The sequence below is a fragment of the Comamonas testosteroni TK102 genome (assembly GCF_000739375.1).
GTDB classification, from domain to species: domain Bacteria; phylum Pseudomonadota; class Gammaproteobacteria; order Burkholderiales; family Burkholderiaceae_C; genus Comamonas; species Comamonas brasiliensis.
In genome coordinates, this window is sequence record NZ_CP006704.1 from 4,505,827 (window position 1) to 4,561,231 (window position 55,405).

The 55,405-nt window shown below is 63.9% G+C and carries 55 protein-coding genes, 1 pseudogene and 1 riboswitch (1 of these 57 cut by a window edge); of the genes and pseudogenes, 30 read left to right on the plus strand and 26 right to left on the minus strand.

Going from position 1 to position 55,405, the window contains the following annotated elements; all coding sequences use genetic code 11:
* Nucleotides 1-261: 261 nt before the first annotated feature.
* Nucleotides 262-480: a hypothetical protein gene (locus O987_RS20335; RefSeq protein WP_003052696.1), complete on the minus strand. Its 219-nt coding sequence runs from the start codon at nt 478-480 to the stop codon at nt 262-264.
* A 199-nt stretch (nt 481-679) separates the two neighbouring features.
* Between O987_RS20335 and O987_RS20340 the strand changes: the two genes are divergently transcribed.
* Nucleotides 680-1,069, plus strand: coding sequence for a CidA/LrgA family protein (locus O987_RS20340; protein ID WP_003052693.1), 390 nt, complete (start codon nt 680-682; stop codon nt 1,067-1,069).
* Nucleotides 1,066-1,806 (plus strand): LrgB family protein, encoded by a 741-nt coding sequence (locus O987_RS20345; protein ID WP_043374405.1) that lies wholly within the window; start codon nt 1,066-1,068, stop codon nt 1,804-1,806. Before O987_RS20340 ends, O987_RS20345 begins: the two co-directional genes overlap by 4 nt.
* Nucleotides 1,807-1,855: 49 nt before the next feature.
* Here O987_RS20345 and O987_RS20350 read toward each other — a convergent pair whose 3' ends face one another.
* Entirely contained in the window at nt 1,856-2,698 is an 843-nt protein-coding gene (locus tag O987_RS20350; protein WP_419177861.1) for a DMT family transporter, read from the minus strand.
* 174 nt (nt 2,699-2,872) lie between these two features.
* Between O987_RS20350 and O987_RS20355 the strand changes: the two genes are divergently transcribed.
* Nucleotides 2,873-3,826, plus strand: coding sequence for a LysR family transcriptional regulator (locus O987_RS20355; protein WP_043374407.1), 954 nt, complete (start codon nt 2,873-2,875; stop codon nt 3,824-3,826).
* Between the two features lie 366 nt (nt 3,827-4,192).
* Here O987_RS20355 and tenA read toward each other — a convergent pair whose 3' ends face one another.
* Nucleotides 4,193-4,864 carry a thiaminase II gene (gene tenA, locus O987_RS20360; RefSeq protein WP_043374409.1) on the minus strand — a complete coding sequence of 224 codons (672 nt, stop codon included), beginning with the start codon at nt 4,862-4,864 and terminating at the stop codon, nt 4,193-4,195.
* 126 nt (nt 4,865-4,990) lie between these two features.
* Nucleotides 4,991-5,956 (minus strand): LysR family transcriptional regulator, encoded by a 966-nt coding sequence (locus tag O987_RS20365; RefSeq protein WP_043008342.1) that lies wholly within the window; start codon nt 5,954-5,956, stop codon nt 4,991-4,993.
* 197 nt (nt 5,957-6,153) lie between these two features.
* Between O987_RS20365 and O987_RS20370 the strand changes: the two genes are divergently transcribed.
* The 3 genes from O987_RS20370 to O987_RS20380 all read left to right on the plus strand — a co-directional run bounded on the left by O987_RS20370 (nt 6,154) and on the right by O987_RS20380 (nt 9,925).
* On the plus strand, nt 6,154-7,347 hold the full coding sequence (locus tag O987_RS20370; protein WP_043374414.1) for an acyl-CoA dehydrogenase: 1,194 nt from the start codon (nt 6,154-6,156) through the stop codon (nt 7,345-7,347).
* 273 nt (nt 7,348-7,620) lie between these two features.
* Nucleotides 7,621-8,883 carry a CaiB/BaiF CoA transferase family protein gene (locus tag O987_RS20375; RefSeq protein WP_043374416.1) on the plus strand — a complete coding sequence of 421 codons (1,263 nt, stop codon included), beginning with the start codon at nt 7,621-7,623 and terminating at the stop codon, nt 8,881-8,883.
* A gap of 73 nt (nt 8,884-8,956) precedes the next feature.
* A complete protein-coding gene (locus O987_RS20380) occupies nt 8,957-9,925 on the plus strand; it encodes a tripartite tricarboxylate transporter substrate binding protein BugE (RefSeq protein WP_003052667.1) in 969 nt (322 codons plus the stop codon).
* Nucleotides 9,926-10,047: 122 nt separating this feature from the next.
* On the opposite strand, the gene O987_RS20385 is transcribed toward O987_RS20380, so the two are convergent.
* From O987_RS20385 to O987_RS20400, 4 genes are all read right to left on the minus strand, one after another.
* Nucleotides 10,048-11,097 carry a porin gene (locus O987_RS20385; protein ID WP_003052664.1) on the minus strand — a complete coding sequence of 350 codons (1,050 nt, stop codon included), beginning with the start codon at nt 11,095-11,097 and terminating at the stop codon, nt 10,048-10,050.
* A 72-nt stretch (nt 11,098-11,169) separates the two neighbouring features.
* A complete protein-coding gene (locus O987_RS20390; protein WP_043374418.1) occupies nt 11,170-12,390 on the minus strand; it encodes a sugar transporter in 1,221 nt (406 codons plus the stop codon).
* Between the two features lie 77 nt (nt 12,391-12,467).
* Nucleotides 12,468-12,959, minus strand: coding sequence for a DUF2127 domain-containing protein (locus O987_RS20395; protein ID WP_043374421.1), 492 nt, complete (start codon nt 12,957-12,959; stop codon nt 12,468-12,470).
* A gap of 165 nt (nt 12,960-13,124) precedes the next feature.
* The gene (locus O987_RS20400) at nt 13,125-13,784 is read right to left on the minus strand and encodes an NAD(P)-dependent oxidoreductase (RefSeq protein ID WP_043374423.1); all 660 of its coding nucleotides are present in this window, start codon (nt 13,782-13,784) and stop codon (nt 13,125-13,127) included.
* Between the two features lie 108 nt (nt 13,785-13,892).
* On the opposite strand from O987_RS20400, the gene O987_RS20405 reads away from it, so the two are divergent.
* A complete protein-coding gene (locus O987_RS20405; protein WP_043374424.1) occupies nt 13,893-14,804 on the plus strand; it encodes a LysR family transcriptional regulator in 912 nt (303 codons plus the stop codon).
* A gap of 140 nt (nt 14,805-14,944) precedes the next feature.
* Here the strand turns inward: O987_RS20405 and O987_RS20410 are convergent, their stop codons facing one another.
* Nucleotides 14,945-16,081, minus strand: coding sequence for a branched-chain amino acid ABC transporter substrate-binding protein (locus tag O987_RS20410; RefSeq protein ID WP_003052646.1), 1,137 nt, complete (start codon nt 16,079-16,081; stop codon nt 14,945-14,947).
* A gap of 240 nt (nt 16,082-16,321) precedes the next feature.
* Entirely contained in the window at nt 16,322-16,864 is a 543-nt protein-coding gene (locus tag O987_RS20415; protein ID WP_043006880.1) for a 6,7-dimethyl-8-ribityllumazine synthase, read from the minus strand.
* A gap of 90 nt (nt 16,865-16,954) precedes the next feature.
* Nucleotides 16,955-17,123: riboswitch (FMN riboswitch) on the minus strand.
* Between the two features lie 247 nt (nt 17,124-17,370).
* On the opposite strand from O987_RS20415, the gene O987_RS20420 reads away from it, so the two are divergent.
* Together O987_RS20420 and O987_RS20425 are read left to right on the plus strand one after the other, a co-directional pair.
* Nucleotides 17,371-17,991, plus strand: coding sequence for a hypothetical protein (locus tag O987_RS20420; protein ID WP_232536045.1), 621 nt, complete (start codon nt 17,371-17,373; stop codon nt 17,989-17,991).
* A gap of 87 nt (nt 17,992-18,078) precedes the next feature.
* Nucleotides 18,079-18,762, plus strand: coding sequence for a DUF4124 domain-containing protein (locus O987_RS20425; protein ID WP_003052635.1), 684 nt, complete (start codon nt 18,079-18,081; stop codon nt 18,760-18,762).
* Between the two features lie 121 nt (nt 18,763-18,883).
* Here O987_RS20425 and O987_RS20430 read toward each other — a convergent pair whose 3' ends face one another.
* Nucleotides 18,884-19,831 carry an NAD-dependent epimerase/dehydratase family protein gene (locus tag O987_RS20430; RefSeq protein ID WP_043374428.1) on the minus strand — a complete coding sequence of 316 codons (948 nt, stop codon included), beginning with the start codon at nt 19,829-19,831 and terminating at the stop codon, nt 18,884-18,886.
* Nucleotides 19,832-19,941: 110 nt separating this feature from the next.
* Here O987_RS20430 and O987_RS20435 point away from each other — a divergent pair, with 110 nt between their 5' ends.
* Both O987_RS20435 and O987_RS20440 read left to right on the plus strand, forming a co-directional pair.
* Nucleotides 19,942-20,988, plus strand: a complete 1,047-nt coding sequence (locus O987_RS20435; RefSeq protein ID WP_043374430.1) for a CDP-6-deoxy-delta-3,4-glucoseen reductase — start codon at nt 19,942-19,944, stop codon at nt 20,986-20,988.
* Nucleotides 20,989-21,108: 120 nt separating this feature from the next.
* Nucleotides 21,109-22,077, plus strand: a complete 969-nt coding sequence (locus O987_RS20440; protein ID WP_003052626.1) for a Bug family tripartite tricarboxylate transporter substrate binding protein — start codon at nt 21,109-21,111, stop codon at nt 22,075-22,077.
* 114 nt (nt 22,078-22,191) lie between these two features.
* Here the strand turns inward: O987_RS20440 and folK are convergent, their stop codons facing one another.
* The 4 genes from folK to hda are packed head-to-tail and all read right to left on the minus strand — an operon-like array spanning nt 22,192 to nt 25,716.
* Entirely contained in the window at nt 22,192-22,704 is a 513-nt protein-coding gene (gene folK, locus O987_RS20445; RefSeq protein ID WP_043374433.1) for a 2-amino-4-hydroxy-6-hydroxymethyldihydropteridine diphosphokinase, read from the minus strand.
* Nucleotides 22,697-24,262, minus strand: coding sequence for a polynucleotide adenylyltransferase PcnB (gene pcnB / locus O987_RS20450; protein ID WP_043374436.1), 1,566 nt, complete (start codon nt 24,260-24,262; stop codon nt 22,697-22,699). The genes folK and pcnB overlap by 8 nt, the downstream gene beginning before the upstream one ends.
* On the minus strand, nt 24,259-24,960 hold the full coding sequence (locus O987_RS20455; RefSeq protein ID WP_003052618.1) for an HAD family hydrolase: 702 nt from the start codon (nt 24,958-24,960) through the stop codon (nt 24,259-24,261). The genes pcnB and O987_RS20455 overlap by 4 nt, the downstream gene beginning before the upstream one ends.
* 57 nt (nt 24,961-25,017) lie before the next feature.
* Nucleotides 25,018-25,716 (minus strand): DnaA regulatory inactivator Hda, encoded by a 699-nt coding sequence (gene hda, locus O987_RS20460; RefSeq protein WP_003070849.1) that lies wholly within the window; start codon nt 25,714-25,716, stop codon nt 25,018-25,020.
* Between the two features lie 356 nt (nt 25,717-26,072).
* Between hda and purM the strand changes: the two genes are divergently transcribed.
* A complete protein-coding gene (gene purM / locus O987_RS20465) occupies nt 26,073-27,125 on the plus strand; it encodes a phosphoribosylformylglycinamidine cyclo-ligase (RefSeq protein WP_003052609.1) in 1,053 nt (350 codons plus the stop codon).
* A gap of 36 nt (nt 27,126-27,161) precedes the next feature.
* Nucleotides 27,162-28,220 (plus strand): AI-2E family transporter, encoded by a 1,059-nt coding sequence (locus O987_RS20470; RefSeq protein ID WP_043374439.1) that lies wholly within the window; start codon nt 27,162-27,164, stop codon nt 28,218-28,220.
* Nucleotides 28,221-28,231: 11 nt separating this feature from the next.
* On the opposite strand, the gene O987_RS20475 is transcribed toward O987_RS20470, so the two are convergent.
* A complete protein-coding gene (locus tag O987_RS20475) occupies nt 28,232-29,080 on the minus strand; it encodes a SirB1 family protein (RefSeq protein WP_003052604.1) in 849 nt (282 codons plus the stop codon).
* 104 nt (nt 29,081-29,184) lie between these two features.
* Nucleotides 29,185-30,750 (minus strand): murein biosynthesis integral membrane protein MurJ, encoded by a 1,566-nt coding sequence (gene murJ, locus O987_RS20480; protein WP_003052601.1) that lies wholly within the window; start codon nt 30,748-30,750, stop codon nt 29,185-29,187.
* Between the two features lie 249 nt (nt 30,751-30,999).
* Between murJ and rpsT the strand changes: the two genes are divergently transcribed.
* The 3 genes from rpsT (at nt 31,000) to O987_RS20495 (ending at nt 34,800) form a co-directional block, all read left to right on the plus strand.
* A complete protein-coding gene (rpsT, locus tag O987_RS20485; protein ID WP_003052598.1) occupies nt 31,000-31,293 on the plus strand; it encodes a 30S ribosomal protein S20 in 294 nt (97 codons plus the stop codon).
* Nucleotides 31,294-31,618: 325 nt separating this feature from the next.
* Entirely contained in the window at nt 31,619-33,313 is a 1,695-nt protein-coding gene (mqo, locus tag O987_RS20490) for a malate dehydrogenase (quinone) (RefSeq protein WP_043374442.1), read from the plus strand.
* A 110-nt stretch (nt 33,314-33,423) separates the two neighbouring features.
* Nucleotides 33,424-34,800, plus strand: coding sequence for an MATE family efflux transporter (locus O987_RS20495; protein ID WP_051962220.1), 1,377 nt, complete (start codon nt 33,424-33,426; stop codon nt 34,798-34,800).
* Nucleotides 34,801-34,882: 82 nt separating this feature from the next.
* Here O987_RS20495 and O987_RS20500 read toward each other — a convergent pair whose 3' ends face one another.
* Nucleotides 34,883-35,209, minus strand: a complete 327-nt coding sequence (locus O987_RS20500) for a DUF3579 domain-containing protein (protein ID WP_003052588.1) — start codon at nt 35,207-35,209, stop codon at nt 34,883-34,885.
* 236 nt (nt 35,210-35,445) lie between these two features.
* Between O987_RS20500 and O987_RS20505 the strand changes: the two genes are divergently transcribed.
* The 4 genes from O987_RS20505 to O987_RS20520 all read left to right on the plus strand — a co-directional run bounded on the left by O987_RS20505 (nt 35,446) and on the right by O987_RS20520 (nt 38,372).
* On the plus strand, nt 35,446-36,642 hold the full coding sequence (locus tag O987_RS20505) for an aspartate aminotransferase family protein (protein ID WP_003052583.1): 1,197 nt from the start codon (nt 35,446-35,448) through the stop codon (nt 36,640-36,642).
* 17 nt (nt 36,643-36,659) lie between these two features.
* On the plus strand, nt 36,660-37,583 hold the full coding sequence (gene argF / locus O987_RS20510) for an ornithine carbamoyltransferase (RefSeq protein WP_043374444.1): 924 nt from the start codon (nt 36,660-36,662) through the stop codon (nt 37,581-37,583).
* A gap of 38 nt (nt 37,584-37,621) precedes the next feature.
* Nucleotides 37,622-37,885, plus strand: coding sequence for a hypothetical protein (locus tag O987_RS20515; protein ID WP_003052575.1), 264 nt, complete (start codon nt 37,622-37,624; stop codon nt 37,883-37,885).
* Nucleotides 37,886-38,006: 121 nt separating this feature from the next.
* On the plus strand, nt 38,007-38,372 hold the full coding sequence (locus O987_RS20520) for a YkgJ family cysteine cluster protein (protein ID WP_043374447.1): 366 nt from the start codon (nt 38,007-38,009) through the stop codon (nt 38,370-38,372).
* A 153-nt stretch (nt 38,373-38,525) separates the two neighbouring features.
* Here O987_RS20520 and O987_RS20525 read toward each other — a convergent pair whose 3' ends face one another.
* Genes O987_RS20525 through O987_RS20535 form a run of 3 tightly spaced genes read right to left on the minus strand, consistent with a single transcriptional unit; the run spans nt 38,526 to nt 40,997 of the window.
* The gene (locus tag O987_RS20525) at nt 38,526-38,720 is read right to left on the minus strand and encodes a hypothetical protein (protein ID WP_003052570.1); all 195 of its coding nucleotides are present in this window, start codon (nt 38,718-38,720) and stop codon (nt 38,526-38,528) included.
* A gap of 13 nt (nt 38,721-38,733) precedes the next feature.
* Nucleotides 38,734-40,668 (minus strand): ferrous iron transport protein B, encoded by a 1,935-nt coding sequence (feoB, locus tag O987_RS20530; RefSeq protein ID WP_043374449.1) that lies wholly within the window; start codon nt 40,666-40,668, stop codon nt 38,734-38,736.
* Nucleotides 40,665-40,997, minus strand: a complete 333-nt coding sequence (locus tag O987_RS20535; protein ID WP_019042650.1) for a FeoA family protein — start codon at nt 40,995-40,997, stop codon at nt 40,665-40,667. Before O987_RS20535 ends, feoB begins: the two co-directional genes overlap by 4 nt.
* A 258-nt stretch (nt 40,998-41,255) precedes the next feature.
* Between O987_RS20535 and O987_RS20540 the strand changes: the two genes are divergently transcribed.
* Nucleotides 41,256-41,576 (plus strand): YkgJ family cysteine cluster protein, encoded by a 321-nt coding sequence (locus O987_RS20540; RefSeq protein WP_003052565.1) that lies wholly within the window; start codon nt 41,256-41,258, stop codon nt 41,574-41,576.
* A 35-nt stretch (nt 41,577-41,611) separates the two neighbouring features.
* Here O987_RS20540 and O987_RS20545 read toward each other — a convergent pair whose 3' ends face one another.
* Nucleotides 41,612-42,343 (minus strand): Stp1/IreP family PP2C-type Ser/Thr phosphatase, encoded by a 732-nt coding sequence (locus tag O987_RS20545; RefSeq protein ID WP_019042649.1) that lies wholly within the window; start codon nt 42,341-42,343, stop codon nt 41,612-41,614.
* Nucleotides 42,344-42,527: 184 nt separating this feature from the next.
* Nucleotides 42,528-43,001 carry an Lrp/AsnC family transcriptional regulator gene (locus tag O987_RS20550; RefSeq protein ID WP_003052561.1) on the minus strand — a complete coding sequence of 158 codons (474 nt, stop codon included), beginning with the start codon at nt 42,999-43,001 and terminating at the stop codon, nt 42,528-42,530.
* Nucleotides 43,002-43,134: 133 nt separating this feature from the next.
* On the opposite strand from O987_RS20550, the gene O987_RS20555 reads away from it, so the two are divergent.
* From O987_RS20555 to kynU, 8 genes and pseudogenes are all read left to right on the plus strand, one after another.
* Nucleotides 43,135-44,532: an amino acid permease gene (locus O987_RS20555; protein WP_043374451.1), complete on the plus strand. Its 1,398-nt coding sequence runs from the start codon at nt 43,135-43,137 to the stop codon at nt 44,530-44,532.
* A 48-nt stretch (nt 44,533-44,580) separates the two neighbouring features.
* Nucleotides 44,581-45,799: pseudogene (locus O987_RS20560) on the plus strand (amino acid aminotransferase).
* Nucleotides 45,800-45,807: 8 nt separating this feature from the next.
* Nucleotides 45,808-46,185: a RidA family protein gene (locus O987_RS20565; protein WP_003052555.1), complete on the plus strand. Its 378-nt coding sequence runs from the start codon at nt 45,808-45,810 to the stop codon at nt 46,183-46,185.
* Nucleotides 46,186-46,291: 106 nt separating this feature from the next.
* On the plus strand, nt 46,292-46,906 hold the full coding sequence (locus O987_RS20570) for a LysE family translocator (protein ID WP_003052553.1): 615 nt from the start codon (nt 46,292-46,294) through the stop codon (nt 46,904-46,906).
* A gap of 27 nt (nt 46,907-46,933) precedes the next feature.
* Nucleotides 46,934-47,719 carry an AraC family transcriptional regulator gene (locus tag O987_RS20575; protein ID WP_019042648.1) on the plus strand — a complete coding sequence of 262 codons (786 nt, stop codon included), beginning with the start codon at nt 46,934-46,936 and terminating at the stop codon, nt 47,717-47,719.
* 100 nt (nt 47,720-47,819) lie between these two features.
* Entirely contained in the window at nt 47,820-49,199 is a 1,380-nt protein-coding gene (locus tag O987_RS20580) for an amino acid permease (RefSeq protein WP_003052550.1), read from the plus strand.
* Nucleotides 49,200-49,319: 120 nt separating this feature from the next.
* Nucleotides 49,320-49,952: an arylformamidase gene (gene kynB / locus O987_RS20585; protein WP_043374453.1), complete on the plus strand. Its 633-nt coding sequence runs from the start codon at nt 49,320-49,322 to the stop codon at nt 49,950-49,952.
* A 163-nt stretch (nt 49,953-50,115) separates the two neighbouring features.
* The gene (gene kynU, locus O987_RS20590) at nt 50,116-51,423 is read left to right on the plus strand and encodes a kynureninase (RefSeq protein ID WP_043374457.1); all 1,308 of its coding nucleotides are present in this window, start codon (nt 50,116-50,118) and stop codon (nt 51,421-51,423) included.
* A 36-nt stretch (nt 51,424-51,459) separates the two neighbouring features.
* Here kynU and O987_RS20595 read toward each other — a convergent pair whose 3' ends face one another.
* Nucleotides 51,460-52,869, minus strand: coding sequence for an SLC13 family permease (locus O987_RS20595; RefSeq protein WP_043374460.1), 1,410 nt, complete (start codon nt 52,867-52,869; stop codon nt 51,460-51,462).
* Between the two features lie 97 nt (nt 52,870-52,966).
* Here O987_RS20595 and O987_RS20600 point away from each other — a divergent pair, with 97 nt between their 5' ends.
* Nucleotides 52,967-53,542 (plus strand): helix-turn-helix domain-containing protein, encoded by a 576-nt coding sequence (locus O987_RS20600; protein WP_003052541.1) that lies wholly within the window; start codon nt 52,967-52,969, stop codon nt 53,540-53,542.
* Between the two features lie 21 nt (nt 53,543-53,563).
* Here the strand turns inward: O987_RS20600 and O987_RS20605 are convergent, their stop codons facing one another.
* On the minus strand, nt 53,564-54,553 hold the full coding sequence (locus O987_RS20605; RefSeq protein WP_043374462.1) for a DNA-3-methyladenine glycosylase family protein: 990 nt from the start codon (nt 54,551-54,553) through the stop codon (nt 53,564-53,566).
* Nucleotides 54,554-54,646: 93 nt separating this feature from the next.
* Nucleotides 54,647-55,405, minus strand: partial view of a methylated-DNA--[protein]-cysteine S-methyltransferase gene (locus O987_RS20610; protein WP_051962221.1) — the 3' portion only. Its footprint extends 120 nt past the window's final position; the window shows 759 of its 879 coding nt (coding positions 121-879); the start codon falls outside the window, past its right edge; its stop codon occupies nt 54,647-54,649.

The following is a 55,405-nucleotide window of genomic DNA, read 5'->3' on the forward strand; positions in this document are numbered from 1 at the left end:
CAAAGATCTGTTTTGAGCACCAGCAAAGCTGGACTGTCAACGAGACCTGTTGCTGTCAATCCTCGCAAGCCTGGCTTGATTCAGATCATAAAAAAATCGCTGTTCATGACAGCGATTTTTTCCACAGTTCATGTGGACAAGATTGTGGACATCCAGTGAAATCCTGGTGACAAAGGCTCACAAGCCCTTGTGCTTGCAGCCCGAAAGGTAGGTTGCCTTCAAATCAGGCAACTGCAACCTCGGGGTTAACCCTTGGGCTTTTCAGAGCTGGCGCCGGATCACCAAACGCCCCGACTCGGTGATATGCCAATGCTTCTCTGCATCCTGCTCCACCAGCCCCCGCTCCAGCAGGCGCCTGGAGAGATACTCCTTGGCCGCAGACCACAGGGAGACATCCTCGCCCAGCTCCAGCTTCTTGAGTGTTTCCAATTCATCGACCGTAGGTTCATACACAGGTGCGCGATAGACTGCGGTTTGCATGGTGACTTCTCCTAAGCTCGTGCGATGACTGGCCGCTTCGGTTCCGAAGTGCCTGAGATCCAAGATAAACCTGTCATCCGCGACACGCAATAGTTACCCGCCTGCTTTACCTTTATTCACCCAACCCATACCCCACCCTTACAGAGTTGGCAGCCTGACAACAGGCTGCCAACTCATTATTCAGGAGCTGACCACCTTTATGCTGTATGCGCTTGCCGTACTTTTCGCCTTTCAGCTACTGGGGGAGTTCCTGGCCCGCGTCACGGGCTTGCCTCTGCCGGGCGCGCTGATCGGTACCCTGCTTTTGCTGCTGGGCCTGCTGTTTTACAAACGCCTACCCAAGACACTGGAAGACACGGCTCAGGTGCTGTTACAGAACATGATGCTGCTTTTCATCCCCGTCATTGCGGGCGTGATGCTGGAATTCGACCATCTGCGCCGCGAATGGCTGCCGTTTGTGCTGGCCTGCATTGCCGGCGCTGCCATCACATTCACCGCGACCGCACTCACCTTCCGCTTCTGCCTGCAGCGCCAGCGCACTCGCAAGCCGGATGACGAGTCCGCCGCAGAGCAGGAGGCCAACGTATGAGCTCCTCACTGCTTGAGCGCCTGCACACCGCCTGGCTGAGCCTGGCCGAAGGCTCGCCCCTGCCCTGGCTGGTGCTGACCATGCTGGTCTATATGGCGGCCATGGCCATCTACCGAAAAAGCGGCAACCGCCCCCTGCTGATACCGGTGTTCACGGGCGTGGTCGTCATCGTCGCCATTCTGATGATCACGGGCACGCCTTATGCGACCTATCGCAGCGGCGTCTCCCTGCTGGGCCTGATGATAGGGCCGGCCACCGTGGCGCTGGCCATCCCGCTGTACGCCCAGCGCGAACGCATCAGCCAACTGTGGCTGCCCATCAGCGTGGCACTGCTGGTGGGCTGTCTGGTCGCGCTGCTTTCAGCCCTGGGTATTGCCTGGGCTTTCGGCGGCTCTCAAGCCACGCTGATCGCCGTGGCCCCCAAGTCGGCCACCATTCCCATCGCCCTGCCCATGGCCGAGCGTTTTGGCGGAACACCCTCGCTGGCCGCCGTGGCCGTGGCCATCACCGGCATCAGCGGCACCATGATGGCACCGCTGCTGTGCCGCGTCCTGCGTCTCAGGGACCCGGCGGTCCAGGGCTTTGCGATCGGGCTCACGGCCCATGCCATTGGCACGGCACGCGCCATTCAGCTCAATCCCACGGCCGGTGCGTTCTCCGCCCTGGCCATGGGGCTGAACGGCGTGGCCACGGCCGTGCTGATGCCACTGGTGCTGGCCATTACCCCCTGGATTTAAAAACAATAGCTACCAGCGCTTTATACATAAGCGCTGAAAGCCATTTTCACTAGGTTTTTCGCTCGCTGCGCCGGTAGGCTGCAAGCGCACCCAGAATCATGGCCATGCCCAGCCACTGCACCGGCTGCGGCCTGGCGCCAAACCAGAGCAGGTCCACCAGCAAGGCCATGACGGGGTAGATGAAGGACAGACCGGCGATCGCCTGCGCCTGCAGTCTCTGAAATGCCGTGTACATCAATGTGTACATCCAGGCCGTATGCACCAAACCCAGCACCAGCACCGCACTCCAGGCCCTGGGGCCGAGGAGCGCCTGGTCGCGCAGTTCCCACACCCAGGGCAGCAAGCTCAGCGCTCCCGCCAGCATCTGCAGCATGGCAATCTGTGCCGGCGCGATCCGCTTGAGCCGCTGAGTGGCCAAAGTGGCCAAGGCATAAAGACCGGCCGCCAGCAGCGCCAGCCCAATACCCAGCAATTGCCCTTGCGATGCGCCCTGGCCAGCCAGTCCCAGCAAGCCGCTGCTCAGACCCACGCCAATCAAGGCCAAAACCAGCCAGGGCAGGCGATTGAGCGGCAGCGGCTCACGCTGAAGCAGGGCTGCCAGCAGCAACAGCAAAAAGGGCTGCACGTGATAGACCACCGTGGCGATGGCAATGCCGCTGTATTCATAGGCACGGAACAGGCACAGCCAATTGACGATGAGCGCTGCCGCGCCAAGCAACAGCCAGCCGCACTCGCGCCAGCTAAGCTGCGACCACTGTCCCGACCAGCCAACCCAGGCCGCCAGCCCCAGGCCACCAAGCAAACAGCGCAGCCACACTACCCACAGCACGGGCAGATCGCTTTCCACCACCAGCAGACCGATGGTGCCGGACAGCGCCATGGCCAGCACCATGCGCCAGGCACCACCAGACGGTGGCGCAGCGGCCAAAGCCGGCTTCGAAGCCAGCGTTTGCAAAGAGGAGGAAATCTGGGAAGTCATGACGGCATCGTCCGTCAATCACATCCACGCATCAATACATCCTCATTCCACTTACTATTGCCTGTCAATCAACAATCAAGTCGACCCATGAGCACAGAACCCGGCCTGCTCCCTGAAATGCTGGTTTTCGCCAAGGTGGTGGAGCTGCGCAGCTTTGCCGCCGCTTCGCGGCAACTGGATCTGACCACCTCGGCGGTCAGTCGCAGTGTGGGGCGGCTGGAAGCCCATTGGGGCGTGCAGTTGCTGCACCGCACGACCCGCTCCCTGTCCCTGACCGAGCTGGGTGCCGAGGTCTATGCTGCCTGCAGCCAGTTGGCGCAGACGGCCAGCGATATCCACGCCATTGCCGGCCATTACAGCGGCGTGCCGCGCGGCACGGTGCGGCTGACGGCGCCGACCATTTTTGGTGAAATCTGGCTCAGTGCCCAGCTGCCAGCGCTGCGCCGCCAATGGCCGGAGCTGGAGATCGCCGTCAGTCTCAGCGACCAGATGCAGGATCTGGCCCAGCAAGGTCTGGATCTGGCCATTCGCCTGACCCGCCCGGAACAGCTGCCACCCCATATGGTGGCGCGCGAGTTGCGCCAGGTGCGCTATATCGCCGTGGCCTCGCCAGCCTACCTCCAGGGTCTGCCCAAGCCGCCCGGCCATCCGCTGGAGTTGGGCCGCCAGCATGGCGTGGCATGCATCACGCTGGGCTATGGCGACTTTCAGAGCCGGCTGCAATGGCTGCACGGCCAGGATCGCAGCCCGGCGCCTGCCGTGACCGAAGTCGCCGTTCACGCACCTTTGTCCATGGACAGCAGCACGGGCATCATCAATCTGGCGTTGCAGCACCAGGGCATAGGCCTGGTGGCAGACTTTGCCGCCCAGGCCGTGCTGCACAGCGGTGCGCTGATACAGGTTCTGCCCGACTGGCAGCTGACGGGCAATTACGCGCCGCGCACTGCCTATGCACTGTATATGCCTTCGCGTCACCTGCCACTCAAGGTGCGGGCGCTGATCGACCATCTGGTCGAGGCAGGCCGACGCCAGCGCTTCTGAAGATCCGGCGCTGCCGTCCACACAGGGGGCAAGTTCTCCCCACCCAGGCACTACAAGCTTGTGGACAAGACTCGGCAGTGAGCGGGATAAGCAGATCAAGCCATTGTTTTCAAATGATTTTCAGGAACCCGCCCATTTTTTAGGCAAACCACACCCTGCGGGACCCAGAACCCTCAAACTCTGCATTTCATAGCAGCTCAGGCAGGTCTGAATTGGGCTGCAGAGCAGTTCTCCCCAACAAATCGCTACAAGCTTGTGGACAACCCCCGGCAACGCCCTGAATAAGCGAGTTAAGTCCTTATCGGAACTGGATAATCCGAGCGCTGATTATTTTTTAATCAACACGCCATCGGCATCACCAGGCTCTCAGCGCAGCGGCCCTTGCCAATCGGCGAGGCGATAGGCACTGTCCCAGAACAGCCATTCCAGCCGGGCCGCATCCTTGTAGGCTGCATGCATGGCCGCACGCGTGGTCTCGGTGGCCTCCTCGGCCAGGCGATCCACCGTGGCGCAGACGCCGCGCACTGCCGCGTGGAACTCCTCGCTGGCATAGGTATCCACCCAGGCCTGATATGGATTGTCTTTGGCCGAGCGCGCATGAATGTCGCGCCCCACCTCGGCGTAAATCCAGAAACAGGGCAGCAGCGCGGCCACGGCCACCGGGTAAGTGGCGCTCCAGGCCGTGGCCAGCAGATAGCTGGTGTAGTGATGGCAGGCCGGCGTCAGCGGCGTGGCCGCAAACTGCTCGGGCGTGATGCCGAAATCGCGCATGAAGCCGCCATGCAGGGCGCGCTCCACCACCACGGCCTCATTGGCGGCATTGGCAAACTGCACCACGCCTTCGGCGTTATCGGATTTGGCCGCCGCCACGGCCAGCGCGCGGCCATAGGCGACGAGGTAATGCGCATCCTGAATCATGTAGTGGCAAAAGCGCTCCCGACCCAGAGTGCCGGCCGCCAGCTCCTGGTTGAAGGGCAGCTCCAGGGTGCTTTGAAACAGCGCCTGGTTGGCACTCCACAGGCTTTGGCTGAAAGACATGATTCGACTCTCCACTGCAAGAATTCATAGCAGCCAGCGCTTTGCTGACTGGGCAAGCAATCATTCTTGCTGAGATACATGCTTTGGCAGCCCAAATCCCGGCAGATATCCGGTCAAAGCTGTATTTCAAGGCTGGCGCTCTGGCTTGCGGCCAGCGGCTTCCTGCGCCTTGTGCTGCAGCCACTGACTGAACACCCGCAGCGCCGGCGAGGCTTGCGCCTCGGCCGCCAGCTCGGGCGTGACCAGATAGTAGGCGCGGTTGCCGCGCAGCGGCTGCGGGCAGGCGACGATGAGATCGCCACGTGCAATCTCCTGCTCGATCAGCATGGGCGGGATCAACGCCACGCCCAGCCCCTGGCTGGCGGCCACGGCCAGCATGGAGAACAGCTCAAGCCGCATGCCGTCGAGTGCCCGCGGCGCATCGACATGCATCGCGTCGAACCACTGGCGCCAGCCCTGCGGACGCGTGCTTTGCTGCAGCAGCGGCAGGCGCGCAATCACCTCGGGGCCCACCGGCAGCCAGGCACGGCCCGGATCGCGCTGCTGGGCCGTGGCCAGCAATTGCGGGCTGCACACGGGCACGACTTCTTCGTCCATCAGCCACTGCGCCTGCACGCCAGGCCAGCGTTCCACCTGCCCGGGCGTGCCCGCATAAAGAGCTGCATCGAACACGGTGTCGGCAAACAGAAAAGGCCGGGTCTGCACATCAATGTGGACGGTGATATCGGGATGCTGCTGGGCCAGCTGCGGCAGGCGTGGCAGCAGCCAGCGGGTGGCAAAAGTAGGCACGGCCGCCAGATTGATGGGGCCGCCCTCGCCCTGGTGGCTCATCAGATCCAGGGTGTCACGCTCCAGCCCCTGCAGCCAGCGCCCGACCTGGGTGGCGTAATGCCGGCCCGCATCGGTGAGCAGCACGCCATGGCGCGTGCGCCTGAACAGGGCCAGCCCCAGAAACTCCTCCAGCGCAATGATCTGGCGCGAGACCGCGCTTTGCGTCAGCGACAGCTCCTGTGCGGCCTTGGTATAGCTGATATGGCGGGCAGCCGATTCGAAGCAGGCCAGGGCCTGGGTGGAGGGAAGCACTCTGCGCATATTACGTATTCCTTGGACGCATTCATAAAAAGCAGATCAAAGTCAAAATCAGATCTATTCGACTTATACATGCATTTTTCTCATCCATAGATGATTATTCATCGTTTGCCAGCCTCCATTTCGGCCACCTAAGATGTGTGCAAGCACTCAGGCGAGAAAGCGCCTGCAGCCCGACACCTTGCATTCAGGAGACGAACATGGCCAATGGCTACCAGTGGGACGACTGCTTCCAGCTCGACCAGCAACTGACCGAAGACGAGCGCATGATCCGCGACGCCGCACGCGATTACTGCCAGGACAAGCTCAAGCCCCGCGTGCAAGCCATGTTCCGCAATGAATCGGTGGACATCAGCATCTTCCGCGAGATGGGCGAGCTGGGCCTTCTGGGCCCTACCATCCCCACGCAGTACGGCGGTGCAGGCCTGAACTATGTGAGCTACGGTCTGGTGGCGCGCGAGATCGAGCGCGTGGACTCCGGCTACCGCTCCATGGCCTCCGTGCAATCGTCCCTGGTGATGGTGCCCATCAACGAGTTCGGCACCGAAGCGCAGAAGATGAAATATCTGCCCAAGCTGGCCTCGGGCGAATTCATCGGCTGCTTCGGCCTGACCGAGCCCGACCACGGCTCCGACCCCGGCTCCATGGCCACGCGCGCCTACAAGGTCGACGGCGGCTATCGCCTCAAGGGCAACAAGATGTGGATCACCAACAGCCCCGTGGCCGACGTGTTCGTGGTCTGGGCCAAGGAAGTGAGCGAGGACGGCACGGTGGGCCAGATCCGCGGCTTTGTGCTGGAAACGGGCATGAAGGGCCTGTCCGCCCCGGCCATCCACGGCAAGGTGGGTCTGCGCGCCTCCATTACCGGTGAAATCGTGATGGACGACGTGTTCTGCCCCGAAGAGAACGCCTTCCCCGATGTGCGCGGCCTCAAGGGCCCGTTCACCTGCCTGAACAGCGCCCGCTTCGGCATTGCCTGGGGCGCCCTGGGTGCGGCAGAAGACTGCTGGCACACCGCCCGCCAGTACACGCTGGACCGCAAACAGTTCGGCCGCCCCCTGGCCGCCAACCAGCTGATCCAGAAAAAGCTGGCCGATATGCAGACCGAAATCACGCTGGGACTGCAAGCCGCGCTTCGCGTGGGCCGCATGAAGGACGAGCACCAGAACGTGATCGAGATCACCTCGCTGATCAAGCGCAACAACTGCGGCAAGTCGCTGGACATCGCCCGTATGGCGCGTGACATGCTGGGCGGCAACGGCATCAGCGACGAGTTCGGCGTGGCCCGCCATCTGGTGAACCTCGAGGTGGTGAACACCTACGAAGGCACGCACGATGTGCATGCGCTGATCCTGGGTCGTGCCCAGACCGGTATTGCGGCGTTTGCTAATTAACTCCCCCTGAGCGGCTATGCCGCCGTCCCCCTCTCTGGCGCTTCGCGCCGGAGGGGGACGGGAACCTCGCTGCGGGACGGCCCTTGCTCGTTCCCCTTGCGAAAGAGGCGGTGCCGGCCTCCAGCAATAAAAGCCCTTTCGCTATCTATTTGTTAGCTTCTACCGCTTTATTTGCATGGGTTTTTGATAGTTTTTCTATCAAAATCCATACCAATAAAGCGCAAGAAGCTACTGTTTTCATAGTTTTTCACCCGGTTTCTGGACTTCTCCGACATGAATGCATCGACAACCACTCCCACCGGCGCGCTGGCAGGCCTCAAGGTGCTTGATCTGTCGCGCGTGCTGGCGGGTCCATGGGCCACGCAGATGCTGGCCGATCTGGGGGCCGATGTGATCAAGGTAGAGCGCCCTCTCGCCGGCGACGACACACGCCACTGGGGGCCTCCGTTCCTCAGGGACGACGCGGGCAACGATACGCGCGAGGCCAGCTACTTCACGGCCTGCAACCGCAACAAGCGCAGCATCACCGTGGACATGGCGCACCCCGAGGGCCGGGCGCTGCTGCAGCGCATGGCGCAAGAGGCCGATGTGGTGGTGGAGAACTTCAAGACCGGAGGACTCGCGCAATACGGTCTGGACTATGAGAGTCTCAAGGTGCTGAACCCGCGCCTGGTGTACTGCTCCATCACGGGCTTCGGCCAGGACGGCCCCTATGCCGAACGCGCGGGCTATGACCTCATGGTGCAGGCCATGTGCGGCCTGATGAGCATCACCGGCCATGCCGATGGCGAGCCCGGCGGCGGCCCCTTGAAGGTGGGCGTGGCCGTGATCGATGTGTTCACGGGGCTGTATGCCAGCAATGCCATCCTGGCCGCGCTCAACGCCCGCGACAACGCGAGAAATGGCAGTGGCCAGGGTCAGTACATCGATATGGCGCTGCTGGATGTGGGCATGGCCGTGCTGGCCAACCAGGCCGCCGGCTTTCTGGCCACCGGCCAGGCGCCGGGCCGCGCCGGCAACACCCATCCCAGCCTGGCGCCGTATCAGGACTTCCCGACGCTGGACGGCAATGTGCTGCTGGCCATCGGCAATGACGGCCAGTTCGCGCGCTTTTGCGCAGCGATCGGCGAGGAAGCCTGGGCGCAGGATGCGCGCTTTGCCACCAATACCGCCCGCGTGCGCAACCGCGCGGCGCTGCTTGAGCTGATGAAGCCGCAGATGCGCCAGCGCAGCACCGCCGACTGGATTGCGCTGCTGGAGGACAAGGCCGTGCCCTGCGGGCCCATCAACACCATCGCCCAGGCTTTTGACGACCCGCAGGTCAAGGCCCGAGGCATACACAAGACATTGCCGTCGAGCGCGGGCCACGGCATCTCTGCCATGGCCACCGTGGCCAGCCCCATGCGGCTGTCCGCCACGCCCGTGACCTACCGCAACGCACCGCCCGCACTGGGTCAGCACACTGACGAGGTGCTGCTGGAGTTGGGGCTGAGCCCTGCCGATCTGACGTTGTTGCGGGAGCGCGGCGCGATCTGACACCCTTTTCACCTGGGCAGAGCACGGCATAGATCGGTGCCTGCCTTTCACACATCACACCAAGGAGACAAACATGTTCAAGTTCACCGCCACCGTCGTGGCCGCCCTCGCCGTTTGCGGCGCAGCCCAGGCGCAGAGCAACTACCCCAACAAGCCCATCAGACTGCTGGTGCCCTTTGCCGCCGGCGGCACGACCGACCTGATTGCCCGCATCATTGCCGAGCCTCTGAGCCGTGAACTGGGCCAGTCCGTGGTGGTGGAAAACAAGGGCGGCGGCGGCGGCAGCATCGGCGCCTCCGAAACCGCGCGCGCGGCCCCCGATGGCTACAACCTCGGCATTGCCACCGTCTCCACCACGGCGACCAATCCGGCCATCAACCCCAAGATTCCCTACAACGTGGCCACCGACTTCACGCCCATCGTGAACATTGCCGCCACGCCCAACATCATTGCGGCCAACCCAAAGTTCGCCGGCAAGGACTACAAGAGCTTCCTGGCCGAGATCAAGAACCATCCCGCCAAGTACTCATACGCATCGCCCGGCCTGGGCTCCATCACCCACCTGATGATGGAAATGTTCAAGCTGGAAACCAAGACCGAGATGACCCACGTGCCCTACCGTGGCTCGGGCCCTGCGCTCAACGACACCGTGGCCGGTCAGGTGCCGCTGATTTTCGACAACCTGCCCTCCACTCTGCCCTTTGTGAAGGAAAAGCGTCTCACGGCCCTGGTCGTCGCCGCTCCGCAGCGCATTGCAGCCCTGCCTGATGTGCCGACCTTCAAGGAAGTCGGCCTGCCCCAGGTCAACCGCATGGCGTACTACGGCATCGTCGGCCCCAAGAACCTGCCCAAGGACGTCGTGGCCAAGATCAACGCGGCCGTGCGCAAGGCCGTGCAGGACCCCAACGTGAAGAAGCGCATCGAGGAAAGCGGCTCCATCATCATGGCCGACACCCCCGAAGCCTTTGCCAAGCAGATGGCCGAAGAGCTGGCCGTCTACAAGAACGTGGTGCAAAAGCAGAACCTGAAGATGGACGAGTAAGCGTCTTCGGCACATGAAAAAAAGTCCTCGCCGGCACATACCGGCGAGGACTTTTTCTTGGCCCCGCCTCATGCACAAGCCAGGTGCTCATGCATGAAACTGGTGCAATGCAAGACCTGTTCTCAGAAACGGTGGCGGATACCCACCAGGGCGCTGGTGCCGGACTTGTTGGGAATGTCCATGCTCACGCGGTCATACATGGCCACCGCATAGACATCGGTGCGCTTGGACAGGAAATGGTCGTAGCCGAGGCTGACGGTGGTGCGTGTGCCGCTGACGTTGCCCACTTCCGACTTGGTGCGTGCAGCCGCAGCCTTGAAGGTTCCAGGCGTGCCGCTGACGGGGATGTCCAGACCCAGCGAGTAGGTGGTGTTCTCGCGATCCTGGGCATTGATCTTGGCCTGGCCGTACGTCGCATAGAGCTTGGCCACGCTGAAGTCATAGCTGCCGCCCACCATCCAGTTGCTCTTGGTCGGCATCACCGCCAGCGATACCGGGTTGTTGATCTGCGCACGCTCGTAGAACGCGGTCAGGCTCAGCGGTCCGCCCGAGTACATCAGGTTCAGGCCCACATTCTTCTTGCCCTTGTTGCCGCTGCTGGTCTGCTCGCCGAACTGGTAATGCACATTGGCCCTGAGGCCGCCGAAACTGGGCGTGGAATACAGGATCTGGTTGCTCCAGCCGGTGTTGGAGGCCGTGGTCAGGCTGTCCGTTCCCCAGGCTGCCGTCGTCATATTCGCATGCAGCACCAGCGGCGAGACCGTGAAGGAGTCGCCAAACGGATTGGTCAGCACCGTGGGCAGGAAGTTAGGCGCCAGGCCACGGCCCAGGCTCACGCGGCCAAAGCTGCCAGCCAGACCCACATTGGCATCACGCGAGAAAAAGGGGTCGGCATCAAAGCGGCCGGGGGTACCGGTATCGGCACGGAAAAAGCTCGTGATATTGAAGTCGGCCTTGAGGCCGCCGCCCAGATCCTCCACGCCCTTCACACCCCACCAGGAAGTGGTCAGACCGCCGGAGCCGACCGAGGCCACGCGCTGCTGGCCTGCCAGCTTCATGGAGCCGGCATAGCTGTCGATGGTGCCGGTGAGCTGCACGGAGCTCTGGGCCTGGGCCGACAGGCTGGCCGCAGCCAGGGCGATGGTGGTGAAGGTAGCGGCAAACGCTTTCATGGGTGGTTTCCTCTCTAAAAAAATTTGAGACAAACCACCCATGCAAGAGTCAGGCCAGTTTTGTATACAAAACTAGGACTTCAAACGAAAGCTGTCGGCCAGCTTCAGCATCATGAACAGCCAGAGCGCGCCGCCCAGCGCAATCAGCAGGCCACCCACCAGACCGATATGTGTCATGCCCCAATGCTGGCTGACGATGCTGCCCAGCAGCGCGCCGCCGCCAATGCCGATATTGAAAATGCCCGAGAACATGGACATGGCCACATCGGTGGCATCCGGCGCCAGATTCAGTACCTTGGACTGCATGGACAGCGCAAAGCAGATCATGGCAATGCCCCAGACCGAGCTTTGCAGATACAGGCTCCAGACATGCGTGCTGCTCATGACCAGCAGCAGCAGGCTCAGCGCCAGCACGCCGATGGACGACAGCAGAAAGCCCCGCGGAAAGCGCATACCGAACCAGCCGAACAGCACGCTGCCCACAATGCCCATGCCGCCATACAGCAGCAGCACGGCCGTGGTCACATCGCCGGAGTGGCCGGCAATGTCCTGCACAAAGGGCTCGATATAGCTGTAGGCCGTGAACTGACCGGTAATCACCACCACCAGCAGCACATAGATACCTACCAGGGCCGGGCGCCTGAACAGCATGGGCACACTGGACAGGGAGCCCGCGTTCTCGCTGGGCAGCAGAGGCAAGAGCTTGCCCAGCACCAGCATCACCGCCGCCGCCACCCCACCGATGGCCAGAAACGTCATGCGCCAGCCCAGCCATTCACCCACGATGCGACCCAGCGGAATGCCCAGCACCATGGCCACGGAGGTGCCCGTGGCCAGCAGGCTCAGCGCCATGGCCTTCTTGCCCGGCGGCGCCACGCGCACGGCCAGCGAGGCCGTGATGGACCAGAACACCGCATGCGACAGCGCAATGCCGATGCGGCTGATGACCAAAGACGCATAGCTCCAGGCCACGCCCGAGAGCAGATGGCTGAGCACAAACACCGCGAACACGCCCATCAGCAGCTTGCGCCGCTCCACCTTGCGCGTGAGCAGCATGAAGGGCAGCGAGGCCAGCGCGACCACCCAGGCATAGATGGTGAGCATCAGCCCCACCTGCTCCACCTGCATCTCGAAGCTGGCGCCAATGCTGCTGAGCAAACCGACGGGCACGAACTCGCTGGTGTTGAAGACAAAAGCGCCCAGCGCCAGCGCAATGACGCTGAGCCAGGCCTGGGCGGGGGATCGGGCAGGAGATATCGAGGTGGAGATCGGAGAGGCTAAGGGCTCTGTCATGAATTTGCAGCTTGCTGCAACGCAGCATAAAGACCGAATTGTGCGCGCCCATGCGTCAAACAGGGCGCACAGTCCGCTTATTCCGCAGCCATTGCAGGGACGAGGGCCTGCCTGCGCTTCTGAATGAGCCTGGTCAGCAGCACCAGAACCAGTGCAATATTGAAGGCCAGCACCAGCATCGCCTGCCAACTGCTGCGATGCAGCAGATGGAGCAGCTCAAACGGCAGGTACACGGTGCTGGCCAGTACGCCGAACCACTCCCCCCAGGCCTTGTCCTGCCACAGCCCCCAGGCCTCGATGAAGCGCACGGCCGCATAGAGACAGCCGAGCAGCACCAGCGTACTGACCGGCGTGACGTTGAGGGCATCCGCGGCCTGCAGCAGCAGGGCCGGATAGCGTTGCTGAGGCGACAGGCCCGCATGGCCGATCAACTCCAGCACCAGGCGATGGATATCGTGGTGCAGCAGACTCAGCACGCCCCACAGCCCCAACAGCGCCGCCACGCCTTTGGTGGCCTCGAACACGGCCATGGCCTTGACCGCAGTGCGCAGTGACGACTGTGAACTCATGGGCGTTTCCGTCGCTGAAAGCACCACTATAGAAACAACTGCCGGATAGCGCTCGCGCTGACCTTGTGCAGACACGCACCGCCATCCGCGGCAGCTCAAGTGGCTCTAGACGCCTGCGCCCCAGGTAAAGCGCAGGCCCAAGCAGCAGCAGGATCTACGGCAGAATCAATAGGCCACCGTGAAGCGCTCACGCACATGGAGGCCCTGCTCCAGTGCATCGATCAGCGCCACGGCCAGGTCTTGCACCGAAATATCGCCGGGCTGACCGTCAGCCTGCATCAACGGTTCGTCCTTGCCCGTGCGGTACTCGGCAGTGCGGCCCCTGGATTGCGCATCGGAGCCGCCATGAAAGCCCACGGCCGGACTCAGCATGGTCCAGTCCAGAGCGACTTCCCTTTGCAACTCGGCAAACATGTCGCGCGCCGCCGAGGCGCCGGGCTTGATGAACGCCGGGAAGTCGGGCGAATCCACCAGCTGCTGGCCATTCACATACAGGCTGCCGGCGCCGCCCACGACCAGATAGCGCTTGATGCCCGCAGCCTTGACACCTTGCACGATGGCACGCGAGCCCTGCATGAAATCGGCATAGATATCGGGATTGTTCCAGCCTGCGTTATAGGCGCTGACCACCGCGTCGCAGCCGGTCACGGCTCGCTGCACCTCGTCAGCGTTGAGCACATCGGCCTTGACGAACTGCACATGCTCGCGTGCGGCAGCGGCCTCGGGCTTGCGTACCAGGGCCACGACATCATGACCGCGACGCAGCAGCTCATCCAGCAATCCGGCACCGACAAAACCCGTGGCGCCAATCAATGCAACTTTCATGAAAAAACTCCTTGTATCTTCAACAGGGCTAAAGATTAATCGGCATTAATCGCGAAAAAAACCCCCTTCAGCCACCATGACCTTGAAGCCGCACTTCAAAATAGCCTCATGGAAGATTTCAGACGCATGGCCATTTTTGCCGCCGTGGTGGAGCGCGGCAGCATGAGCGCCGCCGCCCGCCAGCTCGCCATGACGCCCTCGGCGGTCAGCCAGCACATCCGTCAGCTGGAGCAGGAAGCCGGTCTGACACTACTGCACCGCTCCACGCGCCAGCTGACGCTGACTGATGCCGGCCAGCGCTTCTACATCCAGTGTGCCGCCATGTGCGAAGCTGCCAGCCGGGCACGCGCCGAACTGGCCGCCGAGCATCAACGCCCCAGCGGCGAGCTGCGTCTGGCCGCCCCAGCCGGCTTTACCCAGCATGCGGCACCGGCGCTCGGCAAGTGGCTGGCCATGCATCCTGAGCTGCGGCTGCGCCTGCTGATGGATGACGCCCCCATAGACCTGATCCAGGCGCGCGTGGATCTGGCGCTGCGCTTCGGCAATCTGCAGGACTCCAGCTGGGTGGCCCGCCATCTGGGGCGCAGCGCCACCGTGCTCTGCGCCTCGCCGCATTGGATCAAGGCGCATGGCAGCACTCCTCGACACCCGGGCGAGCTGGCGCAGCTGCCCTGGCTGGAGATGAGCCGCAGCGACGATGCCCAGGCCGACTTTCTATGGCGACAGCAGGGCACGAACCAGGAGTTCCGGCTGCAGGTGCGCCCGCTCATGGTCAGCAACCACCGCAGCGCGGTGCAGCAATTTTGCGAAGCGGGTCTGGGCCTTGCCCTGCTCTCGGCCCATGACGTGGCAGCCAGTCTGGAGTCTGGCAGCCTGGTGCGCCTGCTGCCCGACTGGAATATGGGCATGCTGGACATCTGGGCCGTCACCGCCAGCCGCGACACCCTGCCCGCCAAGGTGCGCGAGGCCATCGAGGTGCTGCGCGAGTATTTCGGTCAGCTCCAGGGTATGCAGAACTAGCGCAATCCTCAAGCCTGCGAGGACCTGGCACCCATCCAGGCCTGCCGCCCAGGCGCTGAAAGCAAAAAAGCCTGCAAATGCGAGGCATCTGCAGGCTTTGCAAAACAGGCCACACCACATGGCCCTGCGCACTCAAACCATCATTTCAGATCAATAGGCGTCTTGTTGCCGTTCACATAGCGGCTCAGCGTATAGCTGGGGTTCTTCATTTCGCCGTTCTTCTCGAACTGGATCTTGGAGGTCACACCCGAGAAGTCGGACTTCTGCAGGAAGGGGATATAGACTTTGGGGTCCCAGGAGTTGGCACGCTTCATGGCGTCGGCCAGCAGCATGGTGCCGTCATAGAAATAGGGGCTGTAGACCTGGAACTGGCCCGGATACTTGGCGTCATAGCGCTTCTTCCACTCCGTGCCGCCAGGCATCTTGGCAATGGAGGCGCCGCCATCGGCGCAGACCACGTTCTCCAGCGGCTTGGCACCTGCAGCCACCTTGGCCAGCTCGGTCACGCAAATGCCGTCGCCGCCGAACATCTTGACGTCATTCATGCCCAGCTGGGCCATCTGGCGCAACATGGGGCCGGCCTGACCGTACATGCCGCCGTAGAAGATGGCATCGGGCTTCTTGGCCTTGATGGAGGTCAGAATGGCCATGAAGTCCGTGGCCTTGTCGTTGGTGAACTCGTTGGCAACGATCTTGATGCCCTGCTTTTCGGCATCCTTCTTGAACACATTGGCCAGACCCTGACCATAGGCCGTGCGGTCGTCGATCACGGCAACGTTCTTGAGCTTGAGGTTCTTGGCCGCATAGGTGGCCAGTGCAGCACCCAGGGCGTTGTCGTTGGCAATCACGCGATAGGTGGTGTTCCAGCCGGGCTTAGTCAGGTCGGGGTTGGTCGCCGCGCCCGTGATCATGGGAATGCCGCAGTCCTGGAAGACCTTGGACGAAGGAATCGCCACGCCGGAGTTCACAAAGGCCACGGCACCGGCGACCTTGTCATCGCAGAGCTTCTGCGAAGCGGCCGTGCCCTGCTTGGGGTCGGCCACATCGTCTTCGGCCACCAGCACGAACTTGACCTTCTTGCCGCCGATTTCCATGCCCTTGGCGTTCAGGTCCTCGATGGCCATGCGCACGCCGTTTTCATCGTCCTTGCCGAAGTGAGCCTGAGGGCCGGAGGTCGGGCCGATGTGGCCGATCTTGATGATCTGCTCCTGGGCCATCACCCCGCCTGCCATACCTGCTACGACTGTCGCGATACACAACTTGCCAAAATTCTTCATTGCGCACTCCACTCGGTTGAGACAAGACGCAACCTTATGCCCCGCGGCAGGCAATTGGCAATGAGGCAATCACATAGGTGCAGGGAGTGCTACACCGGCACAACAATCAGTGTTTTCAGGGATCGGCAAGTGCGCCGGGCTGTGCTGGAAAAAGCCGCCGCCAACCCATGCTCGCGAAATGGCAGCAGGACCCAAGAAGAACGCCCCAGACTGGGGCGTTCCTTTATCAACAACTGCCGCTCAGGCTGCCTTGGCCTGCAGGAACGCATCCACCTTGGCATGCTGGTCCAGCGTGCTCAGACAGGCATGGGCCACTTCCACGCCCTTCTTCACGAAGTGCTGGCGGAAGAACTCCACATGATCGCCATGTTCGTGGAAGTCGCGCGGCGTCAGCACGGCGGAGAACACGGGCACTTCGGAGTCCATCTGCACGCGCATCAGCCCGTCGATCACGGCCGTGGTCACGAATTCATGGCGATAGATACCGCCGTTGACGATCAGTGCCGTGGCGATCACTGCATCGAAACGACCGCTTTGTGCCAGCTTCTTGGCCAGCAGCGGGATTTCAAAGGCACCGGGCACGCTGAAATGCGTGATGTTGCCTGCCTGCACGCCTTGTGCCTGGAGCTCGGCCTGGGCGGCATCGCGTGCCTGGTAGACCACTTCGGTGTGCCAGCTGGCACTGATGATGGCAATGCGGCTGCGGCCGGCCACAGCCTTCCAGGGCGTACCGTCGGAAGTCGCGTGAGTGGCAAAGTTCATGGAGATGGGGGTCTGATTCATGGTGGTATTTCCAGAAAATTCCAATGAATCAGGGCGTGCGCAAGAACACCTGCCCATGCGGCAGCGACAGCTGCACCACGGACCAATGCTGCGCGATCTCTTTCATCCGGACTATGACCGTCGGCTCTGGCATCTCACCAGATCTGCTGACCCTGCAGGCTCTGGCGAGACTGCAGGCGCTCGCGGGCTGCTGCAGTCAATGCAAGGCATTGCCGCAGATACCGCCGGTGGGGAATTGCACCCCGCCCTGAGAACGCTGCTTTGCAGTGAACCTGAATTCACCGCAAGACGAAGTCATTCTAGCGAGGCTTTGGCTGCGCTTTTGACAAAAGGGTCACTATGGCGCCAATCTGAAAAATCAAGACAAAACTGCCATCATCAACCGTCCACAAAGCGAAACATGCTCTCATTTGATGAGCACGTGACATCATGAAGTCAACCCGGAACAGCCGCCGGACGTTGAGAGCACAAAGCCTTGTTCCACCCACACCTCCAACCGACCCGCCATGAAGTCATCCCTGCAGGCAATGATGTCCACCTCCACACGCTGGGCCAGCATGGGGGCTTTGGCGGTGCTGTGCACGGCGTGCGCGGTTCCGGGCGAGTACGACTCCGGCTATGGGGGCGGCTACGGTGGCAGCTATGGCTCCACCACCGTCTACAGCACCCAGCCTGCTTATCCGGCCTATCCCGCCTACCCGGTGTACCAGGGCCAGGACCGCAATGACTGGGCATGGCGCGAACGTGAACGCCGTCAATGGGAGCGCCAGCGCGAGCTGGAACGCGATCGCGCCCAGAACATGCGCGATCGCGAGCAATGGCAGCGTCAGATGGAACGCGACCGCGCTCAGCAACAGCGCGACCGGGACCAGCAGCGCCGCGACTGGGATCGTCAGCAATCCCAGAATCGCCGCGATCAGGACCAGATGCGCCGCCAGCAGGAGCGCGAGCAGCAACAGCAATCGCAGCAGCGCGAGCGTGACCGCATGCAGGCCGAACGCGATCGCCAGCAACAGGCCCGCGACCGCCAACAGCAAGACCGCGAACGTGAGCGCGATCAGCGCCAGCAGCAACGCCCGCGCGAAGGCCAGCAGCAAGGCTTTCCTCCTCGCGGCGACTGGCGCTGACCGGATGCTGCGGCACGGCACCGCTTCTGCTTTTCCTGCCGCCACTTCATAATTTGCAGGCACTCAAACGCCTTTGAAGGAGCGGTCATGTCAGAGCCCCTATCTCCCACCGTCATCATGCGCAAGCTGCCGCTGGGCTTGCTGCTGGGCTGGGCGCTGATCGCAGGCACGGCCCAGGCTCAGGTCATGCGCTGTGTCGATGCCAAGACCGGCGAGGTGACCTATACCAACGGCCGCTGCATCCCGGGCGAAATGAGCACGCAGATTCAGGCGGCGCAAAGCGCCGAGGAAATTGCGTCCGAACGCGCCAATGCCAGCCAGGCGCGGGAGCGCAGCAAGGCCCAGATGGCGCGCGACGATGCCCAGCGCCGTCAGCGCGAAGAGCAGGAGCGCAAGGAGCGCGAAGCCGCCGAGAGAGCCCAGGCCCGGGCCGGTGCCAATCTGGAAAACACAGCCGCCTGCCGCCAGGCCCGCGAGCGCTACAACGCCATTCTGGCCGAAGCCAGCCCCGATCCGGCCACCTGGGGAGAGCGCAGCCAGGCGGCCCAGGCCCAGATGGAGATGAGCTGCCTGGGCGCAGCCGCCTACCAGCAGCTGCAGCAAAGCCGGGCGCTGCAGCCCAATGCCATCAACCGCCCGCAGTGGGGCTATGGCTATCCCAACCGCTACCCGCCGGCACGTCCCACGCCATCGCAGCCACCCGCCAAGATCGTCAACTGCAATGTCTTCCGCTGCTATGACAACCGCGGCGGCGTTCATCCGATACCGTAGTCCCCCTGAGGCGCTGTGCGCCTTCCCCCAGGGAGCGACAGCTTCGCTGCGCGGCGGCGCTGGCTTGCTGCCCAATACCTGACCGCGCCAATTTTGGACGATCGTGCTCTTGGCCCCCTGCCTAGCTTTGCAGGCCCTCAGTCACCGTGGGATAGCGCAGCCTGAGCCGCAATTCGCGCTTGAGCCGCCGATTCGACAGCCGCCGCGACTCGCTCATGAAGCTCAGCAGACTTGCGGGCAGTTCGGTCTGCGCCTGCTCGCGTGAGATGCGCGGCGGCCTGGCCAAGCCGTAGAGATCGGCCGCCAGATCGAAGTAATCCCCCATCTTCAACTGCGTGTCGTCGCTGGCGTGATAGATGCGCTGCGCCTTGCCACGCCACAGCGCAAGCAGGCAGGCACGCGCCAGGTCATCGGCATGAATATGGTTGGTATAGACATCGTCTTCGGGCTGCAGCACGGCGGTGCCACGCTGCAGTCGGGTGCGGGGCGTACCGCCCTCCCGATCTGGGGCATAGATGCCGGGAATGCGCAGCAGGCTGGTCCGCAGACCCGAGCGCCCTGCAAAGCGCACCGCGAGTTCGGCATTCACGCGGCGCTGAGCTCTGGCAGTCGTCGGCGCAACGGATCGGGTTTCGCTCACCCACTGCCCATGGCAATCGCCATAAACGCCCGAGGTCGATGCATAGACCAGGCTGCGCGGCAGGCTGCGCAGGCGCAGTGCCCGCAGCAGCGCCGTGGTGCGGGTGTCCAGCCACCAGCGTTCATCCCCGGCAGCCGGTGCCGGAGGCGGCGCCAGGTGCAGCACACGCGTCGCGATACCTGCCAGTCTGCGCAGGCTGGCCGGATCATCCAGATCCCCCCACAAAGGCCTCACGGCCTGGGCATGCAGCAAACCGGCCCGCTCCGGATTGCGGCTCAAGGCCAGCACCTGGACTGCCTGCCTGCCGCGGCCCGAAGTGCGCAGCAATCGGGACACGCGCCGACCCACATCGCCGTGGCCGACGATCAATAGACGTTCACGACGAAAGCGCGCTGGCAGCGCGCCCAATGGGCTTTGGTTTGAGGGCAAAATCGGGACCTGGTGCGTACAAGTTCTAAGGAGCCGCTGGCGTTGCTGCGACAGCAGCAGCGCCGACAAAAAAGGCTGCCGGATACGCCTTCAAGGATAACCAAAACGTCATGACCGAGATTGCCCACGCTTCGTTTGAAATTACCGTCCAGCCCAGTGGACGTGCTTTTGCCACTCAGGGCGCTGAAACCATTCTGGCTGCGGCGATTCGTACCGGCGTCGGCCTGCCCTACGGCTGCAAGGACGGTGCCTGCGGCTCCTGCAAGTGCAAGAAGCTCAGCGGTGACGTCAGCCACGGCACGCACTCGGACAAGGCTTTGAGCGCCGAGGAGGAAGCCAGCGGCTATGTGCTGACCTGCTGCGCCATACCCCACAGCGATGTGGTGCTGGAGTCGCGCCAGGTCACGGATGCCAGTTCCTTTCCCATCAAGAAGATGCCCGTACGCGTGGCTGCGCTCGAGAAGAAGTCGCATGACGTGATGCAGGTGCGCCTGCAGTTGCCGGCCAGCGAGAAGTTCAAGTACCACGCCGGCCAGTATGTGGAGTTCATACTGCGTGACGGCGCCCGCCGTGCCTATTCCATGGCCACCGCGCCTCATGTGCAGGAAACGGCGCCCGGCATCGAGTTGCATATCCGTCACATGCAGGGCGGCAAGTTCACCGACCATGTCTTCGGTGGCATGAAGGAAAAGGAAATCCTGCGTGTGGAGGGGCCGTTCGGCAGCTTCTTCCTGCGCGAGGACTCGGACAAGCCCATCATCCTGCTGGCCTCGGGCACGGGCTTTGCCCCCATCAAGGCCCTGATCGAGCATATGCGCCACAAGGGGATCAACCGCCCCGTCGCGCTGTACTGGGGCGGCCGCCGCCCCTCCGATCTGTACGACGCCAGCTGGATTGCCGAGCACACGGCCGCGATGCCCCAGTTCAGGTATGTCCCCGTGATCTCCGACGCCCTGGCCGAGGATGCCTGGACAGGCCGCACCGGCTTTGTCCACCAGGCCGTGCTGGACGACTTTGCCGACCTGTCCGGCTACCAGGTCTATGCCTGCGGAGCTCCCATCGTCGTGGATTCGGCTCGCGCCGCTTATACCAGCGAACGCGCCCTGCCTGCCGAAGAGTTCTACGCCGACGCCTTCACCTCCGAAGCGGACAAGTAAGAGCGCTGTTTTTCGCAAGCCCCGATGCATTCCATGACGCATCAGGGTTTACGCGCAATTTTCTTGCACAAGTAACCGCCAGTTCCGGAGCCGCTGCAATTTTTTGCACAATAGAGCTCTATGAACCGTAGAAACAGCCTTCTCTCGGTCATGGCGGCCGTTGCTGCCTTGGCCTCTCCTCTCTCCCAGGCCCAAGAACCCATCCGTCTGATCGTGCCCTATGCGCCCGGTGGTCCGCTGGACATCACCTCCCGCGCTCTGGCAGAGCGGGTGCGCGATTCTCTGGGCGTCGTCATCATCGACAACAAGGCCGGTGCCGGTGGCAATATCGGCGCCGACGCCATTGCCAAGGCCCAGCCCGACGGCCTGACCATAGGCCTGGCCGCCACGGCCACGCATGCCGTCAACCCATGGCTCTATACCAAGATGCCCTATGACGCGGGCAAGGACTTTGCCGGCATCACCCAGATGGTGCGCGTGCCCAATGTGCTGGTGATGAATGCCGCCAAGGCCGAGCAGCTCAAGATCCATAGCGTGGCCGATCTGATCACCTACGCCAAGGGCCATCCCGGCAAGCTCAACTACGGCAGCGGCGGCAATGGCTCCGCAGGCCATCTGGCCGGCGAGATGCTCAAGCAAAAGGCCGGCATCTTCGCACTGCACGTACCCTACCGTGGCGCCAACCCCGCCCAGCTGGCCCTGCTGTCTGGCGAGGTGGACTTCAATATCGACAACCTGGCTGCAGCCGCTCCCAATATCAAGAGCGGCAAGCTGGTGGCCCTGGCGGTGACTTCGCTCAACGCCTCGCCGCTGCTGCCCGGCGTGCCCGCGCTGTCCAAGACCTACCCCGGTTTTGCCATCGACACCTGGTGGGGACTGGTGGCCCCGGCCGGCACCCCCAAGCCGGTGCTGGACAAGCTGAGCAAGGCCTTCAATGATGCCCTGCACGCACCGGAAACCAAGACCCGCTTCAACGCCCTGATGGCCGAACCCGTGGGCTCCACGCCTGCAGAATTCGACAAGTTCATGGCCGCCGAGCGAGCCAAGTACCAGCCCATCGTCAAGGCCTCCGGCGCCAAGGTCGACTGACGGACCCTGGCACTGATAAAAAAGCCCCGGCAGCCTGACGGCCCCGGGGCTTTTTTCAGTCAGTTTCAGCCTCAATCGCTTGCCAGGCAAGCGCAAGAAGCTATCAAATCTGAACTACGCTGACAGTTCTATCCACCAGCCCTGAACCAGGCTGCGTTCTATGTCCTGATCTGCCACTGCCTGCAGTTGTTCGGCGCTCACGCAGCCGGGCGCAATTTCGGCCAGTGGCACCAGCACAAAGGCGCGCTGCCACATGCGCGGGTGGGGAAGAATCAGCTCGGGAGCCTGCGACTGCCTGTCGCCCCATAGCTCGATATCCAGATCCAGCGTGCGCGGTGCATTGCGGTAGGGGCGTTCGCGTCCGGCCTGCAGCTCGATCGCCTGCAGCGAGTGCAGCAGATTCAGCGGCTCCTGCTCGGTGCGCAGCAGCGCCACCGCATTCAGATAGTCAGGCCCGGAAGAATCAATGGGTTTGCTGCTGTAGAGCGAGGACACGGCCAGCAGCTCGGTCCGGGCCAGCCCGGCCATCGCCGCCACGGCCCGGGACAGGGTCTGGCGCGCATCGCCCAGATTGGCCCCGAGACCGACGGCAACCGTGTCGGCCGCCAGGACCGGCGGTCTATTCATCGCCACCGGCTGCAGGAGCAGCGCCAGCGGATGGTTTGCGGCGACGGCGGCGACGCTTTTTGGGAGCTGCTGCATCGCCTTCCGCGGCGACCTGATCCAGCGGGCTGTCCTGGTCGCCTTCGGCTTTTTTCTTCGCCACGCGATGCACCTTGGGAGTCGTTTGCTGCTGGGCACGCTGGCGGGCGCGCTGCTCGTCGCGGGCCTGGGCAATCAGGTCATCGCGCTGGGCATCGTCGGCCTGCTGGAATTCCTGCCACCAGCTGGCCAGGCTTTCCTCGACCTCGCCGATATCGGCACGCAGGCGCATGAAGTCAAAACCGGCCCGGAAGCGCGGCTGCGCCACCATGGAGAGCGGGGTGGCTCCGGTGCGCTTGTCAAAGCGTGGCTGCATGACCCAGATCTCGCGCATATCGGCGGCCAGCTTGCCCCGGCCCGAGACATCGCCGATACGCTGATCGAACACCTCGTCGATCGACTCCTGCAGTGCAGGGAAAGGGTGATAGCTCTTGGCCAGACGCTTTTCCCAGCCCTGCTTGACGTCCTGCCACAGCACGCAGGCCAGCAAGAAGCTGGGCGCCACGGGCTTGCCTTCGGCCACGCGGCGGTCGGTATCCATCAGTGCGGCTTGCACGAAGGGATGGTCGGCGCGCTCCATGACCACGTCCAGCAGCGGATAGATGCCGCGAGACAGACCCAATTCCTTGAGCTGTGCCACAGAGGCCAGCGCGTGACCGGTCTGCAGCAGCTTGAGCATTTCGTCGAACAATCGGCTTTGCGGCACTTCCTGCAGCAGCGGCTCGCACTCGACCAGAGGCTTGGCGGTCTTGGCTTCGAGCTTGAAGCCCTTGCTGCTGAGCTTGGCGGCAAAGCGCACGGCACGAATGATGCGCACCGGGTCTTCGCGGTAGCGCGTGGCCGGATCGCCGATCATGCGCAGCACCTTCTTCTTGGCATCCGCAATGCCGCCGTGATAGTCGACCACGATCTGTGTCTCGGGGTCGTAGTACATGGCGTTGATGGTGAAGTCGCGGCGCGTGGCGTCCTGGTCCTGCGGGCCCCAGACGTTGTCGCGCAGAACGCGGCCGCTGGCATCCACGGCATGTTTCAGCCCTGCGAGCTGATTCTTGCTGGTACGTTCATTGCCGCTGACCTGCTCGGCCGCACTGTTGTCCAGAAAGGCCCGGAAGGTGGACACCTCGATGACTTCGTTTTCACGGCCACGGCCATAGACCACGTGCACGATCCGAAAGCGCTTGCCGATGATGAAGGCACGGCGAAACAGATTCTTGACCTGTTCGGGCGTGGCATCGGTGGCCACGTCGAAGTCCTTGGGGCGCAGGCCCAGCAGCAGGTCGCGCACGGCGCCGCCGACGATATAGGCCTCGTGGCCAGAGCGCTTGAGAGTCTGCACCACGTCGATGGCGCGACGGTCCACCAGGTTCGGGTCTATGCCATGAACCTGAACCGGCACTTCCTCACGCTTGCCGAACTTGGGCTTGCGCGAGCGGGGAGCTGCGGGCGCCTTGCCCAGCAGCTTGTCAATAATGGTCTTGATCATGGTGCTTCGCTAAATAGGTCCACGATGCGCCAGCCGCGTTCCTCGGCCAGGGCACGCAAGCGCGCATCGGGGTTGGTGGCCACCGGGTGATCCACTTTTTCAAGCAGCGGCACATCGTTCATGGAGTCGCTGTAGAAGGTCGCCTCGACGTCCTCCCAGCGCAGGCCGCGCTGGGTCAGCCATTCGGTCATGCGCACGACCTTGCCCTCGCGCATATTGGGAGTGCCGGCGATCTCGCCGGTGAACCAGCCGCTGTCATCACGCACCAGCTCGGTCGCCAGCAGATGATGCACGCCGAAAGCCTGGGCGATGGGACGCGTCACAAACTCGTTGGTGGCCGAGGTGATGACCACGGTATCGCCCGCATCCAGGTGCTGCTGCACCAATGCCAGGGCGGCAGGCTTCATGGCGGGACGAATCACTTCATCCATGAAACGCTGGTGCGCAGCCATGGCCGCAGCCGCGCCGCGCTGAACCACAGCAGCCGTGGCAAAGCGCACATAGTCGGGGATGTTGAGACGGCCGGCCAGATAGTCGTCAAAAAAGGCATCGTTCTGGCGCCCGAACTCCTCGCGGTCGCACCAGCCGATGGCGATGGAGAACTCGCCCCAGCCATGGTCGGAGTCCAGCGGCAGCAGCGTATGGTCCAGGTCAAACAGGGCCAGCCTGGGCTTGATAGCCAATTCAGAAGTCGACATTCAAATCCAACAAAAAATGCTGTGGCATGGCCAAAGCGGGGAGCGTGACCGGAGGCCTCACTCGGTTTCCAGCATGGTCTTGAGCAGCGGGATGGTGATGGCGCGCTTGTTGCGCAAGGCAAAACCGTCCAGCATGTCCAGCAGCTGCATCAGCGAGCCCAGATCGCGAGAAAAGCGTCTGAGCATGTAATCCATCACTTCGTCGCTCAAAAACACGCCACGGGCATCGGCTTCCTGACGCAGCACGGCACGCCGTGCCGACTCGTCGAGCAGATGCAGCTGATAGACATGCCCCCAGCCAAGACGGGTGCGCAAGTCCTCACGCATCTTGAGATCGGCGACTGGCAGCTGACCCGCAGCCAGCACCCAGCGCGGCAGGCCGGTGGCGGGACTGGTGGCATTCACAAACCAGTTGAAGGCACGCGCCTGCTGGAACGGTGTGTAGATATCCACATCGTCCATGAGCACGGCGGCCCAGCGCTCGTCGAACTCGGGCGGGAACGGCGTGGATGCATCCATCCAGCCCACCATCGCGCCTTGCTCGCGCAAAGCTTCTCGCACCGCCTTGAGCAAATGACTCTTGCCGGACCCGGCCTCTCCCCAGAGATAGGTGGGCACAGGCGTACGCGACTGCTGCAGCTGACCATCGCCCACCCAGTGACGCAGATGATCGATCAGCGCAGCATTCGGGCCGACGAAGAAACGCGCAAGCGTCGGGCCGGGCGCCATGCTGATATCCAGAGCCAGCTGCTTCATCTGCGACATACGCGCAGCGCCCCCTTTCCTGGGCATTCAACAGCCCATGCGGCGAAATCTGGCAGGAGATTCATCGGCATCAATGGTGAAAGATACAAAGGCCCGGACGCGCATTTAGATCAGGCCCTGCAATATGCCCTAGCGTGATCACTCGGTAACAAAAGCACTAATTTTAGTCTGCACTCGCAGCCCCGGGCGGGTTCGGGCTGATTTTGCCTACTGCCGTTGTTGCAGTCAGACCATGAATGCTGCAGCAAAACCCTTTGACGCATGTCCGGCCGCCCCCGCTGCACGGGCAAGCGCCGTAGAATCCCGGGGTTTCCGCCCAGCAGGGCGCCCCCGCACCGGATCCATCGATGAGCTCTTCCGCACCCTCCTCTACTCCCATTTCCTACAAAGACGCCGGTGTTGACATCGACGCAGGCGACGCCCTGGTCGAACGCATCAAGCCCCTGGCCAAGAAAACCATGCGCGAAGGCGTGATGGCCGGCATCGGCGGCTTCGGCGCCCTGTTCGAGGTGCCCAAGCGCTACAAGGAACCCGTGCTGGTGTCCGGCACCGACGGCGTGGGCACCAAGCTCAAGCTGGCCTTCGAGTGGAATATGCACGACACCGTGGGCATCGACCTGGTGGCCATGAGCGTGAACGATGTGCTGGTGCAAGGTGCCGAGCCCCTGTTCTTCCTCGACTACTTCGCCTGCGGCAAGCTGCATGTGGACACGGCCGCCGCCGTGGTGGGCGGCATTGCCAAGGGCTGCGAGCTGTCCGGCTGCGCGCTGATCGGTGGTGAAACCGCCGAGATGCCCGGCATGTACCCCGATGGCGAATACGATCTGGCCGGCTTTGCCGTCGGCGCGGTCGAGAAGTCCAAGATCCTCAGCGGTCAGAACGTCAAGCCCGGCGACGTGGTGCTGGGCCTGGCCTCGCACGGCGTGCACTCCAATGGCTTCTCTCTGGTGCGCAAGTGCATCGAGCGCGCCGAAGCCCAGGGCAGCCTGCCCGAGACCCTGGACGGCAAGCCCTTCAAGGCCGCCATCATGGAGCCCACGCGCCTGTATGTGAAGAACGTGCTGGCCGCACTGGACAAGCACCCCATCAAGGCCCTGGCCCACATCACCGGCGGCGGCCTGCTGGAAAACATTCCCCGCGTGCTGCCCGAAGGCACCGCAGCCCATCTCAAGGCTGGCAGCTGGCCTCAGACCGAGCTGTTCGCCTGGCTGCAAAAGACCGCCGGTATTGACGACATCGAGATGAACCGCACGTTCAACAACGGTATCGGCATGGTGGTTGTGGTGGCCGCTGAAGACGCAGAAGCCACGGCAGCCACACTGGCCGAGCTGGGCGAGAAGGTCTACAACATCGGCGCCATCACGGAAATCGGCTCCGGCAAGCCCGTTGAAGTGCGCTAAGCAGGTCTTCATCACAGCCCCTCTATCCCGACCTGAATGACGCAGCATTTGCCCGCCCCCATCACTACGCAACCGGGTGCTTCACCCAAGGTCATACTGGCCAGTTACATATTGATGGGGGCAGCGCTGCTGCTCGTCATGCATCAGGGGATTCTTCCCGGACTGCTGTGCGTATGCGTGGGTTTCATGCTGACCCGCGCCCTGTCTCGCCTGCTGTCCCGGCTCAGTCCTCGCGCCTTTGCCCGCAATCAGCTGCCGCACTGGGCCCAGGTGGCGGCGACCACCGTCGTGATTCTGGCGCCCCTGGCCCTGCTCAGCGGCGCCCTCTCCCAAACCCGCACCTACATCACCGAGGCCCCCGCCCAGTACAAGGAACTGCTGGACTACCTGGCGGCCACGGTGCTGGAGCTGCGAGAGAAACTGCCCTCGGACATTGCCGATCAACTGCCTGACGGCGCCCAGGAGATTCAAAGCAAGCTGGCCGGCTATCTGGCCGCCAAGGCCGGCGTGCTGGCCACTGCAGGCCGAGCCTGGCTTACCGGCCTGCTCTACGCCTATGTGGGCCTGATCATCGGCGCTCTGGCCGCAGTACGCCCCATCGCCACGCGCCACCCGCCGCTGGTGCTGGCCCTGCAGCAGCGCATCGGACACTTTGCCCTGGCCTTCAAGCAGATCGTGGCCGCCCAGTTCTGGATCGCCGCCTTCAACACCTTGCTGACCTCCATCTTCCTGCTGGCCATATTGCCGATCTGGAAGCTGCAGCTGCCCTATACCCCCGCGCTGATCACGCTGACTTTCATCGCCGGCCTGATCCCCATCGTCGGCAACCTGCTGTGCAACGCCGTACTGACGCTGGTCGGCCTGTCGGTGTCGCCCGTGGCCGCCGCCGCCTGCCTGGGCTTCCTGATCCTGATCCACAAGGCCGAATACGTGATCAACGCCAAGGTCGTGGGAACGCGCACGCACATGGGCGTATGGGAGCTGCTGGCCGTGATGTTCGTGGCCGAGTCCGTCTTCGGCCCCGCCGGTCTGGTGGCGGCACCGCTGTTCTACGCCTATCTCAAGAAAGAGCTGGAAGCCGCACAGCTGGTGTAGGCTGGCAGCTTTCAGCCCGCGCGGCGCAGCCGGGCGATGGTCTTGACGATGTAATCGGCCTCCTGCCCCTGCGCAGCGGGCGCATAACGCTCCAGATCCGATAGCGCTCTTTCAACTACCCCCCATTGGGCATAGGCCATGCCTCGGTCCCGGTACAGCTCTTCGCGACCGGGCTGCAGCAAAATCAGGCGATTGAGCACGGCCACCAGCATGGGCCAGTCCTTCTGGACCTGATGAATCTCCTGCAGATTGCGCAGCATGCGCGCCATGACATCACGCGGATGGGCTGCCTGCAGGTACAGACCCAGCGGCGGCGCATCGTCGGGCGTTATGCCTGCCTGATCGAGAAACGGCTGCAGGCGCTCCGCCAGCGCACTTGCGGAATAGGAATCGCCCGTCAGCGGGTCCTGCACCACCTGGCCCTGCGGCAGCATGGCCTTGACCAGGAAATGCCCCGGAAAGCCTATGCCTTCCACCGTCAGACCGATGCTGGCAGCCAGTTCCAGCCAGATCAGCGCCACGCTGATGGGAATGCCGCGCCGCGTCTGCAGCACATGGTGGATATAACTGTTGGCGGGGTCGTAGTAGTTGTTGAGGTTGCCGGCAAAGCCCAGCTCGCCATAGAAGAACTTGTTGAGCACAGCGAGCTTGTGCAGGCCGTCTTCCTCACCAGCCAGACGCTGCACCAGACGCACCTGCAGCCTGTCCAGATCGGCCTGCACGGCCTGCAGGTCAAGATCAGGCTCGGCATCCTGGGCAATGCTGATGGCCGCTTCCATCAGGGCAAAGTTATCGTCGCTCTGCACCAGGGACGCAAAATACTGCAGGGCCGTGGGGTACTCGTCAATCGTCCAGCTCATAAACCGGTTTGTAAGCCGCCTTGGCAGGCCACGCAAGCGGAATGCCCTTGATACGCCTGTAAAAACTGCACTGGCCGCTCACTTTTCCAATAGCAGCGCGAACTCTAGCGGCGCAGCAACTGACGCAGATTCAGGCCTGACAACCTCAGCGCGCCGAAGTAGAGCACGGCGGCCCCGGCCATCATGGCGGCCAGCAGCCCAGCACGCAGCAAGCCATTGCTACGCAGGCCCACCCAGTCGAAATGTTGACTGCCCCAGAGCAGCAGCACCGCCAGCAAGGCACTGGCAGCGATCACCTGCAGGATGAACTTCAGCCACCCCGGTCCGGGCTTGTAGGTGCCGCGACGCAGCAAGCCGATGAGCAGCCAGGTCGCATTGACCAGCGCAGCTAGGCCGATGGACAGGGCCAGCCCCGTGTGCTTGAGCCAGGGCACCAGCACCAGATTGAGCAACTGCGTAATGACCAGCACCACGATCGCGATCTTCACGGGTGTGCGGATGTCCTGGCTGGCGTAATAGCCTGGCGCCAGCACCTTGATGGCCACCAGGCCCAGCAGGCCAGCGCCGTAGCCCATCAGGGCCAGGGCGATCTGTCCCACATCGCTGTCATGCAGGGCGCCACGATGGAACAGCGTGGCTACCAGCGGCGTGGCGAAGGTCAGCAGGCCCACGGCGCAGGGCACGGCCAGCAGCACCACCAGTCGCAGCCCCCAGTCCAGCATATTGGAGTAGCGCTCGCCGTCACCGGCCGCCCTGGCGGACGCCAGCTGCGGCGTCAGCACCACGCCCAGGGCCACGCCCAGCAGGGACGTGGGAAACTCCATCAGACGGTCGGCATAGAACAGCCAGGTCACGCTGCCGGGCGCCATATAGGAAGCGATCTGGGTGTTGATCATCAATGAAACCTGGGCCACGCCAACCCCCAGCAGCGCCGGCCCCATCAGCGCCAGGATACGGCGCACGCCTGCCTCGTCCCAGGCTGCGCGAATGGCTGCAGGCGAAAAGCCGATCCGGGGCATCAGCCCCATGGAGCGCAGCGCCGGAATCTGCACCGCCAGCTGCAGCACCCCGCCCAGCATCACGCCGCCGGCCATGGCGTAGATGGGCTCTATGCCCTGCTTTTCGAACCAGGGTGCTCCCAGCAGAGCCGCCACGATCATGCTGAGATTGAGCAGCACGGGCGTGGCGGCCGATACCGCGAACTTCTTCCAAGTATTGAGAATGCCTGCCGACAACGCCACCAGCGACATGAAGCCGATATAGGGGAACATCCAGCGCGTCATCACCACAGCGGCGTGATAGCCGTCGGGCGACTGGCGCATGCCACTGGCCAGCAACCAGACCAGCAGCGGAGCGCCGATCACACCCAGCACGCAGACCACCAGCAGCGCCCAGAACAGCAGGGTTGCAACATGACTGATCAGGTGGCGCGTGGCCTCCTCGCCATCCCGGGTCTTGCTCGCGGCCAGCACCGGCACAAAGGCCTGACTGAAAGCGCCCTCGGCGAACAGACGACGAAAGAGATTGGGAATTCTGAAAGCGACATTGAAGGCATCGGTCAGCGCATTGGCGCCGAACATGGAGGCCATGAGCAGATCGCGCACCAGCCCCGAAATACGGGAGGCCAGCGTCAGAAGAGATACGGTGGAGGCGGCTTTGAACAGTGACACGCAGCGAAGTGTATGCGTTCATGCCAAGCGCTGCAGGCTGATTTGCGGCGCTTTTCACTCTGTAGCAATCCAGCGATCTCAAACCAGACAAGGCCCAACACAGAGACATCGAGCAAGGTCCTTGGCGGCCCCGCCACCCCGCAGCAAGGATGTCGTCCCCCTTAAAGGGGGAGGCGGCAAAGTCGCACAGGGGGTGATACAATCCAGGGTTTTGCTGACATCATCCTCAGACACACAAGGAAATAAATCATGGCAACTAAAGCCAAAAAGAACCCCCGCCTGGCTTCTGGCCGCAAGCGCGCGCGCCAGAACGTCAAGCTGAACGCTGCGAACACTTCGCTGCGTTCCAAGTACCGTACTGCTGTCAAGAATGTCGAGAAGGCTGTTGTGGCCGGCGACAAGACCAAGGCAGCTGAACTGTTTGCCAAGGCTCAGTCCGTGATCGACGCGATCGCCGACAAGGGCATCTTCCACAAGAACAAGGCAGCTCGCGACAAGAGCCGCCTGTCCGCCAAGGTCAAGACCCTGGCTCTGGCTGCTTAACACCAGCCTCCCTCAAGCACGGATGACTTCGGTCATCTGCCGTTTGTAACGGGTGCGCTGTCAGCAAAAACATCAAAACCGCCTTAGGGCGGTTTTTTTGTTGTCCGTGCTCGACAGATGACTGACTTATCAGCGCATGCGCAAACCGCCTCTCCCTCTAGCACAAAGCGTCCTAATACGAATTGATTAGCGTCAGATTTTGACTTCCCTAGGACAATCCCCAAGTCGGGGAGTCTCATGTCTTTTATAGGACTTGCCCCGTATCTTCGCAAAAAGCCTGCAGCCTGCCCGCAGGCTTTTTTGATACTCAAGTCTAGAAAAAGTCATGAAAAAGTCGATCAAAGCAGGACTGGGAGCCGTCGCGGCCCTGGTCCTGGCCGCGCTATTGTTTTTGTTTTGGCCAATATTTCCTCGCTCCGTCCCCAAGGCCGAGAACGAGCAGCCCGTTGATGTGGTGATGGTGGGCGCCGGTGTGATGAGCACGACGCTGGCCACCTACCTGCAGGAGCTGCAGCCCGACTGGAAGATCGAGGTCTTCGAGCGCCTGGACGGCGTGGCCCTGGAAAGCTCCAACGGCTGGAACAACGCCGGTACCGGCCACTCGGGCTTTGCCGAACTCAACTACACGCCCCAGCTGCCCGATGGCAGCGTGGAAACCAAGCGTGCCGTGGGCATTGCCGAGCAGTTCGAGGTGACGCGCCAGTTCTGGGCCCACCAGGTCGGCCGCGGCCATCTGCAGTCGCCCGAGACTTTCGTGAACGCCACGCCCCATATGAGCTTCGTCTGGGGTGATGACAACATCGCCTTCCTCAAGAAGCGCCAGCAGGCCCTGGTCCAGAACCCCCTGTTCTACGGCATGGAGTACTCCGAAGACCAGGCACAGATCAAGAAGTGGGCCCCGCTGATGATCGAAGGCCGTGATCCGGCCCAGAAGATCGCCGCCACCTATATGCCCCTGGGCACCGACGTGAACCATGGCGCCTGGACCGAGCAGCTGATGGCCTCGCTCCAGAAGGGCCCCAACTTCCAGCTGCACCTGCAAAGCGAAGTCACGGCCCTGCGCCAGAACGCCGACAAGACCTGGAACGTGACCGTGGCCGATCTGGCCAAGGGCGGCCAGGAAAAGACCGTCAAGGCCAAGTTCGTCTTCGTCGGTGCCGGCGGTGCCGCACTCAAGCTGCTGCAGGCCTCGGGCATCCCCGAATCCAAGAACTACGCCGGCTTCCCCGTGGGCGGCCAGTTCCTGGCCATCGAGAACCCCGAGCTGGCCAAGCGCCACGACGTCAAGGCCTACGGCATCGCCTCCACCGGCTCACCTCCCATGTCCGTGCCCCACCTGGACGCCCGCCAGCTCGACGGCAAGCCCGTGATGCTGTTCGGCCCCTTTGCACTGGCCACCACCAAGTTCCTCAAGAACGGCTCCTGGTGGGACCTGTTCTCCTCGGTCACCCATGACAATCTGATGGGCATGCTGCGCGTGGGCATCCACAACCTGGACCTGGTCCAGTACCTGATGCAGCAGGCCGAGCTGACCGACGCAGACCGTCAGGCCGTGCTGGCCCAGTACTTCCCCGAAGCCAAACGCGAGGACTGGAAGCTGGTCACCGCCGGCCAGCGTGTGCAGATCATCAAGCGCGACCCTGAAAAAGGCGCCGTGCTGCAGTTCGGCACCGAAATCGTGGGCTCGGAAGACGGCAGCATCGCCGCCCTGCTGGGTGCCTCGCCCGGTGCCTCGACCGCTCCCCACATCATGCTGAACCTGCTCAAGAAGTCCTTCCCCGAGCAGATGGCCAGCACCGAGTGGAAGGCCCACATCCAGCAGATCGTGCCCTCCTACGGCCGCAAGATCAACGAGGATGCCGCCTATACCAACGAGATCCGCCGCATGACCAGCTCGGCCCTGAAGCTGCCCTATGTGGATGTCCCTGCCGATCTGGGCAAGAAGGCCGAAGCGGCTCCCGCGCCTACCGCAGCTCCCCAGAACCCCACCCAGCTGAACAAGGAAATGCAGGCGCTCTAGGCCCGGCACTCCCCGCACCGGCCTGCCGGTGCCCGCCCCGCCGGCCTGTGCCGCGCGGGGTTTTTTCTTGCAGAGTCCGCCGCCTGGTGCTCTGCAATTTCCTTTACCCCATGCACCAGCCCCTGACCCACGCACCGATAGGCCGCGCCCTGCTGCGTTTTTCCCTGCCTCTGTGGGGCGGCCATGTGATGCAGTCGCTCAATACCTCGGTCAATGCCTTCTGGATCGGACGCCACCTGGGTGAGAGCGCACTGTCTGCTGCCCTGCATGCCAACAATCTGCTGTTCGCACTGATCGCTCTGGTCTTCGGCATCAGCCAGGCCGCCAATCTGCTGGTGGCTCAGGCCGTGGGCGCGGGCCGCTGGACCCTGGCCCGCCGCATCACGGGCACCAGTGCCAGCCTGTTTCTGGGCATGTCCCTGCTGATGGCCGCCCTGGGCTGGCCGCTGGCAGTCCCCATGCTGGACGCCGTGGGGGCCGATCCCGCCACCGCCGCGCTGGCCGTGGACTATCTGCGCGTGCTCTTTCTCGCGCTGCCGCCCATGCTGCTGCTGATCTTCGTGGCCGCCGTGCTGCGCGGCACGGGCGACAGTCGCACGCCTTTCGTGGCCCTGCTGGGCGTGGCCCTGGGCGATGCCCTGCTCAACCCCTTGTTCATCTTCGGTGCCGGCCCCCTGCCCGGCCTGGGCATGGCAGGCTCGGCACTGGCCACCCTGGTGGCCAACAGCCTGGGCCTGGCGGGCCTGCTGGCCTGGCTGCGCTGGCAGCGGCTGCCGCTATGGATAGGCTGGCGCCAGCGCCGCCATTGGCGGCCCGTGCCTGAGCTGCTGCGCTGCCTGGTCATCAAGGGCCTGCCCATGGGCCTGCAGATGCTGGTGGTCTCGCTCTCCCTGGTGCTGATGCTGGCCCTGATCAACACCCATGGCACCCAGGTTTCTGCCGCCTACGGCGCGGCCCTGCAGCTATGGGCCTATGTGCAGATGCCGGCTATTGCAGTGGCCTCGGCCTGCACCACCATCGCCGCCCAGAACGTGGGCGCCGGTCACTGGCCACGTGTGGCACGCACGGCGCGTGCCGGCGTGGCCTGCCACCTGCTGCTGACCGGCGCCTGCGTGGCCCTGCTGCTGGCCTGCGACCAGTCCGTGCTCGCCCTGTTTCTGCCCGAGGGCAGCACGGCCCTTGAGCCCGCGCGCCACCTCAACCGCATCGTGCTGGGCTCGTTCGTGCTGCTCGGCGTGAGCAGCGTGCTGGCCGGCGTGGTGCGTTCCACGGGGGCGGTGCTGGCTCCTCTGGTCATCCAGGCCCTGGCGCTGTGGGGCCTTCGCCTGCCTCTGGCCTGGGGGTTGCAGCCTCTGTGGGGGCAGGATGCGCTGTGGTGGAGCTTTCCGCTCAGCGCGCTGGCATCCATGCTGCTGTCCATCGCCTACTACCGCTGGGGCCCGTGGCGCCAGTCACGGCTGCTGGACAGCACGACAGCGCAGAACTAGCCCGTCCGCAGCACACAGATACAAAAAAAGCTTCCCGTGGAAGCCTTTGTCGTTTGCGCGGCGCCTCTGGGCACCTGAAAAATCACTTCTTGCCAGCTGGCAGCTTGTCAGGCAGCAGGCAGGCCTCGGCCACTTGCAGATCGTTGTCCTTGGCGAAATTCAGACAGAAGTCCCAGGCCATGGGTTCGTAGTCGCGCAGATCCCGGTTGATGACCACGCATTTGGTGCCGTTCATCACCGTGGGCACGCACCAGGGAGAGTAGCTCAGATGGCTTCCGGCGCAGGCACCACCAGGACGAAACTGACTCATGACACCGGCCAAGCGCTCGGCCCAGTCGCTGGGTCGAAAGGTTTTTCCGGCATGGGTCATACCCATGATGAACAGTTCTTTGCTGGAAGGGGTAACCATCAAATATTCGCCAAAAAGATCCGGCAACCAGGCGGGATCCCCGCCAACATGCCTAAACGACTATTCTAACTCTTGTATAAGAGCCATGCTGTCAACCCCACAATGGCGTAGGTTGATTGCATGGCAGCGATGCGCAATCCGCAATGTTGGGGCTATCCGGGCACTCTAGAATCAAAGCTCTCATTTTTCAGGTGCCGCTGTGCGCCGTTGACCTTCCTTCTCAGGAGACTCTTGCAATGACCGCTTTCATCGAGGCAGCTTCGCCCCACGTTATGCCCACTTACGGCCGCGTACCCATCGCGCTGGAGCGCGGCCAGGGCTGCCGCGTTTGGGACGTGAACGGCAAGGAATACCTGGACGCGCTGGGCGGCATCGCCGTCAACACCCTGGGGCACAACCACCCCAAGCTGGTGCCCGCGCTGCAGGATCAACTGGCCAAGCTGATCCACACCAGCAACTACTACCATGTGCCCGGCCAGGAAACCCTGGCCAAGCTGCTGACCGAGCGCTCGGGGATGACCAATGTGTTCTTCTGCAACACCGGCCTGGAAGCCAACGAGGCGGCCATCAAGATCGCCCGCAAGTACGGCGTGGACAAGGGCATCGCCAAGCCAGAGATCGTGGTCTACGACCATGCTTTCCACGGCCGCTCCATTGCCACCATGAGTGCCACCGCCAACCCCAAGGTGCGCGACGGCTTCGGTGCTCTGCTCGACGGTTTCACTCGCGTGCCCCCCAATGACTTCGAGGCACTGACTGCGGCCACCGAAGGCAATCCCCATATCGTCGCGGTGATGATGGAGCCCATCCAGGGCGAAGGCGGCCTGCACCCCATGCGCGCCGACTACCTCAAGAAGGTGCGCGAGCTGTGCGATGCCAAGGGCTGGCTGCTGATCATGGACGAGGTGCAGGCCGGCATGGGCCGCACCGGCAAGTGGTTTGCCCACCAGTGGGCCGGCATCACCCCCGATGTGATGACCCTGGCCAAGGGCCTGGGCTCGGGCGTGCCCGTGGGCGCCGTGGTGGCGCACAAGGCGGCTGCCGAAGTGCTCAAGCCCGGCAACCACGGCTCCACCTTTGGCGGCAACCCGCTGTCCATGCGTGCCGGCGTGGAAACCATCCGCATCATGGAAGAGGACGGCCTGCTGTCCCATACCACCGAGGTGGGCGACTACCTGAAGGCTAAACTGCAGTCTGAACTGGGCAGCCTCGAAGGCTTTGTCGAAGTGCGCGGCCAGGGTCTGATGATCGGCGTGGAGCTGGCCAAGCCCTGCGGCGAGCTGATTGGCCAGGCCGCAGAAGCCGGCCTGCTGCTGAGCGTGACCGCCGACACCGTGATTCGCCTGGTGCCGCCGCTGATCCTGAGCAAGGCCGAAGCCGACGAAATCGTCGCCAGGCTCAAGCCCCTGGTTCAAGCCATCCTGGCCGCCTGATCCTCAAGGAATACTGCATGAAGCATTACCTGCAATTTAGCGACTTCACCGCCGACGAATACGACTACCTGCTGGAACGCGCAGCCCTGATCAAGAAGAAGTTCAAGGGTTACGAAAAGCACCACACGCTGACCGACCGCACCATGGCCATGATCTTCGAGAAGGCCAGCACGCGCACCCGCGTCAGCTTCGAAGCCGGCATGTACCAGCTCGGCGGCTCGGTGGTCCATCTGACCACAGGCGACAGCCAGCTGGGCCGCTCCGAGCCCATCGAGGACAGCGCTCGCGTCATCAGCCGCATGACCGACCTGGTCATGATCCGCACCTTCGGTCAGGACAAGATAGCGCGCTTTGCCGAGTACTCGCGCGTGCCCGTCATCAACGGCCTGACCAACGAGTTCCACCCCTGCCAGATCCTGGCCGACATCTTCACCTTCATCGAGCACCGCGGCTCGATCAAGGGCAAGGTGGTTGCCTGGGTGGGCGACGGCAACAACATGGCCAACACCTGGCTGCAGGCGGCCGACCTGCTGGGCTTCACGGTCCACGTCAGCACGCCCGGCGGCTACGAGGTGGACGAACAGCTGGCCTTCAACGGCAAGCCCGTCAACCCCGGCTGCTACAAGGTGTTCAAGGATCCTCTCGAAGCCTGCAAGGGTGCCGATCTGGTCACCACCGATGTCTGGACCAGCATGGGCTACGAGGCCGAGAACGAGGCGCGCAAGAAGGCTTTTGCCGACTGGTGCGTGGATGCCGAGATGATGGCCTCGGCCAAGGCCGACGCCCTGTTCATGCACTGCCTGCCTGCCCACCGCGGCGAGGAAGTGGAGGCCGAAGTCATCGACGGACCGCAATCCGTGGTCTGGGACGAGGCCGAAAATCGCATGCATGTGCAAAAGGCACTCATGGAGTACCTGCTGCTGGGCCGCCAGCCAGGCTGATTCGGCACGTCCGGGCTCATCTGCATACCTTCACCTCCATGCACCTGAGCCACATCACATCGCCACACCGCCAGCGGGCCCTGCGCCAGCTGGCGGTGTTTCTGTTTCCGCTGCGCCCCACGCAGGGCGATGCGCGCTACGGCCAGCGCGGCGGCCTGCTGGCGCTGCGCCAACCCCACATGGCACGCCACACGCGCGTGCCATCCGTCTTCGGCCCGCGCAAATCCTTTGCCGCGCGCGTGCGGGCGCTTCATGTGCGCATCCACACCTTCTATCTGAAGTTTCTTCAAGGCCATACCTAGTGGCCCGGCACCGGAAGCCGCAGGCAGCCCTGCGCGCCGGCTTCTTCCCTCGACCTCCAACAGCCGTCCTTGCCCGAGGAGGACGGCGTGACCCCGATGCCTGAATCCTTGAAGAAACACGATGTCCGAATCCGTCCACCCCTGCCTGAACTGTGGCGCCTGCTGCCAGAACTACCGTGTGGAGTTTTCCATTTACGAGCTGCAGTCCATGGGCGGCACCGTCCCCGATGAACTGGCCCATGAAGTGCCCGGCAAGGGCAACCGCGCGCGCATGAACGGCACGGAACGCCACCCGGTGCGCTGCATGGCGCTGCGCGAGCTGCCCGAAGTCGGCGCAGGCTGCATAGGCTGCGGCATCTACGAACAGCGCTCGCGCCCCTGCCGCGACTTTCCGTTTGCCTCCTACGGCTGCCACGACACACGCGAGAAGTTCGGCCTGCCGGCGCTGAGCGAGGAAGAAGTCCAGCCCTGGCTGGAGGCGGCCTGAGCTTTCTGCAAGCCCGCAAGCACTACTGCTATCAAATAAAAAGCTGCCTGCGCTTGCCAATCAAGGAATTCAGATACAAAAGCATCTGAATTGCAGAGATAGCAAGCGCAGGCAGCTATATTTTTAGCTGATTTGATCAGGCTCCGCCTGTGTTCAGGCCTTTCGGGTGTCCGAGCAGCTGTCGCCGCCACAGGCGCTGCAACCGCCGCAGCTGCCGCTCTTGGCCGCCGGCGCCAGCGAAGGATGAACCCGCGTCAGCTTGCGGCGCAGACCGGCCGGCATGAAACGCCAGGCCAGCGATACGGCGGCCACCAGCACGATGGCGCCGACTATCAGTTCCTGCCACATAGACAATCCTTTCTCAGCCCCAGCCCAGGGCCACGGCGATGCGATAGGTCACGAAGCTGGCCAGATAGGCCAGAGCAAACAGATAGCCGGCCATCAGCAGCGGATAGCGCCAGCCATTGGTTTCGCGCTTGACCATGGCCAGCGTGGAGATGCACTGGGGCGCAAACACGAACCAGACCAGCAGGGACAGCGCGGTCGCCATCGACCAGCTGCTGGCGATCAGCGGGCTCAGCTGCTGGGCCATGGCGTCATCGCCCACGGCCGACAGCGCATACACCGTACCGAGCGCCCCCACCGCCACCTCGCGAGCGGCCATGCCGGGCACCAGCGCAATGGCGATCTGCCAGTTGAAGCCGATGGGCGCCAGCACCACTTCCAGGGCACGGCCGATCTGGCCCGCAAAGCTGTAGCGAATCGCGCCTTCGGTCACGCCCTCGGGAGCGCCGGGGTAACTGGAGAGGAACCACAGCACGATGCTGACGGTCAGGATGATGCCGCCGACGCGGCGCAGGAAGATCATGGCCCGCTCGTACAGGCCCAGCACTAGGCTGCGCAGGCTGGGGATGCGGTAGGAAGGCAGCTCCATCAGCAGCGGCGTGCGGGTCTTGACCCTGGTGGCCAGCTTGCCCACCCAGGCCACGGCCATGGCACTGACGATGCCGCCGACATAGAGGGCAAACAGCACCAGGCCCTGCAGATTGAAGAAGCCGGCCACGGTCTGCGCGGGGATGAAGGCACCGATCAGCAGCGTGTACACGGGCAGGCGTGCCGAGCAGGTCATCAGCGGCGCGATCATGATGGTCAGCAAACGGTCGCGCCAGCTCGAAATCGAACGCGTGGCCATGATGCCGGGCACGGCACAGGCAAAGCTGGACAGCAGCGGAATGAAGGAGCGTCCGGACAGGCCCACGCTGCCCATGATGCGGTCCAGCAAAAAGGCGGCGCGCGGCAGATAGCCCGAGTCTTCCAGCACCAGGATGAAGAAGAACAGAATCAGGATCTGCGGCAGAAAGACCACCACCGAGCCGGTGCCGGCGATCACGCCGTCGACCAGCAGGCTGCGCAGCACGCCATCGGGCATCACGCCATGCACCCATTGGCCGAAGTCGCTGACCAGGCCTTCGATGCCGTCCATCAGGGGCTCGGCCCAGCTGAACACGGCCTGGAACATCAGGAACAGCGTCACCACCAGCAGCAGCGTGCCCCACAGCGGGTGCAGCACCACGGAGTCGATGCGATCGTCACGCTGCGTGGGAGCCGCAGGCTCCTGCACGGTCTGGCGCATGATCTCGGCCACCTGCTGGTGCAGGGCCAACAGCTGGGCGCGCGAGTTGCTACCCGTCACGGGCTTGAACTGGCCTTCGAGCGTCGGAGCCTTGAGCTGCCTGGCCTGATCGCTGTCCAGCCAGGTCAGCAAATCCCTGGCGCCGGACAGATGCACGCCCACGCTCTCCACCACGGGCACGCCCAGCAGCTCGCTGAGCTTGGCCTTGTCGATGACCAGGCCCTGGCGACGCGCCATATCGCTCATATTGAGCACCACCACCATGGGCAGGCCCAGGGCGCGTGCTTCCAGCACCAGCCGCAGGTTCAGGCGCAGATGGGTGGCATCGGTCACGCAGACCAGCAGCTCGGGCGGCGCTTCGCGCGGGTGCTGGCCCTTGACGATGTCGCGCGTGATGCGCTCGTCCTCGCTGTGCGCATCCAGGCTGTAGGTGCCGGGCAGGTCCAGCACGCGCACGCGGCGCTTGCCGGGCGTGCTCAGCCAGCCTTCCTTGCGCTCCACGGTCACGCCTGCGTAGTTCGCCACCTTCTGGCGGGCGCCGGTCAGCAGATTGAACAGCGCCGTCTTGCCGCAATTCGGGTTGCCCAGCAGCGCTGCGCGCAGGGGCGCCTGCTCCGCAGCTTGAGGGCTCATCATGGTGATCTGGGATTCGCGCGCGTTCATGCTGCGGCCTCCAGCTGCACCAGCACCTGGGCCGCCTCGTGGCGGCGCAGCGCAAACGTCGCCTGACCTATGCGCACGGCCAGCGGGTCGGGGCCGGGAAAGCCGGTGGCGACGACGCGCACGGACTCGCCAGGCAGAAAACCGATTTCCATGAGTCTGAGCAACAGGCTTTCATCCTCGCCTTCGGAGGAAGCCAGATCCACCACCCGGGCTGGCTGATTCACCACCAGCTGATCCAGGCCCATGACGGGCCCGGTTGCGGCGGCCGTGGCTGCAGCGCTGGAAGATGGCACGCCGGATTCAGACGCTTGAACAGAAAAAGCATTCATGGACGAAGTAACTGACACTGCCTCAGACCTCGCCGAGGGGGACTGCAAAGAACTCATAGCGCATTATTAATTGATTTTGATTCTCATTTTCCATTGACTGTAGGCGATTGGTGCACAACGGTGGCGAATTGACACCAGCAGCATGGATTATTGGGAGGGTATTGCGCAGCGCGGTTGACAAATCGGCAGCCCTGCACAACCCAAGGATTTGCACAGCTGCGAAAATCGCCGTCCCATCGGAAAAATTCCGCCCCTCCCATGACTCATCCCTGCCTTAGCTGCGGCGCCTGCTGTGCGTCCTTTCGTGTCGATTTTTCCGTACACGAGTCCCAGGAGCATGGGGGCAGCGTCCCCGCCGGGCTGGTCGAGGAGGTCACCGACTACACCTGCCGCATGCGCGGCACGGACTGGGCCAGGCCGCGCTGTGCCGCCCTGGTGGGCAAGGTGGGAGAGAAGGCGTACTGCGGCATCTATGAATGGCGCCCCTCGCCTTGCCGCGAGTTCGCCGCGGGCTCGGATGCCTGCAACCGCGTGCGCCAGCGCCATCAGCTGCCGGTGCTGGAAAGCGGCCTGATCTAGGAGCCTGGCCAGCCATAGGCCGCCAGATCCGGGGATCAGGCGTCCTGCTCGATCAGCACCACGCCGATATTGTCCTTGCCGCCTGCGGCATTGGCCGCCTCGATCAAGGCCTCCTGCAATTGAGCCAGCGGCAGGTTTTCATCGAACAGGGATTCAAGGCTGGCGTCGCTGAGCATATCGGTCAGGCCGTCCGAGCACAGCAAAATGCGATCCCCCTGCTGCAGCAGCCAGTGACTGAGCTCGGGCTCCACCTGGGGCATGACACCCAGCGCTCTTGTCACCAGATGGCCGTAGCGCGAGGTCCTGGCATCGGCCTCGCTGATCAGGCCGGCATCGATATCCTGCTGAACCAGGGAGTGATCCCGCGTCAGGCGCTGCAGCCGGCCGCCCCGCCAGGCATAGGCCCTGGAGTCGCCCAGATGGGCGATCAGCACCTCGCTCGCCAGCACCAGGGCAGCCACCACCGTGGTGCCCATGCCGCTGCAACCGGGCGTGGACTGCGCGGCGGCATAGATGGCCGTATTGGCCATGTGCAGGGCGTCGGTCAGCTCCTGGGCAACCAGGTCCGGCGAATCCTCACTGTCGGAGCAGTGCTGCACTGCCGCCGCAATCAGGTCCACCGCCATGGTACTGGCCACCTCTCCCGCGTTATAGCCGCCCATGCCATCGGCCAACACGGCAGCAGGCCATGGCTGGAGCTGGGGGTGGATGCCAACGGCGTCCTCGTTATTGAGGCGCTGCTGTCCAATATCGGCACGGGCCACCATGCGCACGGCGGGCCACACGCTGGAAGAACCGGGGGGGGCGGCTAGAGACATCTGAGAATCAGGGAACGACGAAAAATGGTGTCAGCTCTCGAGCGTAGCGCAGCCAATGGCAACCCAAACATCGGAATAGTCCCATATTCTAGGCTGCGCGAAGCCTTACGTGCTCCGAGGCCCGAAACGTCTTTCACAGCGGCACCGGCAGGCCTCCTATCCGCCCCTTGAACTCCTGCAGCGAGAAATGCGTGTGCACCTGGCGCACGCCCGGCAGGCGGTGCAGCTTGCGCTGCAGCAGGTCCGAATAAGCATCGAGATCGCGGGCCACGATGACCAGCAAAAAGTCCTCGGGACCCGAGATGCCGTGGAACATCACCACCTCGGGAATCGCGCACACGGCCTTCTCGAAGTTCAGCGACGACTCTTCGTTCTGGTGATCGATCGCCACCATCACAAAGGCCAGCACGCCAAAGCCCACGGCCCGCCGGTCCAGCGCAGCGTGATAGCCGGTGATCACACCCTCGTCCTCGAGATGCTTGATGCGCCGCCATGAAGGCGACTGCGACAGATTGACTCGCTGCGCCAGCTCGCCGGAAGTCAGCCGTGCGTTGTCCTGCAGCGCTTGGACCAGCAGACGGTCGGTCTTGTCGAGCTCACCTTGCATAAAAATACTCATCCATCTCAAATTATTAAATTAATTATCCAATTTAATAGACGTTTATGGATAACCATTAAATCATCCCACAGGTCGGCAAATAGCATGGCTCTCCAAAGCCAAAACCACCACGGAGACACCCATGCCGGCCTTTGAGGAAATCGTCCAGCGAGAGTCTGGACTCAAGCAACAACTGTCCGCAGGACAGATGACCATGATCGCCATCGGCGGTGCCGTCGGCACCGGCCTGTTCCTGGGCAGCGGCTTCGCCATTGGCTTTGCCGGGCCTAGCGTGCTCATCAGCTATGCCGTCGGCGCCGTGATCTCGCTGTTGCTCATGGGCTGCCTGGCCGAGATGACCGTGGCCCACCCGACCTCGGGCTCGTTCGGCGCCTATGCAGAGCACTACATCGCGCCCATCGCCGGCTTTCTCGTGCGCTATGCCTACTGGGCCGCCGTGGTGCTGGCCGTGGGCACCGAGGTGACGGCCATAGGCCTGTACATGGGCTACTGGTTCCCCGAAGTGCCGCGCTGGACCTGGGTGGTTCTGTTCTCGGCCCTGCTGATAGGCGTGAACATGATGAGCGTCAAGGCCTTCGGTGCCGTGGAGTACAGTTTCTCCCTGGTAAAGATCGTGGCCATCGTGGCCTTCATACTGATCGGCGCCTGGGTCGTCTTCGGCACTCGGCCCGCCGGCGTGGGTTTTGGCAACTACGTCAACAACGGCGGCTTCTTCCCCAACGGTGCCTGGGGAACCTGGGTGGGCGTGATCATCGCCATCTTTAGCTACCTGAGCATCGAGATGATCGCCGTCGCCGCAGGCGAAGCCAAGGATCCGCAGCGCGCCGTCACCAGCGCCTTTCGCTCCACCATGGTGCGCCTGGTGGTTTTCTACCTGGCCACCATCGCGCTGATGCTGGCCATCGTGCCCTGGGCCACGGCTGGCAAGGAAGGCAGCCCCTTCGTGAAGGTGATGGAGATCATCGGTATCCCTGGCGCGGCCAGCGTGATCAACTTCGTGGTGCTCGTCGCCGCACTGTCGGCCATGAACAGCCAGCTCTACATCACCACACGCATGATGTTCAGCCTCTCGCGCGCCGGCCATGCGCCCGCCGTGCTGGGACGCGTCAACTCGCGCGGCGTGCCCCTGCCAGCGCTGCTGCTGTCCTGCCTGGGCATTGCCGTGGCCACGCTGTTCAATATCGTGAACCCCGAGCAGTCCTTCATGCTGATGATGGCCGTGTCCATGTTCGGAGCCATGTTCACCTGGTTCATGATCTTCGTGACCCATCTGTTCTTCCGCACCCGCCGCGCACGCCAAGGCGCTGCGCCGCTGGCCTTCCGCATGTGGGGCTTCCCGGCGCTGACGCTGCTCGGTGCCGCACTCATGCTGGCCGCGCTGGTGTCCACGCTGTTCACAGACATATTCCGCCTCACGCTGCTGACCGGCGTGCCTTTCTTGCTGCTGCTGGCTGCCGTCTATGGGCTGTGGTATCGCAAGCCCACCACAGCGGCCAATGCCGCCCAGACCATTGTCTAGGCCGCAGCCGCCCGTTCTATCCGATTTCATCAGCAAGCAAACAACACCATGACGACTGCCTCCGCCTCCGTTTTCGCCCATGTCCCCCCCTACCCCGGCGACCCCATACTCTCGCTGATGGAAGCCTTCCAGCAGGATGCACGCGCCGACAAGGTCAGCCTGAGCATCGGCCTGTACTTCGACGAGCAGGGCCGCCTGCCCGTGCTCAACTGCGTGCGCCAGGCCGCCCAGGCCCTGGCAGGGCACACCCCCCCCCTGCGGCTATCTGCCCATCGAAGGCATTTGCGAGTATCGCCAACGGGTGCAGAACCTGGTGTTCGGTGCCGACCACGAGGCCGTGCACGCCAGGCGCATCGCCACACTGCAGACCTTGGGTGGCTCCGGCGCGCTCAAGGTCGGCGCCGATTTCATCAAGCACTATTTCCCCGATGCCGAGATCTGGTTCAGCGACCCGACCTGGGAGAACCACCTGGCCATCTTCGAAGGTGCAGGCCTGCACACGCGCAGCTACCCCTACTACGACCCGGCCACGGGCGGCCTGCGTTTCGATGCCATGCTGGATACGCTGCGCGGCATTCCCTCGGGCAGCGTGGTGCTGCTGCATGCGAGCTGTCACAACCCCACGGGCGTGGACCTGTCACGCGAGCAGTGGCAGCAGCTGATTCCCGTGATCGTCGGGCGCGGCCTGATCCCCTTTGTAGACATGGCCTACCAGGGCTTCGGCGACGGCATCGATGACGACGCCTGGTCCGTGCGCGCTCTGGCTGCTGCCGGTGCCCAGGTCTTTGTGGCCAATTCGTTCTCAAAGAACTTCTCGTTGTACGGCGAACGCGTGGGCGGCCTGAGCGTGGTCTGCAACGACGCGGCCACGGCTGCCAATGTGCTGGGCCAGCTCAAGGCCACGGTGCGCCGCAACTATTCCTCGCCGCCCACCCAGGGCGCGCGCCTGGTACAGCAGGTGCTGCAGTCTGCCGAGCTCAGCCAGTTGTGGGTCGAGGAGCTGGCACAGATGCGCGGCCGCATCAAGGACATGCGCGCCCAGCTGCAGCAAGCGCTGCACGAGCGCTTCGGCGAGCGCCGTGACTTCGGCTTTCTGCTGAGCCAGCGCGGCATGTTCAGCTACACCGGCATCACCGAACCCCAGGTCAACCGCCTGCGTGAGGAGCACGGCGTCTACCTGATCCGCTCGGGCCGGATGTGCATGTCGGGTCTGTCTCGGGCCAATGTGCAGCATGTGGCCGACGCCATCGCCCACGTGCTGGACTGAGGTCCGCCATGAAGCAAGTGATCGATATAGGCCTGCCGCCACTCAAGCAGCCCTTCTCCTGGGCCGTCAAGGCCAGCGGCAGCATGCTGTTCACGGCCCATGGTCCCGTGCGCGAGGACGGAAGCATAGACACCGGCACCATAGCGGAGCAGGCGCGCCTGACATTTGCCAACCTGCGCCGGGCCGTGCACGCGGCCAATGGCACGCTTGCCGACGTGACGCAGGTGCTCATCTACATGACCGAGGTAGGCGACATGCCTGTGATCGACGCCGTGTATCGCGAGTTCTTCGATGCCCCCTACCCCAACCGCTCCAGCATGGGCGTGGCCGCTCTCGTCGTGCCGGGCATGAAGATCGAAATAGTGGCCTACGCCATGCTGCCCTGACGAGCACTGGCATGCCAGCCCGCCGAGCGCAATTGCGTTCAATACAGGGCTGGTGCGCCGCGCGACACTGCAGCCCTTGTGCAGTTCCGCGTCCGCGCGCATCCTCATGTCCTCCTCACTGCTCGCCATGGGCATCTTCACCCTCGTCGGTGCCATCACCCCCGGCCCCGTCAACGTGCTGGCCCTTCGCCACGGCGCAGCAAGGTCCCGCCTGGCCTGTGCCTGCTATGTGCTGGGCGCCAGCGGAAGCTATGCCGCGGTAGTCTGGGCCATGGGCCAGGGTGCCCATTGGCTGATGCAAGCCCTGCCGCACCTGTCCACTGCGGCCGAGTGGCTGTGCGCCGCCTATCTGCTATGGCTGGCCTGGCGGCTGGCCCATGCGCCTGTGGAGACTCCTGTCACCGAAGCGCAGAAGCACAACGATTCGGCCCGCATGCTCCAGCTTCTGCTGCAGGGTGTGGCCGTCCAGACCCTCAACCCCAAGGCCTGGCTGGTGGCGCTGGCCGGTATCGGCCTGTTCGTGCTGCCTCAGGCCAATAGGGCCATGGCACAGTGGCAGTTCTGTACCATGTCACTGCTGGCCTGCCTGATCGGTGTGGGCTGCTGGGCGCTGCTGGGCCAGTGGCTGTCGGGCTGGCTGCACACACCGCGCCGCCAGCGGCGGTTTTACCGGCTGCTGGCCCTGCTGCTGGTGGCCAGCGTGGCGGCCATGCTGGCATGATGGCCGGCAGCGCTCACCGACACAGCCATGACTACCTCGCCACACCGCTTTCACCGCCACCCAGCCGCCCCCTGGGCCGAGCTGCGAGACAGCGCGCCTTCGCCGCATTGTTTCCGGCTGCACATGCATGCCGAGTATTCGATAGGCATCGTCGATGCGGGCTGCACCGTCTTCCACCATGCGCATGGACCGCAGCCCATCGAAGCCGGAGGGGTAGTACTGCTAGAGCCCGGTGCCTGGCATGCCTGCAATCCCGAGCCCGGCGCCCCCTGGGCCTACCGCATGCTGTTCGTCGATGCTGACTGGCTGCACGCGCGGCTGGGCGTCACCGCGATGCGCTTTGCGCAGCGGGCGCTTGCCGACGCGAACATTGCCCGCCTGGTGGACAGCCTGTGCCGTCCCGTCAACGGACCGACCGCGGCGCGGCGACTGGCCCTGGGACTGGAGCGGTTGATGGCCCGCTGTGCTGAACCTGCTGCAGCGCCTTTGCACGCCAATAGTGCCGAACTCCAGGCCGCTTTGAGGCGCCTGCATGCAGAGCCCGATGCCGGGATCACCGTGCAGTCCCTGGCCCAGGAATGCGGCATGAGCGCCACGCGCTTCATCCGCCGCTTCAAGGCCGCCACGGGCATGACTCCCGGCAGCTACCGGCTCAATCTGCGCCTCAACGGAGCGCGCCGCCTGCTGGCCTCCGGCACCGCGCTGTCCGAGGCCGCCCATGCCATGGGCTTTGCCGACCAGGCCCATATGCAGCGCGCCTTCAAGGCCCATCATGCGCTGACGCCCGGCAACTACGCCGGGATGCCGCGCTGAGCCGGCTGGGCCTGCGCCAAGGACATTCGCCGCCACGCCGCTGCAGCCGGTCATTCGCGGGATACTTGCCGCTTCGATTTTTCGCATGCGCAAGTCAGCAATGGCCAACTTTGACAGTATTCAGCAACGCGAGACAGGCTTGCAGCAGCACCTGAACTCCGCCCAGATGACCATGATCGCCATCGGCGGCGCCATCGGTACCGGCCTCTTCATGGGCAGCGCCTTTGCCATCGGCTTTGCCGGCCCCAGCGTGCTCATCAGCTACGCCATCGGCGCCTTCATCGGCCTGCTGCTCATGGGATGCCTGGCCGAGATGACCGTGGCCCACCCCACCTCTGGCTCCTTCGGCGCCTATGCCGAGCACTACATCAGTCCGCTGGCCGGCTTTGTGGTGCGCTATGCCTACTGGGGGGCCGTGGTGCTGGCCGTGGGCATGGAGGTCACGGCCGTGGGCAAGTACATGGCTTACTGGTTCCCGGCCGTGGACCCGTGGATCTGGGTAGCACTGTTCTCGGTCCTGCTGGCCGCCGTCAACGCCACCAGCGTCAAGGCCTTCGGTCAGGTCGAATACTGGTTTTCCATGGTCAAGGTGATTGCCATCGTGGCCTTTATCCTGATCGGCGCCTATGTGGTCTTCGGCACCCGGCCCGAGGGCGTGGGTTTCGACAACTACTTTGTCGACGGCGGCTTCTTCCCCAACGGCTGGTGGGGCACCTGGGTGGGCGTGATCGTGGCCATCTTCAGCTATCTGAGCCTGGAGTCCATTGCCATTGCTGCCGGCGAAGCCCAGAACCCCAAGCAGGCCGTGACCCGTGCCTTCCGCACCACGGTGCTGCGCCTGGTGCTGTTCTATCTGCTGTCGCTGGCACTGATGCTGGCCATCGTGCCCTGGAGCCATGCGGGCACGGACAAGAGCCCGTTCGTCAAGGTGATGGAGATTTTGCAGATTCCAGGCGCAGCCGCGGCCCTCAACTTCGTGGTGCTGCTGGCCTCGCTGTCGGCCATGAACAGCCAGCTCTACGTCACCTCACGCATGATGTTCAGCCTCTCGCGCGGCGGCTATGCCCCCAAGGGACTGAGCAAGCTCAGCAAAAGCGGCGTACCGCTGGGCGCGATTGCCGTCTCCTGCCTGGGCATGGCCGTGGCCATGGTGCTCAACGTGCTCAAGCCCGAGCAGTCGCTGGAGCTGATGATGTCGATCGCCATGTTCGGCGCCATGTTTGCCTGGTTCATGGTGTTCGTGACCCATCTGTTCTTCCGCCCGCGCTGGCTGCGCGAGCATCCTGGCCAGAAGCTGGAGTTCCGCATGTGGGGCTTTCCCGTGCTGACGCTGGTCGGGGCGCTGCTGATGGCGGGCGTGATCGTCACCACGCTGTTTACCAAGGAGTTCCACACCACCGTGCTGGTGGGCGTGCCGTTTCTGATCGTGCTGGTGCTGGTCTATGCTCTTTGGTATAGAAGGAAGAAGGTTACCCCCTGAGGCGCTAGCGCGCCTTCCCCCAAGGGGGACGACAGCCTTTGCTGCGGGACGGCCCTTGCTGGCTGTCCCGCACTCGGGCCTGTTATCGATCAAGAGCGACCGAACCCATTCATACACACCATGACACGCCAGATCTGGGATATTTCTCCTGCCATCCATCCTGCCGCACCGGTGTTTCCGGGCGACACGCCCTATAGCCAGGAATGGGTGGCCAGCATTGGCCCGGGCTGCCCGGTCAATGTCAGCGCCATTCATCTTTCACCCCATGTGGGCGCGCATGCCGATGCGCCGCTGCACTACGATCCGCAGGGCGCGGCCATCGGTGCCCTCGATCTGGATGCCTTTCTCGGCCCCTGCCGCGTGATCCACGCCATAGACTGCGGGCCGCTGATCGAATGGCGTCACATAGCGCACGCCATCGATGCCGGCCTGCCCGGGCGCGTTCTGGTGCGCACCTACAGGAAAGCGCCCACCGGCTGGGACGCCGAGTTGGCCGCCTATGCCCCCGAGACCGTGCAAAAGCTGGCCGACCTGGGCGTCAAGCTGATCGGCATAGACACTGCCAGCATCGACCCCGCCAGCAGCAAGAGCCTGGACAGCCATATGGTGATCCGCCAGCGTGGCCTGCGCGTGCTCGAGAACCTGGTGCTCGATGAAGTGAGCGAAGGCGACTATGAGCTGATCGCGTTGCCGCTCAAGCTCACCGAAGCCGATGCCTCGCCGGTGCGTGCCATCCTGCGCAGCCTGCCCTGAAGCGCTGGGCGCGAAGAAACCGATGTCCGCGCTGCGAGGCGGCTGGGCCGCCCCGGTCTCGGACACAATAAGCGGTTCCCGGTCCAGCCAGATTTGAATCAAAACCCGCTTCAGCGCAGACACAATCAGCGTCAGAAGCTATCAAAATGAGAGAAGGAAGACAATGACCACTTTGCAGGACTGCCAGGCTCTGGACGCCCAGGACCCGCTGCGCGCGCTGCGCGAACGCTTTGCCCTGCCCCAGGGCATGATCTACCTGGACGGCAATTCCCTGGGTGCCCAGCCCAAGGCCGCCGCCGCGCGCGCGGCCGAAGTGGTGACGCAGGAATGGGGCCAGGACCTCATCACCTCCTGGAACAAGGCCGGCTGGATCACGCTGCCCGAGCGCCTTGGCAACCAGTTCGCTGCCTGGCTGGGCGTGGGCCAGGGCGAACTGGTGTTCACCGACACCACGTCCATCAATCTCTACAAGGTGCTGAGCGCTGCCGCGCGCATCGCCCGCGAAGATGCGCCCGGCCGCAAGAAGCTGATCAGCGAGCGCAGCAACTTCCCCACCGACCTCTATATCGCCCAGTCCGTGTGTCAGGAATACGGCCTGGAGCTGGTGCTGCTCGAACCCGAGGAAATCGCCGACGCGCTGCAGACCGATGTGGCGATCTCCCTGCTCACCCATGTCAACTACCGCACCGGTGCCATGCACGATATGGCAGCCGTCACGGCCGCCGCCCATGCCAAAGGCATTCTCTGCGTCTGGGATCTGTGCCATAGCGCAGGTGCCGTGCCCGTGGACCTCAAGGGCGCCGATGCCGACTTTGCCGTGGGCTGCAGCTACAAATACCTCAACGGCGGCCCCGGCGCACCGGCCTTTGTCTGGGCGCATCCGCGCCTGATCAACCGCTTCTGGCAGCCGCTGTCGGGATGGTTCGGCCACGCCGAGCCTTTCAAGTTCGTGCCCGACTATCACCCCGCCCAGGGCATCCAGCGCTATCTCTGCGGCACCCAGCCCATGATCAGCATGAGCGTGCTGCAATGCGGCATCGACATCTACACCGAGGCCGAGGCTTTCGGCGGCATGGCCGCGCTGCGCCAGAAATCGCTGGCGCTGACCGACCTGTTCATCCAGCTCGTGGAAGAGCGCTGCCAGGGCCACGGCCTGGGTCTGGCGACACCGCGCGAGCATGCAGCACGCGGCTCCCAGGTCTGCCTGACCCGGGAAGAAGGCCTGGGCCTGGACGGCCAGAACAGCGGTGCCTACGCCATTGTCCAGGCGCTGATCGCACGCGGCGTGATCGGCGACTTCCGCAAGGGCGACGGCGGCACGGGCAAGCACAGGGACATTCTGCGCTTCGGCTTCACGCCGCTGTATGTGGGCTTTGCCGATGTCTGGAACGCCGTCGAGCATCTGCGCCAGGTGCTGGAATCGGGCGAATGGCAGCGGCCCGAGTTCAATACCGTGCATGCGGTGACCTGAGGCCTGCAGCCCGGGCACGGGCCGGCCGGCATCCGGTCAGGCCCGTGCCCAGCTCCAATTGAGTACGCCCATCAGCGCCACGGCGGCCAGGTCCAGCATCAGCACGCTTTGCTGCACCCAGCGCCGCTGGTCAGCCCCCTGCTCCAGCAGTTGCACGGCCATCTCTACCTTGCCGGGCGAAGCCATGAGCAGCAGCGAGGCACTGACGTTGTGCACCGCCATGAATGGCAGCAGCGGCGCGCCCAGCGCGCGGGCGATCTCGGCCTGCGTGGCCGCAAACATGGCATTGGCCCCGGTATTGGAGCCGGTCACGAAGCCGCCCAGCGCTCCCACAAAGGGTGCGGCCAGCAAATACAGCGGCCCGCTGCGGGCCAGCACCTGCGCCAGTTGCGCGGCCATGCCCGAAACCGCCATCAGCACGCCCAGCACAATGAACAGCGCCGTGACCGGTGCCACCTGCTGCCAGGCGCGCCAGACCTTTGCCAGCGATGGGCGCGCCGGCCGGCCTCGCGTGAAAAAAACCGCAGCCACCAGCAGCCACAGTCCCGGCGAAGCCAGCCCATGCCAGGCAGCGGGCAGATCCAGGGTGCGCATCAGCGCTGCGGCCGCCAGCACGCCACCCAGCAGCAGCGCATAGGCGGCCAGCGCACGCCGCCCCGGTGCGCTCAGGGGCGGCTTGTCCGCGTCCGCTTGCGACACGCGCAGGCGCAGCAGATGCCAGCCCACCACCAGCAAGGCACCGAGTGCCCCCGCGGGCGCCGTGCCGGCCAGGGTATTCATCAGAGCCACGGTCGCCGTCAGCAACAGACCCGACAGCAGGCCCTGCAGCAAAGCCGGCCAGCGACGGTCCGGCGCACTCGCCAGAGCCGCCGCCGCCATGCCGGTGATGACAAACGGAATCACGCTGACCAGGGCCGAAGCCTGACCCAGCTCCTTGAACGGCAGACCTGCCATGGTGGCCGCCACCAGCGTCCCCGGCCCCATGGAGCCCCAGGGCACCGCGCAAAGGCCCAGCAGGCCGATGAGCACCACCTTGCGCGGCGGCAAGCCGAAGTGCGCGAGCAGCGGTATGCCGATGGTCACACCCACGCCAAAGCCGGTGACCGACTCGGCAAACGGCGTGATGCCATGCACCACCAGCAGCACGGCGCCCGTACCGGTGCCGGCCCTGGCCAGCAGCCAGTCGGCCAGGACCTTCTGCGCTCCCGACGCGCGCAGCACCTCGGACAGCAGCAGCCCGCCCCCCACGATCAGCAGCACCTCCAGCAACACCGGCGCCCAGTGCATGCCCGCGGCCAGCCATGTCGAAGCGGGCTGCGCAAAGGCTGCAGCAATCACCAGTAGCGCCACCGCCACGCCCAGCGCTGCGGCATGCAGCGAGCGCCAGCCCGCCAGCAGGACGGCGATGACGGTGGCCACGGGCAAGGCACTGATAAACATGTACATTGCATTCATCCTCGAAAAATAATTTCCTATACGCAAAATTATTTTCTCATAGGAAAATTTTCAATACAAGAACAGACGCCATGAAAAGGAGCCAGGCTTGAACTCCACCACTGCATCGCAGGCATCGGAGCAGGATGCGCTTTTCGGCGCCGCCGTCCGCGCGCGCCGCGCCCAGCTGGGCATCACACTGGATCAGCTGGCCCAGGCCAGCGGTGTCTCACCGGGCGCGCTGTCGCGCGTGGAACGCGGCCTGCTGGCCACCAGCCTGCGCAATGCCATGGCAATTGCACAAGGTCTGGGCTGCGAGCTTGGCGAGCTGGTGCAAAGCGCACCCAGCGCGCAGATCACGCGCGCCGGCGAGAATCTGCGCTTTGTCGACGAGGCCAGCGGCGTGGAGCGCCTGGCCCTGGCCAGCCCCAGCGCGGGTGTGAACCTCGTGCATTACCGCTTTCCGCCGCATGCGGTCTCCAGCCATTTCGCGGCCCATCGCGCAGGCACGCGCGAGGTCTTTCACGTGCTGGAAGGCAGCATCGAAGTCTTTACCGCCCAGGAGCAGGTGCTGCTGCACGCGGGCGACACGGCCACGCTGGTGGTGGACAGCGAGCACCGGCTGGCCAACGCCTCGGGCCAACCCGCACGCTTGCTGCTGCTGGTGCTGTCGCCGCCGCTCTGAAGCGCTGCCGCCTGTCGCCTCTCAATAGGCGCTGTCGGCCAGCGAGGCCCAGAGGTGCGCTGCCACCAGCGCGCGCCAGGGCTTGAACTGTTCCAGCCAGTCGCTGGCGGCACGCGCATCGGGCTTGTCGCTGCCGTTAAGCAGGCCTATGGCCCGGCGCACTGCCACATCCCCATGCAGGCTACCGTCGGGCCAGCCATAGCCGCGCAGCAAGGTGTAGTTCACCGTCCACGGCCCGATGCCCTTGACCGCCAGCAATTGCGCCGAGGCAGCGGCCACATCCTGCTCCTGCCACTGGCCAGCGGCGCTGCGGGCGGCCCAGTCGTCCAGCGGCAGGCTATCCTCGGCAACGGCCTGGGCCACGGCCAGCAGGGTCTGGGCCTTGGCCTGGGAAAAGCCCGCGCCGCGCAGCACGTCCAGCCCCAAGGCCGCCACGCGCTGAGCATCGGGATAGGCATGCAGCGCCGGCATGCCCCCGTCTTGCGCCAGCGGCTCGCCCGCCAGCGCGATCAGCTTGCGCCGCAGCGAAACGGCTACGGCCACCGTGATCTGCTGACCGGTGATGGCCCAGGTCAGCGCCTCGAAGGGCGTGGGCGAGCCGGGCACATGCAGGCCGGCCTGGCGCGACAGCAGCGCCCCCAGCTCAGGGTGGTCGCCATGCGCCAGTTCCAGCTGGCCGGGCGCGTAAATCAGCCCCAGCATGCGTTTCACCATGGCCTGCAGCGCTGCCCGGTCTGCCTCGGCCGGCTCTGCGTGCGCTGCATGCAAGCTGGCCTGCACCCGTCCGCTCTGCCATTGCAGCTGCAGCAAGGCGGGGCTGTGCTTCCACATGATGGCCTTGTGCAGGCTGCGCGCGCCGGCATCGACCCGCTCGGCCAGTTGCTGCTCGTCGCGATCATGGAAATGCACGAATTCGTCAAAGCGGTAACGCGCGGGCAGGGCAATGGAGACTTCAAGCAGCATGCGGTTTTCTATCACAGCGGGCTGCGCCGGAGCGCGCCAGTGCTTCATTCATGAAATTCATAGCTTGTATCGCCCATCAATCAATGATTTCAGATAGATATCCATCTAAAAACGTTGAGTAGCATGCGATAGCAGCTCTCTTTAAGAGAGCTTGGGTTGGGCCTGCTGGGCCTCGCGCAGCAACAGCGCACGCTTGCGCTCCACGCCCCAGCGATAGCCCGAAATGCTGCCGTCGTTGCGCAGCACACGGTGACAGGGCACGGCCACGGCAATCGGATTGGCCGCCACCGCGCTGGCCACGGCCCGCGTGGCACTTGGCTGGCCCAGATGCCGGGCCAGTTCGCTGTAGCTGACGGTCTGCCCGGCCGGAATGCGCTGCAGCGCCTGCCAGACGCGCTGCTGAAACGCCGTGCCCTGAATATCCAGCGGCAGGGCCAGCCCCAGCCGGGGCTGCTCCATCAGCGCCACCACCTGGGCCACGGTCTGTTCATACCGGGCATCGGCACCGATCAGCTGCGCCGCCGCAAAACGCCGCTGCAGATCGTCGACCAGCGCATGCGGGTCATCGCCCAGCAGCACGCAGCACACGCCCTTGTCGGTGCTGGCCACCAGCAGGCTGCCCAGCGAGCATTCGGCCAGGGCAAAGCGGATGCGCTGGTCCTGGCCGCGCCTGCGATAGGACTGCGGCGCCATGCCCAGCATGGCCGGTGCGTCCTTGTAGAAGCTGCTGCTGGCTTCATAGCCGCTCAGATAGGCCGCATCGGTAACCGACTCGCTGGCCTCCTGCGCCAGCGCATCGCGCACATGCCTGCCGCGATGGGCCTTGGCATAGGCCTTGGGCGTGAGCCCCGTGGCACGCTTGAAGCTGCGGTGCAGCTGCCAGGGGCTGAGCCCCAGCCG

Coding starts and splice junctions, on each gene's coding strand:
- O987_RS20335 (WP_003052696.1), bottom strand. CDS start 480: ATGCAAACCGCAGTCTATCGCGCACCTGTGTATGAACCTACGGTCGAT.
- O987_RS20340 (WP_003052693.1), top strand. CDS start 680: ATGCTGTATGCGCTTGCCGTACTTTTCGCCTTTCAGCTACTGGGGGAG.
- O987_RS20345 (WP_043374405.1), top strand. CDS start 1,066: ATGAGCTCCTCACTGCTTGAGCGCCTGCACACCGCCTGGCTGAGCCTG.
- O987_RS20350 (WP_419177861.1), bottom strand. CDS start 2,698: ATGGTGCTGGCCATGGCGCTGTCCGGCACCATCGGTCTGCTGGTGGTG.
- O987_RS20355 (WP_043374407.1), top strand. CDS start 2,873: ATGAGCACAGAACCCGGCCTGCTCCCTGAAATGCTGGTTTTCGCCAAG.
- tenA (WP_043374409.1), bottom strand. CDS start 4,864: ATGTCTTTCAGCCAAAGCCTGTGGAGTGCCAACCAGGCGCTGTTTCAA.
- O987_RS20365 (WP_043008342.1), bottom strand. CDS start 5,956: ATGCGCAGAGTGCTTCCCTCCACCCAGGCCCTGGCCTGCTTCGAATCG.
- O987_RS20370 (WP_043374414.1), top strand. CDS start 6,154: ATGGCCAATGGCTACCAGTGGGACGACTGCTTCCAGCTCGACCAGCAA.
- O987_RS20375 (WP_043374416.1), top strand. CDS start 7,621: ATGAATGCATCGACAACCACTCCCACCGGCGCGCTGGCAGGCCTCAAG.
- O987_RS20380 (WP_003052667.1), top strand. CDS start 8,957: ATGTTCAAGTTCACCGCCACCGTCGTGGCCGCCCTCGCCGTTTGCGGC.
- O987_RS20385 (WP_003052664.1), bottom strand. CDS start 11,097: ATGAAAGCGTTTGCCGCTACCTTCACCACCATCGCCCTGGCTGCGGCC.
- O987_RS20390 (WP_043374418.1), bottom strand. CDS start 12,390: ATGACAGAGCCCTTAGCCTCTCCGATCTCCACCTCGATATCTCCTGCC.
- O987_RS20395 (WP_043374421.1), bottom strand. CDS start 12,959: ATGAGTTCACAGTCGTCACTGCGCACTGCGGTCAAGGCCATGGCCGTG.
- O987_RS20400 (WP_043374423.1), bottom strand. CDS start 13,784: ATGAAAGTTGCATTGATTGGCGCCACGGGTTTTGTCGGTGCCGGATTG.
- O987_RS20405 (WP_043374424.1), top strand. CDS start 13,893: ATGGAAGATTTCAGACGCATGGCCATTTTTGCCGCCGTGGTGGAGCGC.
- O987_RS20410 (WP_003052646.1), bottom strand. CDS start 16,081: ATGAAGAATTTTGGCAAGTTGTGTATCGCGACAGTCGTAGCAGGTATG.
- O987_RS20415 (WP_043006880.1), bottom strand. CDS start 16,864: ATGAATCAGACCCCCATCTCCATGAACTTTGCCACTCACGCGACTTCC.
- O987_RS20420 (WP_232536045.1), top strand. CDS start 17,371: ATGAAGTCATCCCTGCAGGCAATGATGTCCACCTCCACACGCTGGGCC.
- O987_RS20425 (WP_003052635.1), top strand. CDS start 18,079: ATGTCAGAGCCCCTATCTCCCACCGTCATCATGCGCAAGCTGCCGCTG.
- O987_RS20435 (WP_043374430.1), top strand. CDS start 19,942: ATGACCGAGATTGCCCACGCTTCGTTTGAAATTACCGTCCAGCCCAGT.
- O987_RS20440 (WP_003052626.1), top strand. CDS start 21,109: ATGAACCGTAGAAACAGCCTTCTCTCGGTCATGGCGGCCGTTGCTGCC.
- folK (WP_043374433.1), bottom strand. CDS start 22,704: ATGAATAGACCGCCGGTCCTGGCGGCCGACACGGTTGCCGTCGGTCTC.
- pcnB (WP_043374436.1), bottom strand. CDS start 24,262: ATGATCAAGACCATTATTGACAAGCTGCTGGGCAAGGCGCCCGCAGCT.
- O987_RS20455 (WP_003052618.1), bottom strand. CDS start 24,960: ATGTCGACTTCTGAATTGGCTATCAAGCCCAGGCTGGCCCTGTTTGAC.
- hda (WP_003070849.1), bottom strand. CDS start 25,716: ATGAAGCAGCTGGCTCTGGATATCAGCATGGCGCCCGGCCCGACGCTT.
- purM (WP_003052609.1), top strand. CDS start 26,073: ATGAGCTCTTCCGCACCCTCCTCTACTCCCATTTCCTACAAAGACGCC.
- O987_RS20470 (WP_043374439.1), top strand. CDS start 27,162: ATGACGCAGCATTTGCCCGCCCCCATCACTACGCAACCGGGTGCTTCA.
- O987_RS20475 (WP_003052604.1), bottom strand. CDS start 29,080: ATGAGCTGGACGATTGACGAGTACCCCACGGCCCTGCAGTATTTTGCG.
- rpsT (WP_003052598.1), top strand. CDS start 31,000: ATGGCAACTAAAGCCAAAAAGAACCCCCGCCTGGCTTCTGGCCGCAAG.
- mqo (WP_043374442.1), top strand. CDS start 31,619: ATGAAAAAGTCGATCAAAGCAGGACTGGGAGCCGTCGCGGCCCTGGTC.
- O987_RS20495 (WP_051962220.1), top strand. CDS start 33,424: ATGCACCAGCCCCTGACCCACGCACCGATAGGCCGCGCCCTGCTGCGT.
- O987_RS20500 (WP_003052588.1), bottom strand. CDS start 35,209: ATGGTTACCCCTTCCAGCAAAGAACTGTTCATCATGGGTATGACCCAT.
- O987_RS20505 (WP_003052583.1), top strand. CDS start 35,446: ATGACCGCTTTCATCGAGGCAGCTTCGCCCCACGTTATGCCCACTTAC.
- argF (WP_043374444.1), top strand. CDS start 36,660: ATGAAGCATTACCTGCAATTTAGCGACTTCACCGCCGACGAATACGAC.
- O987_RS20515 (WP_003052575.1), top strand. CDS start 37,622: ATGCACCTGAGCCACATCACATCGCCACACCGCCAGCGGGCCCTGCGC.
- O987_RS20520 (WP_043374447.1), top strand. CDS start 38,007: ATGTCCGAATCCGTCCACCCCTGCCTGAACTGTGGCGCCTGCTGCCAG.
- O987_RS20525 (WP_003052570.1), bottom strand. CDS start 38,720: ATGTGGCAGGAACTGATAGTCGGCGCCATCGTGCTGGTGGCCGCCGTA.
- feoB (WP_043374449.1), bottom strand. CDS start 40,668: ATGAACGCGCGCGAATCCCAGATCACCATGATGAGCCCTCAAGCTGCG.
- O987_RS20535 (WP_019042650.1), bottom strand. CDS start 40,997: ATGAATGCTTTTTCTGTTCAAGCGTCTGAATCCGGCGTGCCATCTTCC.
- O987_RS20540 (WP_003052565.1), top strand. CDS start 41,256: ATGACTCATCCCTGCCTTAGCTGCGGCGCCTGCTGTGCGTCCTTTCGT.
- O987_RS20545 (WP_019042649.1), bottom strand. CDS start 42,343: ATGGTGGCCCGTGCCGATATTGGACAGCAGCGCCTCAATAACGAGGAC.
- O987_RS20550 (WP_003052561.1), bottom strand. CDS start 43,001: ATGCAAGGTGAGCTCGACAAGACCGACCGTCTGCTGGTCCAAGCGCTG.
- O987_RS20555 (WP_043374451.1), top strand. CDS start 43,135: ATGCCGGCCTTTGAGGAAATCGTCCAGCGAGAGTCTGGACTCAAGCAA.
- O987_RS20565 (WP_003052555.1), top strand. CDS start 45,808: ATGAAGCAAGTGATCGATATAGGCCTGCCGCCACTCAAGCAGCCCTTC.
- O987_RS20570 (WP_003052553.1), top strand. CDS start 46,292: ATGTCCTCCTCACTGCTCGCCATGGGCATCTTCACCCTCGTCGGTGCC.
- O987_RS20575 (WP_019042648.1), top strand. CDS start 46,934: ATGACTACCTCGCCACACCGCTTTCACCGCCACCCAGCCGCCCCCTGG.
- O987_RS20580 (WP_003052550.1), top strand. CDS start 47,820: ATGGCCAACTTTGACAGTATTCAGCAACGCGAGACAGGCTTGCAGCAG.
- kynB (WP_043374453.1), top strand. CDS start 49,320: ATGACACGCCAGATCTGGGATATTTCTCCTGCCATCCATCCTGCCGCA.
- kynU (WP_043374457.1), top strand. CDS start 50,116: ATGACCACTTTGCAGGACTGCCAGGCTCTGGACGCCCAGGACCCGCTG.
- O987_RS20595 (WP_043374460.1), bottom strand. CDS start 52,869: ATGTACATGTTTATCAGTGCCTTGCCCGTGGCCACCGTCATCGCCGTC.
- O987_RS20605 (WP_043374462.1), bottom strand. CDS start 54,553: ATGAAGCACTGGCGCGCTCCGGCGCAGCCCGCTGTGATAGAAAACCGC.